Source organism: Halomonas rhizosphaerae, from assembly GCF_030010555.1.
GTDB classification, from domain to species: domain Bacteria; phylum Pseudomonadota; class Gammaproteobacteria; order Pseudomonadales; family Halomonadaceae; genus Halomonas; species Halomonas rhizosphaerae.
The window spans coordinates 56,338-114,008 of sequence record NZ_JASCQP010000035.1 but is presented as its reverse complement, the minus strand read 5'-3'; the positions used below and the strand labels follow the sequence as shown (position 1 = coordinate 114,008).

Genomic DNA, 57,671 nt, shown 5'->3' with positions numbered 1-57,671 from the left:
GTGAGCTCGCCGCCGCCCTGGATCAGCGCCAGCACCTCGGGGTCGATGAACGGCCCTTCCCCTTCACTCCCCACCGGCATGGCCAGGGAGTCGGCAGCCGCTTCCTCCTCCTCTTCTTCCTCCTGCGTTGCACCAGCAGACGATTCCCCTTCCTGCTGGTCCGAGACGCCCTCGACCGGCACCACGCCCTCGGCGGCCACCTCGGCGTCGCTGAGCAGCGTCAGCCGCTGCCCCTCCTCGCTGGTCGCGTCCTCGCCATCGATGGTGGCATCACTGGAGGCCGTCTCGACCGCCTCGGGCTGTACCTCGTCGGCGGGCTCGGTCGATGTCCCCTCCTGCGACGGGGCGCTGGCCACGGCCGACGCCGGGGCTTCGGAGCCTCCTCCCAGTGCCACCCGCGCCGGCGCACCGCTGCCGCGATTGGCCCAGGCCTGATTCATGGCCTGGACCACACGGCCTGCCTCGGCGGAGGAGCGCGCCGCGATGGCCTCGCGAGACGGCACCACCAGCGTAAAGCCGGCCCGCATGGCATTGATGTTGCCGGAGGGAAAGACCTCCGGGTTGGCCTCCACCAGGGAGACCATCATCTGGTTCATGCTGATGCCGCTGTCCGGGCGCAGCCGGCCGGCTACGGCCCATAGCGTATCGCCATTGCGCACCCAGGCGGGATCGCCCGAGCCGGCGCCGGACGTGCGCGCCACCGGGCGGGAGGAAGACTCTGCCGCCGGGGCGGACGAGCGCGGCGTGGAAGCGGCCTCCCGCGGCGCTGTCGAGGACGCCGCGACCAGCGCCGGAAGCTGGTCATAGTCGGGGGGATCGAGGAGCAAGGTCACTTCCCGCAGCTGCTGGCCGCCTGGCCAGTCGAAGCGCAGCAGCAGGTCGACCCAGGGTTCACGTACGGCCCGCTCGGTAGTCAGGTCGACCACCAGGCGCCCCTGCCGTTGCGTCACGTCCATCTTCACGCTGGCCGCCAGCGGAGTCCGCGGCAGACCCGCCGCCGAGAAGGCGCGATCATCGGCCACCGAGACATTGAGCAGCTCGGCCTGCAGGCCGCTACTGTCGGTCAAGGGGATGCTCGCACGCAACGGCGCATTGAGCGTGGAGTTCACCTCGGCCTCCCCCAGGCCGAGGGCCAGCGCCAGCGGGCTGGCGGCGGAGAGCGAAAGCAGCATGGCGAGTGTCAGCTTGCGTTTCATCGGGTTCCCTTGCGTCGTTCCACTGCGCCCCGCCGACCCGGCGGTGCCTGGTAGTATATTCTTAGTGATTATGGTGACTATGTATCATATTCGCTGCGCCGGCGCGCTCCCGGATCACCATCGGTCATCATACTTTCAACATAAGCCATTGATCGCATGGCACGCGAATCTCCCTCGCTAACGACCAACGAAAGCGGGACGCCACCAAGGCGTCCCGCTTTCGTTCACGCGGTCATCGATAACCGCACGAGAGTTACTGCTCCCGCAGGATCTTCAGCATCCGCTTGAGCGGCTCGGCGGCGCCCCACAGCAGCTGGTCACCGACGCTGAAGGCGGAGAGATACTCGCCCCCCATGGCCAGCTTGCGCAGGCGGCCGACCGGGACGCTCATCGTGCCGGTGACGGCGGCGGGCGTGAGGCCGTCGATGGTGGCGTCCTTGTCGTTGGCGATCACCTTGACCCAGTCGTTGTGACGGGCCAGGCGATCCTCGATCTCGTCGATCGGGACGTCCTTCTTGAGCTTGATGGTGAAGGCCTGGCTGTGGGAACGCATGGCACCGATGCGCACGCAGAGCCCATCGATGGGAATCGGGTTGTCCTGGAGGCCGAGGATCTTGTTGCTCTCCACGGAGCCCTTCCACTCCTCCTTGCTCTGGCCATTGTCGCGCTTGACGTCGATCCAGGGCAGCAGGCTGCCGGCCAGCGGTGCACCGAAGTTGTCGGTGGGGAAGTCACCACTGCGCATGGCCGCCGTGACCTTGCGGTCGATGTCGAGGATGGCGCTGGCCGGATCGGCGAGCTCATCGGCCACGCTGTCACGCAGGCTGCCCATCTGGTTGAGAAGCTCGCGCATGTGCTTGGCGCCGGAACCGGAGGCGGCCTGATAGGTCATGGAGGTCATCCACTCGATCAGGTCCGCCTCGAAGAGGCCGCCGAGACCCATCAGCATCAGGCTGACGGTGCAGTTGCCGCCAACGAAGGTCTTGGCGCCCTTCGCCAGCTGGGCATCGATGACGTGCCGATTGACCGGGTCCAGGACGATGGTCGCCTCGTCGGCCATGCGCAGGGTGCTGGCGGCATCGATCCAGTAGCCCTTCCAGCCACCCTGGCGCAGGTCGGCATAGACCTTCTCGGTGTACTCACCGCCCTGGCAGGTAACGACCACGTCCAGTGACTTGAGGGCTTCCAGGTCGAAGGCGTCCTTGAGCGGAGGCACATCGACGCCAACATCGGGGCCCTCCTGGCCGACCTGGGAGGTCGTGAAGAAGGTCGGCTCGATGCCCTTGAAATCGCCATCGTCGACCATCCGTTGCATCAGCACGGAACCGACCATGCCACGCCAACCGACAAAACCGACTTTCAACATGTGAAGCCCTCCAGAAATCGAATGTGGGGAACATTATACAGAAAGCGGCGCCGAGCGCCGAGCAGGATGGTGCTCGCGCACCACTAGGGCAACAAAGGAAAACCTCCAGCAAGCGACTCTGCTGGAGGTTTTCCTTGGCTACTTGGCTGCTTGGCCGCTCGGTGCTTGGCCGCTTATTCCGCCTCGAAGGCTGCCAGCACGGCGTCCCCCATCTCGGCAGTAGAGACGGTGCGCGTGCCTTCGGAGGCAATATCGGCCGTTCTCAGGCCGTCGTCCAGCACCTTGCCCACGGCGTCCTCGATGCGTTGGGCCAGCGCTGGCTCATCCAGGGAATAGCGCAACATCATAGCCACCGAGAGGATGGTCGCCAGCGGGTTGGCGATGCCCTGGCCGGCGATGTCCGGCGCGCTGCCGTGGCAGGGCTCGTACATGCCCTGGCCGCTCTCGTTGAGGGAGGCCGAGGGCAGCATGCCGATGGAGCCGGTGAGCATGGCGGCGGCGTCCGAGAGGATGTCGCCGAACATGTTGCCGGTGACCACGACGTCGAACTGCTTGGGGGCACGCACCAGCTGCATGGCGGCGTTGTCGACGTACATGTGAGTGAGCTCGACGTCCGGGTACTCCAGAGCCAGGCGCTCCATCACCTCGCGCCACAGGATAGTGACCTCGAGCACGTTGGCCTTGTCGACACTGCAGAGCTTCTTGCCGCGCTTCTGCGCCATCTCGAAGGCCACGCGGCCGATGCGCTCGATCTCGCTTTCGGAATAGACATAGGTATTGAACCCCACCCGCTCACCGTCACGCTCCTCGATGCCGCGTGGCTGACCGAAGTAGATGCCGCCGGTGAGCTCGCGCACGATCATCATATCGAGACCGGCCACCAGCTCGGGCTTGAGGCTCGAGGCGGAGGCGAGCTGGGGATAGGTAATGGCCGGGCGCAGGTTTCCGAAAAGCCCCAGGCTCTTGCGCACGCCGAGCAGACCCTTCTCGGGGCGCTTGGCGAGATCCTCGATCTTGTCCCACTTGGGGCCACCCACGGCACCCAGCAGGATGGCACGGGCCGCCTTGGCCTTCTCCAGGGTCTCGGCGGGCAACGGCTCGCCATGCACGTCATAGGCGGCGCCGCCCAGCAGCCCCTCCTCGACCTCGACGTCGAGGCCACGGGCCTGACAGGCCGCCAGGATGCGGCTGGCCTGGGCGGTGATCTCGGGGCCGATGCCGTCACCCGGCAGTACCAGAATCTTCTGCGTCATTTCTTGGTCCTTATGCGACTACAGCCGGGCACCAGGGGCGCCGGGGGCAAGCCGAAGAGGAGGTCCTATGCCATGGATGGCATCGGTAGCGTACAGGGAAGTATTCACAGCGCCTCCTCGAAGGCCTGCCGCCGGACCAGCCCCGCGCTCCCGGCGGCAAGGGTGTGAGAGGGTATCAGGCCTGAGCGGAATCGCGGAACAACCAGGGGCGCGCCGCGCGATGCTTCTCCTCGAAGTCGCGGATGGCGTCCTCGTCCTTCAGCGTGAGCCCGATGTCGTCCAGGCCTTCCAGCAGGCAGTGCTTGCGGAACTCGTCCACCTCGAACTCGAGGATCTCGCCAGACGGCGTGATCACCCGCTGGTTCTCCAGATCCACATCGAGCCGGTAGCCCTCGTTCGCCTCGACCTCGGCGAACAGGCGGTCCACGGTCTCTTCGGGCAGGGTCACCAGCAGCAGGCCATTCTTGAAGGCGTTGTTGTAGAAGATGTCGGCAAAGCTCGGGGCGATCACCACGCGGAAGCCGAAGTCCTCCAGGGCCCAGGGCGCGTGCTCGCGCGAGCTTCCGCAACCGAAGTTGCGACGCGTCAGCAGTACGCTCGCCCCCTGATAGCGCGGCTGGTTCAGCACGAAGTCGGGATTCTTCGGGCGCTGGGAGCAGTCCTGTCCGGGCTGACCCTCATCGAGGTAACGCAGCTCGTCGAAGAGGTTGACGCCGAAGCCGGTGCGCTTGATCGACTTGAGGAACTGCTTGGGAATGATCAGGTCGGTGTCGACGTTCGCCCGGTCGAGCGGCGCGACGAGGCCTTCGGTGCGTTCGAATTTCTTCATCATTCAGGCCTCCTGACTCTGGACGTCGTCATTGGCGGCAAGCTGCCTCACATCCACGAAGTGGCCGGCGATGGCCGCGGCCGCCGCCATGGCCGGGCTGACCAGGTGGGTGCGCCCGCCGAACCCCTGGCGACCCTCGAAGTTGCGGTTGGAGGTGGAGGCGCAGTGCTCGCCGGCACCCAGCTTGTCGGCGTTCATCGCCAGGCACATCGAACACCCCGGCTCACGCCATTCGAAGCCCGCCTCGATGAACACCTTGTCGAGGCCCTCCGCTTCGGCCTGGCGCTTCACCAGGCCGGAGCCCGGCACCACCATGGCCAGCTTGATCGAGTCGGCCACCTTCTTGCCCCGCGCCACCTTGGCCGCCTCGCGCAAATCCTCGATGCGCGAGTTGGTGCAGGAACCGATGAACACCTTGTCGAGGCGGATATCGGTGATCTTCTGCTTTGGCGCCAGCCCCATGTACTCGAGTGCCCGGGTGTAGCCACGCTGCATGGTCTCGTCGCCGGCCTCGGCCGGATCCGGCACCTCGCCGGAGATGCCGGTGACCATCTCGGGGCTCGTGCCCCAGGAGACCTGCGGCTCGATCTCGGCGGCATCCAGGGTCACCACCTTGTCGAAGGCCGCGTCGGGATCGGAGACCAGGTTGCGCCAGTCGGCCACCGCGGCGTCCCACTGCTCGCCCGTCGGGGCGTAGTGGCGGTCGCGCAGATAGTCGATGGTGGTGTCGTCCACGGCGATCAGCCCGACCCGAGCCCCCGCCTCGATCGCCATGTTGCAGACGGTCATCCGGCCTTCCATGGAAAGCTCGCGGATGGCGCTGCCGGCGAACTCGATGGCATAGCCCGTACCCCCGGCGGTGCCGATCTTGCCGATGATGGCCAGCACGATGTCCTTGGCGGTGACGCCGGTGCCGAGCTCGCCCTCGACGCGCACCTGCATGTTCTTCATCTTCTGGGCCAGCAGGCACTGGGTGGCGAGCACGTGCTCCACCTCGGAGGTGCCGATGCCGTGAGCCAGGGCGGCAAAGGCGCCGTGGGTAGCGGTATGGGAATCACCGCAGACCACGGTCATCCCCGGCAGGGTCGCGCCCTGCTCAGGGCCCACCACGTGGACGATGCCCTGGCGGGGGTCGTTGATCTTGAACTCCTCGATGCCGAACTCGACGCAGTTGTCGTCGAGGGTCTGCACCTGGATCAATGACACCGGGTCCTTGATGCCGGCGTTACCCTCGGCGCGCTCCTTGAGCGTGGTGGGCACGTTGTGGTCCGGGGTGGCCAGGTTGGCATCGATCCGCCACGGCTTGCGTCCCGCCAGGCGCAGGCCCTCGAAGGCCTGGGGCGAGGTCACCTCGTGGAGCAGTTGACGGTCGATGTAGATCAGCGCGGTGCCGTCATCGCGCTCCTTGACGAGGTGCTGTGTCCACAGCTTGTCGTAGAGTGTCTGGCCTGCCATGTCGTTTCTCCCGGGCCCTGGGCCCTATCGTGTCCGGTCTCGGAATTGCACCACCACCGCGGCTTTACCGGGGGCAGACCTCCAAGGAGGCGCTGTAAATACTTCCCTGTACGCTACCGATGCCATCCCTGGCATAGGACCTCCTTTCCGGTCTGCCCCCGGCGCCACTTTTATGCTCGGCGGTCGACGCTATGAGAACAGTTTCCCGCCCCTCGCCCATAAAATCAATTCATGTTATTTATGGATTGGATTCCTTGAAGGAATCCGAAAACCTCGCCACGGAGCCGCCCATGGATACGCAGAGCCTACAGGCCTTTCTCGCCGTGGCCGACAGCGGGAGCTTTTCCCGCGCCGCCGAGCAACTGCACCTGACCCAGCCGGCTGTCAGCAAGCGCATCGCCGTGCTGGAGGGCCAGATCGATGCCCGGCTGTTCGACCGTATCGGTCGGCGCGTGAGCCTCACCGAAGCCGGTCGGGTACTGCTGCCCCGGGCGCGACAGATCCTAGTGATGGTCGACGACAGCCGCCGGGCGCTGGGCAACCTCGAGGGTAGCGTGGCTGGCAGCCTGACGTTGGCCACCAGCCACCATATCGGTCTGCACCGGCTTCCGCCGTTGCTCAAGGCCTATACCCGCGAACACACGGATGTGCGGCTCGACCTGCACTTCCTGGATTCCGAGCTCGCCTATCAGGGGGTGCTGGACGGCGAGCTCGAGATGGCCGTGGTCACCCTGGCACCGCATCCCGATTCGCAACTCCAGGTGGTACCGGTGTGGATCGACCGACTGTGCTTCGTCTGTGCTTCCGACCACCCCCTCGCCGGCCGGGGACGTCTGGCCCTTCAGGAGTTGTGTGCCTTCGACGCGGTACTGCCCGGCCCGATGACCTTCACCCGCGGCCTGATCGAGTCACGCTTCGCCTCCGCCGGACTGGACCTGCCGGTGGCGCTTTCCACCAACTACCTGGAGACACTGAAGATGATGACCGCCATCGGCCTGGGGTGGAGCCTGCTGCCGGAGCGCCTGGTGGCCGGCGAACTGCACGAGCTGGACGTCGACCATCCCCCCATCCACCGCCCCCTGGGCTATCTCGTGCATCGCAGCCGCACCCTATCCAACCCGGCCCGGGCCATGCTCGCCCAGCTCGATGCCGCACGCGAGCCGGCGGCCAGGGAGTGGGGCTGAACACGACTGACCTGGTTCATCGCAACGCCAGGCGGGGCATCGAACCGTTCGCTCCTGCCGCCAGCAAAGGTACAAACTCCCAGTAGATTATTTAGACTGCTCATCATTTTCGTCAGGAACTCAGTTCAGTGCCCGACAACGCTGCATCGCCGATCACACCTCGCCACGCCCTGGCCGGCGGGCTGGTCCTTGCCGGGCTGGTCCTCCAGGTGGCGCAGTTCACGAACCTGCTCCCGCTGGCACATGCGGTGAGCTACTGCCTGTGGCTGGCCACGGCCCTGCTGTGGATCGATATCCCCCGGCGCACACGGCGCCAAGCGGGCATACTCGCCGCCCTTGGCCTGGGGCTGCTTATCCTGGCTCGCACCTGGCACGGTGCCAAAATCGACTGGCCAGGCATCCTCGACGGCAACACCTACGTGGTCGCCATGCTGGTCGGGGTCAGCTTCATTGGCCTGATCGGCAACCTGCGCGGGCGGTCACGCCCCCCCGGCAAGGCGCTGACCGGGGCCCGCGGCATGCTAGGCACCTGGCTGGGCGTCCACCTGCTCGGCTCGATCCTCAATCTCTCCACGGTGTTCATGGTCGGCGATCGCCTGGAACGCCGCGCACCGCTCTCCACGCCCCAGCTACTGGGCCTCAACCGCGGCCTTTCCAGTGCCGCGCTCTGGTCGCCCTTCTTCGCCTCCATGGGGGTGGTCATGACCCTGGCACCAGCGATGCACTACGCCACGATCCTCACCTTCGGCCTGCCCCTGGCCATGGTGTCGGGCATGCTGACGGTCGGGGAGCTCTCGCGCCGTTTCGAGCTCACCGAAACCGCCGGCTTCTCGCTGTCGCCGCGCAGCCTGCTGATGCCGGTGAGCATGGCGGCGCTGGTGATGCTGTTCCATTACGTCATCACGCCCAGGCTCTCCATCGTCAGCATCATCACCTTCCTGTTGCCGGGCGTGGCGCTGCTCGCCAACCTGCCCCGCGGGCCGCACTGGACACTTCACCGGGTCCATCAGCACACCCTCACTCGACTGCCGGCCATGAGAGGCGAGATCTCGCTGTTCCTCTGCGCAGGGCTGCTGACCCTGGGACTCTCGACGTTCATTACTGCCGCCACCGGCAGCACCTGGACGCTCTTCGGCCAGTTCGGCCCGCTGGAGGCCATCGCCAGCTTCCTGGCCATCGTCGTCAGTGCCGTGGCCGGGCTCCACCCCATCATCGGCGTGTCGGTACTCGCCTCGATGCTCGATCTGGACGCCGGCCGGCAGACCCTTTTCGCCTTCGTGGCCCTGGCCTCCTGGGCGGTGGGGACCAGCGTCGGCCCCCTTTCCGGCATCAACCTCTCGCTGCAGGGGCGCTACGGCGTCAGCGGGACGACGATGATGTGCCATAACCTTGGCTATGCCGCCATCATGACGCTGCTGGTGGTGGGTGCCATCCTGGTAATGGAGGCAAGCCTTTAAGGTAGTGAAGAGGCCGCCCAGTAGGAGCGAACGGTTCGACGCCTCGACTTGCGTCGCGATCCGCCGCGCAGCGGCGGTGGGGTTATCCTGGGCGCCTACCGGCGCCATCGCGATCTGAAGTTGCGATGGGATTGCCTCTGTCGGGAGAGAATCTACTTCGGTGCACGCACGAAGTAGCGATGGCCACACTGGTGACAGGGCTCGATCCGCGTCACCCCTTCCAGCTCCACGATGGCTTCACAGTGCACGCAGGCCATGCGCCCTGGGACGGCCATCTCGCCGGCGACATAGTCGGCGCGTGACGCCTCCAGGTCATCCTCGAGCTGTTCCCGCTCGATCACGCTGCGATCGGCGATGGAAAGCAGTGACTCCACCACCTTGCGTGACAGCATGGAGAGGTCGATCCCCAGCCAGGTGGCCACGCTATCGCCGCCAGCATTGAGGTAGCGACGCATCTCCTTCAGATCGCGCTCGACCCAGGCGCGCAGCAGCGACAGTTCGTCCTTGGTGAACTCCTCCAGCTCGGCCTCGAACTCCACCGCCTCGTCGAGCTCCTGCTGCAGGTTCTCCCAGGTCAGCTCGTCGGCCCCCTCGCGCAGCCGGTCGAGCATGCGCTCGTAGCCCTCGCGAAGGCGGTGTTCCTGGTGCGGGTCCTTGTGCTCGCTCATGCTGATCTCCTCGAATCGCGATTGGGGCGTCCGGCCAGGCGGCGCTGCCCCGTAGCCGCCGGCCGCCATGCTGGGGTATCCTAGCGGCCAGCCAGTAATGCCATTTAGACGACATCCCGCCGGAAATTCAATGGTTTCGCGCCGCCACGGCGCCAGATCTTGACGCCGGACAAGGGCCGCTGACATGCGCAGCGCCACGCCGCTGCGCTCGACTTTCAAGGTACCCGAAGAGAGCGATGGACGCACAGTACAAGCCCCACGAGACCGAACGCGACGCCCAGCAGTTCTGGGACAAGAACCAGTGCTTCAAGGCGGTAGAAGACGCCAGCCGCGAGAAGTTCTACTGCCTGTCGATGTTCCCCTACCCCAGCGGCAAGCTGCACATGGGGCATGTGCGCAACTACACCATCGGCGACGTGGTCTCCCGCTACCAGCGCATGCAGGGCAAGAACGTCATGCAGCCCATGGGCTGGGACGCCTTCGGCATGCCGGCGGAGAACGCCGCGATCCAGAACCGGGTACCGCCGGCCAAGTGGACCTACGACAACATCGACTACATGCGCCGCCAGCTCAAGGCGCTGGGCTTCGCCTACGACTGGAGCCGCGAGTTCGCCACCTGCGATGTCGACTACTACCGCTGGGAGCAGTGGTTCTTCACCAAGCTGGTGGAGAAGGGGCTGGTCTACAAGAAGATGTCCACCGTCAACTGGGACCCGGTCGACCAGACGGTGCTGGCCAACGAACAGGTGATCGAGGGCCGCGGCTGGCGCTCCGGCGCCCAGGTGGAGCGCAAGGAGATCCCGCTGTGGTTCCTCAAGATCACCGACTACGCCGAGGAACTGCTGGCCGACCTGGAGCGCATCGACTGGCCCGAGCAGGTCAAGACCATGCAGCGCAACTGGATCGGCAAGTCGCGCGGCATCGAACTCACCTTCGATATCAAGCCCGCCGAGGGCTCCGGCCTGGAGGCCATCGAGGGTCCTCTCGCGGTCTATACCACGCGTCCCGATACCCTGATGGGCGTCACCTACATGGCCGTGGCCGCCGACCATCCACTGGCCAAGCAGGCCGCCGTGCGCAACGCGGCGCTGGCCGACTTCTGCGCCGAGTGCGCCCGCGGCGGCACCTCGGAAGCCGAGCTGGCCACCCGCGAGAAGAAGGGCATGCCTACCGGCCACCTGGCCGTCCATCCCCTTACCGGTCGCGAGGTCCCGGTCTACGTGGCCAATTTCGTGCTGATGGAGTTCGGCACCGGTGCCGTCATGGCCGTGCCCGGTCACGACCAGCGCGACTGGGAGTTCGCCACCAAGTACGGGCTGCCCATCGAGGCGGTGATCGCCGACGAGAACGGCCAGGCGCCGGACCTCTCCCAGGGCGCCCATGACGACTACGGCGTGCTGATCAATTCCGGCGAGTTCGACGACCTTGCCTTCGAGGCGGCCTTCGAGGCCATCGCCAAGCGCCTCGAGGAACTCGGCCGCGGTGTGGTGAAGACCAACTTCCGCCTGCGCGACTGGGGCGTGGCCCGCCAGCGCTACTGGGGCGCGCCGATCCCGGTCAAGTACGGCCCCGACGACCAGACCGTGCCGCTCACCGACGAGGAGCTGCCGGTGGCCCTGCCCATGGAGGTCACCGTCGACGCCACCGGCTCGCCGCTCAAGCGCATGCCGGAATTCTATGATCTCGGCAACGGCTGGACGCGCGAGACCGATACCTTCGACACCTTCATGGAGTCCTCCTGGTACTTCGCGCGCTTCTGCTGCGCCGACAACATGGAGGCGATGCTCGATGAGCGGGTCGACTACTGGCTGCCGGTGGACCTCTACATCGGCGGCATCGAGCACGCCATCCTGCACCTGCTCTATGCGCGCTTCTTCACCAAGCTGATGCGCGACCTGGGGCTGGTGAAGAGCGACGAGCCCTTCCAGCGCCTGCTCACCCAGGGCATGGTGATCGCCGAGACCTACTACCGCCCCACCGCCAACGGCGGCAAGGCGTGGTTCAACCCCGCCGACGTCGAGGTCAAGCGCGACGAGAAGGGACGTCCGGTCAGCGCCGTGCTGGCCAGTGACGGGGAGCCGGTGGAGATGGGCGGCATCGAGAAGATGTCCAAGTCCAAGAACAATGGCGTCGACCCGCAATCCATGATCGACCGCTTCGGCGCCGACACCGTGCGCTTGTTCATGATGTTCGCCGCGCCGCCGGAGCAGTCCCTGGAGTGGTCCGATGCCGGCGTCGAGGGGGCCCATCGCTTCCTCAAGCGCCTGTGGCGCCTGGTCAGCGAGCACCTCGCGGCCGGCAAGCCCGGCACGCTCGACCTCGGCGGGCTCAGCGAGCCTCAGCGTGAACTGCGTCGCAAGACCCACGAGACGATCAAGAAGGCCGGTGACGACATCGGCCGGCGCACCACCTTCAACACCGCCATCGCGGCGGTGATGGAGCTGACCAACGCCCTCTCGAAGTTCGAGGACACCTCGCCCCAGGGCCTGGGCGTGGCCCGCGAGGCGGTGGAAGCCTGCGTGCTGCTGCTCGCACCGATCACTCCCCACGCCTGCCACACCCTCTGGCAGGCACTGGGGCACAGTGAGCCCGCGATCGACGCGCACTGGCCAGAGGTCGACGAATCGGCCCTGGCACGCGACACCATCGAGCTGGTGGTGCAGGTCAACGGCAAGCTGCGTGCCCGCATCGAAGTCGAGGCCTCCGCCACCAAGGAGACCATCGAGGCCCAGGCACTGGCGGCGGAGAACGTAAAGCGCCATACCGAGGACAAGACGGTCCGCAAGGTGATCGTGGTGCCCGGCAAGCTGGTCAATATCGTGGTGGGCTGAACGCCGCACCCTGACGGGGAGAGACTCATGCAGCGCCGAACCCTACTACAACTCGGCCTCGCCGCCGGCGCCTCCCTGGCGCTGGCCGCCTGCGGCTTTCGCCTGCGCGGCCTCGACCAGCCGCTGGTGACCATCGAGTCCCTGGCCCTGGAGGGCACGGACAGCGAGTTGGCCCGGCTGGTCACCCGCCGACTGGAGCGGGCCGGCACCCGGATCGATGACCAGGCGGACCGAGTGCTCAACCTGGGCGCGGAGCGCTTCCGTGAGCGGCGCCTGAGCGTGCTCGAAAGCGGGCCGCGTGAACTGGAGATGAGCCTGGAGGTGCCCTTCTCGGTGCAACGCCGCGACGACGGTGCCTACCTGCTCGACCAGCAGCGCCTGGAGGTCAGTGAGCGCCTGACGGTCAACGATGACGAACTGCTGGCCCAGGATGACCTGCGCGAGGCCACTCGTGATCGGCTGCGAGAAGCGGCCGTGCGCCAACTGATGGACCGCCTGCGCGCGCTGGACACGCCGTGAAGGTGCTTTCGTGAAGGTACTGTCGTGAAGATATTCGCCGACAAGCTCGAGGATGCGCTGGCCAGGAAGCTGCCCCCGGTGGTGATCGTATCCGGCGAGGAGCCGCTGCAGCACATGGAGGCCTGCGACGCCGTTCGCGCCGCCGCCCGCCAGGCCGGGGTCGAGGAGCGCGAGATCCTGCACGTGGAGGCCAACTTCGCCTGGGGGCGCCTGACCGAGGCCGCCGCCAGCCTCTCGCTGTTCGCCACGCGGCGGCTTATCGAGGTGCGACTGAGCAGTGGCAAGCCCGGCCAGGAAGGCGCCAAGGCGCTGCGCGACTACGCCGAGTCCCTCAAGGGCAGCGACGACGTCCTGCTGCTCTCCACCGGCAAGCTCGACTACCGCGAGCAGAAGAGCGCCTGGTTCAAGGCCCTGGACAAGCTCGGGCTCTTCGTCCCAGTCTGGCCGGTGGATCCCTCACGCCTGGGCTTCTGGCTGCGCGACCGAGCCTCCCGCCACGGCCTCTCCCTGGACCTCGATGCCGCCCGACTGCTCGGCGAGCGCACCGAGGGCAACCTGCTCGCCGCCGATCAGGAGTTGCAGAAGCTGGCCCTGATGCTGCCAGCGGGCGCTCGGGTCGGCCCCCGGGAAGTCGCCGGTGGCGTGGAGGACAGTGCCCGCTATGACGTCTTCACCCTGATGGACGCCTGTCTCAAGGGCGAGCGAGCCCGAGTCACGCGGATCATGGCCGGCCTGCGCGGCGAGGGGGTCGAGGCGCCCATCGTGCTATGGGCGCTGTCCCGGGAGCTGCGCCTCCTGCTCTCGCTCCAGCAGCACCTCGACCAGGGCCAGAGCCTGGAGCATGCCTGCAAGGCCCAGAAGCCGCCGATCTTCGAGAAGCGCCGCCCGGCCTACCAGCAGGCCATCACCCGGCTGCCCCTGAAGCGACTGCACAAGCTGCTGCTCTTCGCCCAGCGCCTGGACCTTGCGATCAAGGGGGGCAGCAGCGTGCCGCTGTGGGATGGCCTACACGACCTGGCTTTGACCCTGGCCGGCGGCCGCGGCCTGCTGGCCGAGTTGCCCTCGTCCTACCGGATAGGCTGATGCCTCTATCGCGAAAACGACTCAACTCCCACAAGGGCATGAAATCTCACATCATTCCGTCCTATACTGGAAGGGCATCGTGGTTTCGTCGGCCTGCAGGGAAGCAGGTACGCCGAAGCTTGGAGCCGGAAGCCCAACCCAAGAAAAAGGAACACCGACATGATGAAGAAGATCTGCCGTTACCTCAGCCCGCTGCTGATTGCCGCCCTGGTGCTGGGCAGCCTGCCGGTGGCCGCCGCGCCGGCCAGTCCTGGCAGTGGCCTGGTCACGACTCAGGACGCGCTGAACGTCGAACGCACCCAGGGGGACCGGGAGCGGATCCACGAGATCCTCGCCCGTGACGACGTCCAGGAGCAGCTGGTCGCCCAGGGTGTCGACCCCGCCGAAGTGGAAGCCCGTGTGGCCGCCCTCTCCGATGCGGAAGCCGCCCAGATGGCCGATCAGCTCGAGCAGCTGCCGGCCGGTGCCAGCGTGGTCGGCGCCCTGTTCGCCGTCTTCGTGATCCTGCTGGTCACCGACATCCTTGGCCTGACCAATGTCTTTCCCTTCACCCGCTGAGCACGATCCCCATGATGCACTGCCGTGATAGGCAGCCGCATATCAGGAACGCCCGCGTCGCGGGCGTTCTTGCGTTGGTGCTGCTGCTCCTGACACTGGCGGGCTGCGCCTCTACCCCGCAGCTCGCCGACACCACCGAACGCGAGCTACCCCGCCGGGCGCTGCTCGAGGACACCCCCTTCCATGGGCAGCGCGACTACCAGTGCGGCCCCGCCTCGCTGGCCATGGTGCTCAACGACGGCGGTGTCGATGTCGACGTCGACACCCTAATTTCCCAGGTTTTCCTGCCCGGGCGAGAAGGCAGCGTGCAACCCGAGATGCTGGGCACGGTGCGTCGCCACGGCCGAATTCCCTTCAGCATCGACGGCAACCTCGATGCCCTGCTCACCGAGATCGACGCCGGCCATCCGGTGGTGGTGATGCAGAACCTGTCCCTGCCCGCCTGGCCAGTCTGGCACTACGCCGTTGCCATCGGCTTCGACCTGGACGAGGAGACGATGATCCTGCACAGCGGCATGGAGCCGGAACGCGTCGAATCCGTCAAGCGGTTCGATGCCACCTGGGCCCGCAGCGACCGCTGGGCATTCGTCGCCCTGCCCCCGGGCGAGATGCCCGCCACGGGCGACGGTAAGGCCGCCCTGGACGCCATCGCCGACTTCGAGCGCGTCCAGGGGGCGAAGGCCGCCCTGCCCGCCTGGGAAGCCTTCACGGAACGGTATCCGGAAACGGCCATGGGTCATTTCGCGCTGGGCAATACCCGCCACGCCACCGGCGACAGCCAAGGGGCCATCGACGCCTTCGAGCAGGCCGTGGCGCAGGAGCCTGACCTCGCCGTGGCCTGGCTCAATCTGGGGCTGCTGCATCGCGAGCTGGGGGAGCCAGATGAGGCCCGCAAGGCCCTGCAGCGAGCGGTCGCCCTCCCCGGTGCCTGGCAGGAGCAGGCCCGGCAAGTGCTTCATGACCTGAAGGCGGGAGGCTAACGATGGCCTATCAGATCGTGTTCAAGAGAATTTACCAGCCGGTGCATGCCGAGGATGGTGCCAGAGTGCTGGTCGATCGCCTCTGGCCACGCGGCAAGCGCCGCGAGAGCCTTGCTCTTACCGACTGGTACCGGGACGCGTCCCCCTCACCTGCGCTGCGCCGTCAATACCACCTTGGCGAGATCAGCGAGGAGGTGTTCTGTACTCGCTACCGAGGAGAACTGCGGGATGCGCCCGAGAACCTGATCCCGCTGATGCGACACGCCCGGCAGGGCCGGCTGACGCTGCTATCGGCGGCCCGTGACCTGGAAGGGTCACATCTTCCGATCCTCGGTGAGGCGATCCAGAGAGCGCTATATGAAGAAGACGAGGCGGATCGCGAGCTGGCTTCTCCACCCTGCTTCGCGGATCAGCACCCTGCCGGGGGAGCATCTGGAACCTAGAACACCCTATTCATCCCATTCTGGGCCGCCACCCGGTAGGCCTCGGCCATGGTGGGATAGTTGAAGGTGGTATTGATGAAGTACTTGAGGGTGTTGGCCTCACCCTGCTGCTGCATGACCGCCTGGCCGATATGGACGATCTCGGAGGCCTGGTCACCGAAGCAGTGGATGCCGAGGATCTCGAGGCTGTCCTGGTGGAAGAGGATCTTGAGCATGCCCACGGTGTCGCCGGTGATCTGGGCCCGGGCGGTGTCCTTGAAGAAGGCCTGAGCCACCTCGTAGGGCACCCTGGCCTCGGTGAGCTCACGCTCGGTCTTGCCCACCGAGCTGATCTCGGGGATGGTGTAGATCCCCGTGGGCACATCATCGACGAAGCGGAAGTCCTCCTCGAGCATGTCGTCGCTGGCGTTCTTGCCCTGGTCGTAGGCGGCGCTGGCCAGGCTCGGCCAGCCGATCACGTCACCCACCGCGTAGACGTTCGGCACCTCGGTCCGGTAGTGATCGTCGACCTTCAGCTGGCCGCGGCCGTTGGCCTCCAGGCCGATGTTCTCCAGCCCCAGCTGGTCGGTATTGCCGGTGCGGCCGTTGGCCCATAGGAAGGCGTCGGCCCGCAGCCGCTTGCCGGACTTGAGATGCACGGTGACCCCAGTATCGTCCCCCTCCACCCGCGCATACTCCTCGTTGTGGCGGATCAGCACGCCATGCTTGCGCAGGTGGTAGGAGAGCGCATCACTGATCTCGTCGTCGAGGAAGGAGAGCAGGCTGCCGCGGTTGTTGATCAGGTCGACCTTGACGCCGAGCCCCGAGAAGATCGAGGCATATTCGCAGCCGATGACCCCAGCCCCGAAGATGATCAAGGTCCGCGGCGTATGGTTGAGGCTGAGGATGGTGTCGGAGCAGTAGATGCGCGGATGGCGGAAGTCGATGTCGGCCGGTCGATAGGGACGCGAGCCGGTGGCGATGATGAGCTTGTCGGCGACCAGTTCCTCCATGCCCTCGTGGTCGTCACGCACCAGCAGTCTATGATCGTCCTTGAAGCGCGCCACGCCGCGATACAGGTCGATGCGGTTGCGGGCATAGAAGTTGGTGCGCATCGCCACCTGCTGGTCGATGGTAACGCGGGAGCGCGCCATCACCCGGGAGAAGGAGAACCAGCGCGGCTCGCCGATGTCGCGGAACATCGGGTTGGTGTTGAACGAGAGGATCTGCTTGACCTGGTGACGCAGCGCCTTCGATGGGATGGTGCCCCAGTGGGTGCAGTTGCCGCCGACCTGCGCCTGTTTCTCGACGACCGCGACCCGCTTGCCGTGCTTGGCGGCATTGATCGCCGCGCTCTCCCCCGCCGGTCCGGTGCCGATCACCACCACGTCATAATTGTGCACTGCCATCGTCTCTCGCGGCTCCTTCTGCCCGGGTTTCCGTCAGCGGTACGTAAAAAAGGATCAAGAGCCGCCAGCCCTTGATCCTCGTCGTTCGTTTCTCGGCCTTCAGCGGCGGGTGGCGTCGTACCCCAGGTCGGCACCGCGGCTCTCGTCGCTGCGGCGACGCTCGCTGGTCTTCTTGCGGTTCTCCTCCTCGCAGACCTCGTCCTTGCCGCCGCAGACATCGCAGCCCTCCTTGAGGCCCAGGCGGTTGAGACCGCCACAGGTCCCGGCGATGGGCTTGCGACCCATGATCACGCCGACGGCCATGGCGGCCACGATCAGCAGCATGAAGGCGAATACCACCAGGTAAAGGGTCATTGCACGCTCCTAGGTAACGGAAAAGGTCGGCCATCCTGCCTGTATGACAACACGGTAGCGCTAGAGGTCCACAGTGCGGGAGGCTCTGGTGCCTGAGATGCCGACAGCAGGCGTTACGCTAAACGATCGGCATGTCGGGCTGCAGAATCGAAGGGACCGGCCTCTCGGCCGGCCCCGGGGTCGCCTTGCGGCGATCGAGATCAGCCGCCGAAGTCGTCCAACAGGATGTTCTCGGGTTCCACGCCCAGATCGATCAACAGCTTGATCACGGACGCGTTCATCATGGGCGGCCCGCACATGTAGTACTCGCAGTCCTCGGGCGCCGGGTGGTCCTTGAGGTAGTTCTCGTAGAGAACGTTATGGATGAAGCCGGTCGGCCCCTCCCAGTTGTCCTCGGGCTGCGGGTCGGAGAGCGCCAGGTGCCACTCGAAGTTGGGGAACTCCTCGGCCAGCTGGTCGTACTCCTCGTTGTAGAAGGTCTCGCGCCAGGAGCGCGCGCCGTACCAGAACGAGATCTTGCGATCGGTCTTGAGTCGCTTGAGCTGGTCGAAGATGTGGCTGCGCATCGGCGCCATGCCAGCACCGCCGCCGACGAAGATCATCTCGGCATCGGTGTCTTTGGCGAAGAACTCGCCGAAGGGCCCCATCACGGTGACCTTGTCACCCGGCTTCAGGCTGAAGACGTAGGTGGACATCAGCCCCGGCGGATGGTCGGTGTTCGGCGGCGGCGTGGCGATACGGATGTTGAACTTGAGGATGCCCTTCTCTTCCGGATAGTTCGCCATGGAGTAGGCGCGGATGACTTCCTCGTTGTTCTTGTGGGAGATGTCGAACAGCCCGAACTTCTCCCAGTCGCCCCGATACTCCTCCTCGATGTCGAAGTCCTTGAAGGAGATGTCATAGGGCGGAGCCACCAGCTGCACGTAGCCGCCGGCACGGAAGGCCACTTCCTCTCCCTCGGGCAGCTTCAGGTTGAGCTCCTTGATGAAGGTGGCGACGTTGGGGTTATCGATGACCTCGCATTCCCACTGCTTGACGCCGAAGACCTCCTCGGGGACCTCGATCTTCATATCCTGCTTCACCGGCACCTGGCAGGAGAGGCGCCAGCCTTCCTTCTTCTCGCGCAGGGTGAAGTGGGACTCCTCGGTGGGCAGGATGGCACCGCCGCCCTCCTCCACGCGGCACTTGCACTGGGCGCAGGAGCCACCGCCGCCACAGGCGGAGGAGAGGAAGATGCCGTTGGCTGCCAGGGTGTTGAGCAGCTTGCCACCGGCCTGGGTGGTCAGGGTGTGTTCGGGGTCACCGTTGACCTCGATGGTCACATCCCCGGTGCTGACGAGCTTGCTGCGGGCAGCCAGGATCACCAGAACCAGGCCGATGACGACCACGGTGAACATGACCACACCGAGCAAGATGACTGTTGTATCAACCATGTCGGTTTCCTATTGCTTGACGTTGCCTGAACCCCGGCGGCACACACGGCCGCCGGGAGAGCACGACCTGCCTCAGAGCTGGATGCCGGAGAAGGACATGAAACCCAGCGACATCAGGCCCACGGTGATGAAGGTGATGCCCAGCCCCTGCAGGGAGTCGGGAACGTCGCTGTACTTGAGCTTCTCGCGAATGCCGGCCAGCGCGGTGATGGCCAGCGCCCAGCCGGTACCGGCGCCGAAACCATAGACCACGGACTCGCCGAAGTTGTAGTTACGCTCGACCATGAACAGCACGCCACCCAGGATGGCGCAGTTCACGGTGATCAGCGGCAGGAACACGCCCAGCGCGTTGTAGAGCGCGGGCACGTACTTGTCGAGGAACATCTCCATGATCTGCACCAGGGCGGCGATGACGCCGATGTAGGAAAGCAGACCCAGGAAGGAGAGGTCGATGTTCTCGGCCCCGCTGATGCCGGTCCAGGTCAGGGCACCCTCCTGCAGCAGGAAGGTGTAGACCAGGTTGTTGACCGGCACGGTCACGGTCAGCACCACGATCACGGCGATCCCCAGGCCAAAGGCCGAGGAGACCTTCTTGGAGACCGCCAGGAAGGTACACATGCCCAGGAAGAAGGCCAGGGCCATGTTCTCGACGAAGACCGAGGCGACGAACAGGCTCAGATAATGTTCCATGTTACACGGCCTCCTTCGGCTCGGTGTTGGGCTTCATCTTGAACTCGTTCTCCTCGACCTGTTCCGGGTTGACGCTACGCAGTACCCAGATGATCAGGCCGATGATGAAGAACGCCGACGGCGGCAGCAGCAGCAGGCCGTTGGGTACGTACCAGCCGCCGTCCTGCACGGGCTGCAGCACGGTGAAGCCGAACACGCTGCCGGCACCGAGCAACTCGCGGAAGAAGCCCACGGTCATCAGGATGAAGCCGTAGCCGATGCCATTGCCGATGCCGTCCAGGAAGGACATTCCCGGCGTGTTGGTCATGGCGAAGCCTTCGGCACGCCCCATCACGATGCAGTTGGTGATGATCAGGCCGACGAACACCGAGAGCTGCTTGGACATCTCGTAGGCGTAGGCCTTGAGGATCTGGTCTACCACAATGACCAGGGAGGCGATGATGGTCATCTGCACGATGATGCGGATGGAGGACGGGATGTGGTGGCGGATCAGCGACACGAACAGGTTCGAGAAGGCCGTCACGAAGATCACCGCCAGCGTCATCACCAGCGAGACGCTCATGCTGGTGGTCACCGCCAGGGCCGAGCAGATACCCAGTATCTGCAGGGCAATGGGGTTGTTCTTGAAGATCGGCGTCGTCAGGACGCTTTTTGCATTGGCAGCAGACATGATCAGGCTCCTTCACTTTCGAGTTCGACGTCGGCGCCCTCGGCCTCGGTCTGGTCGATCCCCTCGCGGAACCGCGCCAGGTATTCACCGAAACCCTCGGGGCTGAGCCAGAACTGCAGCATGTTGGTCACGCCCTTGCTGGTCAGGGTGGCACCGGAGAGGGCATCGACCTCGTTCTCGCCACTGGCACCGCCCTTGACCAGGCTGATCGCGGGCACGAGTTCCCCTTCCTCGTCGAAGATCTCCTTGCCTTCCCACTGGGCCTGCCAGCGCGGGTTGTTGACCTCGCCACCCAGTCCGGGCGTCTCGGCGTGCTCGTAGTAGGTGATGCCGACGATGGTGTTGCCGTCCCCTTCCACGGAGAGGAAGCCGCGCATCAGCCCCCACAGGCCCTGGCCACGGATCGGCAGGATGATCTGCTCGGGATCTTCCGCATCGCCGACCAGGTAGACGGTGCTGTAGTTCTCCTGACGGGTCAGCCCGGCGATGTCCTTCTCCCCCGAGAGGGTACGGGACGCTGCCGGGTCACGACGGGCCTGGAACCCTTCATAGGTCGAGGGATCGAACTCGTCGGTGTACTCGCCGCTACGCAGATCCACCACCCGGGGCGTGATGACCGATTCGAAGGTCTCGTTCACGTCCATGCCGGATTCGTAGAGCTGGGCCACCTCGAGAATGTTGGTCTTGCGGTCCAGCTCCTGGTTGAACTCTTGCTTCGAACGCAGGGCCACCGCTGCGGTGGAGACGATGATCGAACACACGATACAAAGTGCGAACGCCACCGTCAGGATCTTCTTGATGGAGTTATTGCTCTGTGCCATCAGGCAGTCTCCTCGGCCGGCACACCGGTGCGCTGCATGCGGCGCTTGATGTTGGCCTGTACAAAGAAGTTGTCGATCAGCGGGGCGAACAGGTTGGCGAACAGGATCGCCAGCATGATGCCTTCAGGGAACGCCGGGTTGACGACACGGATCAGCACCGTCATGACGCCGATGAGCGCGCCGAAGATCAGGCGGCCCTGGTTGGTCATGGAGGCGGATACGGGGTCGGTCGCCATGAACACCATGCCGAAGGCGAAACCGCCCACCACCAGGTGCCAGTACCAGGGCATGGCGAACATCGGGTTGCTGTCGGAGCCGATCAGGTTGAAGAGCGCGCTGGTCGCTACCATGCCCAGGAAGACGCCGAGCACTATCCGCCAGGAGGCGATCTTGGTCCACAGCAGCACTACCGCCCCGATCAGTATCGCCAGGGTCGAGGTCTCGCCCACCGAGCCGGGAACGAAGCCGAGGAAGGCGTCCCACCAGCTGAACTGGCTGGAGAGGGCTGCCATGCCGTCCTGAAAGGCGATGGAGAGCGCGGTCGCCCCGGTGTAACCGTCGGCCGCCACCCAGATCGCGTCGCCGGAGATCTGTGCCGGATAGGCGAAGTAGAGGAAGGCACGGCCGGTCAGCGCCGGGTTGAGGAAGTTCTTGCCGGTACCGCCGAAGATCTCCTTGCCGATCACCACGCCGAAGGTGATGCCCAGCGCCACCTGCCACAGCGGGATGGTGGCGGGCAGGATCAGGGCATAGAGCACGGAGGTGACGAAGAAGCCCTCGTTGACCTCGTGGCCACGCTTGATGGCGAACAGCACCTCCCAGAAGCCGCCCACCACGAAGGTCACCAGGTAGATCGGCAGGAAGTAGGTGGCGCCGAGCACGAAGTTGGCCCACAGGCTGCCCGGATCATGGCCGCCGGCGAGGGTCATCATGATCGCCTCGCGCCAGCTGCCCATGGAGCTGAAGCCCTCGGAGATGGCCAGGTTGGCCTGCCAGCCGGCGTTCCACATGCCGAAGAACATCGCCGGGAAGGTACACAACCAGACGGTGATCATGATGCGCTTGAGGTCGACGCCGTCACGCACGTGAGCCGTGGTCTTGGCCACGTCGGGCGGGGCATAGAAAATGGTGTCCACCGCCTCGTAGAGGGGATAGAACTTCTCGTACTTGCCCCCCTTGTGGAAGTGGGGCTCGAGATTATCGAGTGTCTGTCGGATACCCATCATCAGGCCTCTTTCTCGATCATGGTGAGATTGTCGCGCAGGATGGGACCGTACTCGTACTTGCCGGGGCACACATAGGTGCACAGCGCCAGGTCCTCTTCATCCAGCTCCAGGCAGCCGAGCTGCATCGCCGTCTCGATGTCGCCGACGATCAGCGAGCGCAGCAGCTGAGTGGGCAGGATATCCAGCGGCATCACCTGCTCGTAGGCTCCCACCGGCACCATGGCCCGCTCGGAGCCGTTGGTCGAGGTGGTCGGCGCATAGTCGTGCAGGCCGGTGATCTTGGACAGGTAGATGCCCATCACGGAGTGGCGGTTCTTGCCGGGCGACATCCAGCCCATGAAGACGCGCTTGTTGCCCTCCTCGAGGAGGCTGACCTGGTTATGAAAGCGACCCAGGTAGCGCAGGCTGCCCTCGCAGGTGGCACCGGCGAAAACCGAGCCGGAGATGACGCGCGTGCCCTCCGGGTCGACAACTTCGCCGGCCAGCAGTTCATCGCTGCTGGCCCCGACGCGGGTACGCAGCAGGCGCGGATTCTCGGCACGCGGGCCGCCCACGGCGATCACGCGCTGGACGTCCAGCTTGCCTTCGGCGAACAGCTTCCCGAAGGCGATGACGTCCTGGTAGCCGATATGCCAGACACGCTTGTGCAGGGCCACGGGCGAGAGATGGTGGATATGGGTACCGACCAGGCCGGCGGGGTGTGGGCCAGCGAAGGTCTCGTGCTGCACGCCCTTGACGTCGGTTCCCGGGATGCGAGCCTCAGGCGCCGTGCAGAGGTAGACCTTGCCCTCGGTGAGGTGGGCCAGCACCTTGAGCCCGTCCTCGAAGGCCTCGGTCTGCTCGTTGATGATACCGGCAGGATCCGCGGCCAGCGGGTGGGTATCGATGGCCGTGACGAAGATATCGGTCGGCGCACTGTCGACGGCCGGTGTGCGCGAATAGGGACGGGTGCGCAGTGCGGTCCACAGGCCCGACTCGACCAGCTGGTCGACGACGGCCTGGCGCTCGAGGCTCTCGAGCTTGTCGCGACCGTGCGCCTTGAACTCTACCGCCTCTTCGGTCTCGTCGACCTTGATGACCACCGAGAGCAGCTTGCGCTTCTCGCCGCGGTTGATGGCGATGACCTCGCCGGCCGCCGGCGCCGTGAACCGCACCCCGTCGATCTTCTTGTCGGTGAAGAGCAGCTGGCCCAGCTTGACCCTGTCCCCCTCACTGACCTCCATGGTCGGCTTCATGCCGACATAGTCGGTACCCAGGACAGCCACATGGTGCACCGGCCGCGCGTCCTCGATTCGCGCCTCCGGCGTCCCCGCGATGGGGAGATCCAGGCCTTTCTTGACTTCGATCATAGTCTCGCCCAGTTGATGGATCGGATAGATGAAGAAAGGGGTTCGAATGGATTCGAATTCTTCTGTTTTCAGTACGTTACCAGTCAGGCCCGAGGCTCGCTCGAACCACCCCGAAAAATCCACCGTATTATAAAGAGAAGCGTAAAGGATGACCACCTGCCCTATGGTCGCAAGGGCAGTTCCGGGACAAGGGTTAAATTGTCGCAGCGCTAAGCGCCAAGCTGCCAAGCTGCCAAGCTGCCAAGCTGCCAAGCTGCCAAGCGAGGTTGTGCCGCCTACATCAGCAAAAGCAAGAACCCCCATCGGAGTCGCTCCGTGGGGGTTCCTGATCTATCTCTTCAACGCCACCCGCCCGTCACGGGTCAGCTTGGCGGCTCGGCGCTTGGCCGCTTGGCGCTGCCCTTCAGGCCCTGGCGCGCGGCAGCTTGAGGAAGTGCACGTTGGAGACGTGCTGCAGGATGCGGATCACCTGGCAGCTGTAGCCGAACTCGTTGTCGTACCAGACGTAGACCACGGCATTCTTGCCGTTGGCGATGGTCGCCTTGGCGTCGACGATGCCGGCGTGGCGGTTGCCGACGAAGTCGGTGGAGACCACCTCGGGTGAGTCGACGAAGTCGATCTGCTTCTGGTAGGGCGAGTCGAGCGACATCCGGCGCAGGAAGTCGTTGAGCGCCTCGGCGTCTGTCTCCCTCTCCAGGCGCAGGTTGAGGATCGCCATGGAAACGTTGGGCGTCGGCACCCGGATGGCATTGCCGGTCAGCTTGCCGGCAAACTCGGGCAGGGCCTTGGCCACCGCCTTGGCGGCGCCGGTCTCGGTCAGCACCATGTTGAGCGGAGCGCTGCGGCCGCGACGATCGCCCTTGTGGTAGTTGTCGATCAGGTTCTGGTCGTTGGTGTAGGAGTGCACGGTCTCCACGTGGCCGTGCTCGACGCCGAACTCGTCGTTGAGCACCTTGAGCACCGGCACGATGGCGTTGGTGGTGCACGAGGCCGCGGAGAGGATGCGATCCTCCTCACCGATATCCTGGTGATTGATGCCATATACGATGTTGGCGACGTCGCCCTTGCCCGGGGCGGTCAGGATCGCCTTGGCCACGCCCTTGCACTGGATATGCTGGCCAAGGCCCGCCTCGTCGCGCCAGATGCCGGTGTTGTCGACCACCACGGCGTTGTCGATGCCGTACTCGGTATAGTCGATCTCGGCGGGCGAATCGGCGTAGATCACCCGGATGACATTGCCGTTGGCGGTGATGGTGCGCGCCTCGGCATCCACGCTGATGGTGCCGTTGAAGGGGCCATGCACCGAATCGCGGCGCAGCAGGCTGGCCCGCTTCTCCAGGTCCTTGGCGATGTCACCGCGGCCGCGCACCACGATGGCACGCAGGCGAAGCAGATTGCCGCCACCGGCCTTCTCGACCAGCACGCGCGCCAGTATCCGCCCGATGCGGCCGAAACCGTAGAGCACGACGTCCTTGGGCTGCCCGTTGTTGCCGGCGGGATCGTGGCCATCGACGATCTCGGCCAGCTCGTCACGCAGGAAGGCCACCGGGTCGCCGCCGTGCGCCTTGTAGGCCACGCCGAGCTTGCCCACGTCGACATGGGCCGGCCCCAGGTTGAGCTCGGTCAATGCCTTGACCAGCGGGAAGGTGTCCTGCACGGAGAGCTCGGTCCCCTCGATCTTGCGCACATAGCGGTGATCCTTGAGGATGCGGATCACGCTGCGGTTGAACAGCGACCGCCCGAACATGGTCACCACCACGTTGTTGTGGCGGTAGAGGCTGCCGATCATCGGGATCATCTGCTCGGCGATCGCCTGGTTGTCGTGCCATTCCTGGAAGACGGTATCGAGGGATTGCTGACTCACGAGTAACCTCTCCTTGGTGAGAACAGTGGGGTAAAGATACCGGTGCATTATCCGGGGCGGCACCTGTCGGGGCAATCGCAGGATGGTCGCACCCGCTGTAGGCGTTTTACAGAAATCCCCTGCTGACTACAGGCCGGGCGTGAGGCTGGTATCATGCCCCCACCTCTGCACGCCGCTCACGACCACGGTTGGGTAACCGATAGCATGCCGAACTTCTCGCCGCTTGACCCGCCTCGCCCCCAGGGGCTGCGCGACATTCTCTACTGGCAGACGCCGCCGGGCAGCGCCACCGCCCTGGCCCTGGCCCACCTGGCCGAGGATGCCCCGTTGCTGGTGATCACCCCGGATACCGCCACGGCGCAGCGCCTGGAGAGTGACCTGGGCTTCTATGGCCACCTGCCGGTGCTGCCCTTCCCCGACTGGGAGACGCTGCCCTACGACAGCTTCTCGCCACACCAGGATATCGTCTCGGAGCGGCTGCGCACCCTGCGCCGCCTGCAGGACGGCGAGCACGGCATCGTGCTGGCGGCCATGAATACGCTGATGCAACGCTTACCGCCGGTGGAGTACATCGCCGGGCGTGTGATGACGCTGGAAACCGGCCAGACCCTGGACCGCGAGGGATTCCGCGACGCCCTGTCCCGGGCCGGCTACCGGGCCGTGGAGACTGTCTATGAGCCCGGCGAGTACGCCCTGCGCGGGGCCCTGATCGACCTCTTTCCCATGGGCGCCGAGGCGCCGCTGCGCATCGACCTGTTCGACGACGAGATCGATACCCTGCGCCACTTCGATCCGGACACCCAGCGCAGCCGCGACAGGATCGAGCGGGTGGAGCTGCTGCCCGCCCACGAATACTCGCTGTCACGCAGCGCCATCGCCTGCTTCCGCGAGGGCTTCGAGACGCTGTTCGACGTCGACCCACGCCAGTGCCCGCTCTATGTGGATGCCCTCAAGGGCATCCCCTCCCCCGGGCTCGAGCAGTACCTGCCGCTGTTCTTCGAGGAGACCGCCACGCTCTTCGAGCACCTGGCCGAGGGCACGCGAGTGGCCATGCTGCCCGGGGTGTTCGAGGCCGCAGAACATCACTGGGCGGCCATCGAGAGCCGCTTCGAGAACCTCGGGGTCGACCCCACACGCCCGCTGCTGCCGCCCCACCGCGCCTTCGTGCCCGTACCCGAGGCATTCGGCGCCATCAAGCGCCACCCCCGGGTGGCCCTGACCGGCGAGGCCGACCACCGGCATGCCCTGGCGCCTGCCACGCGGACCCCGCCGACGGTGACGGTGAATGCCCGGGCGAAGCAGCCGCTGGCCGAACTGGAGGGCTTCCTCGCCGACCACCCGACCACCCGGGTGCTGTTCGTCGCCGAGTCGCGAGGCCGCCGCGAGGCCCTGGAGGAGACTCTGGGGCCACTCCGTCTCGCGCTGCGTCACGTCGAGGACTTTCCCGCCTTCCTGGCCTGCGACGCACGCCTGGCGATCACCGAGGGCGAGATCGATGCCGGCCTGTGGCTGACCGATCCGGACCTGGCCGTGATCAGCGAGACCGAGCTGTTCGGCGAGGTGGTCCGCCAGAGCCGCCGCCGCGAGCGGGCCACCGATGACAACGAGATGGCGATCCGCCACCTCTCGGAGCTGCGGCCCGGCGCGCCAGTGGTCCACCAGGCCCATGGCGTGGGCCGTTACAAGGGGCTCGAGACGATCGAGGCCGGCGGGCAGGCCGCCGAGTTCGTGACCCTGGAGTATGCCGATGGGGCGCGCCTCTATGTGCCGGTGGACAGCCTGCACCTGATATCGCGCTACGCCGGCGCCGACGACGAGTTGGCGCCGCTGCATCGGCTGGGCTCCGACCAGTGGGAGAAGGCAAGACGGCGCGCCGCCGAGAAGATCCGCGACACCGCCGCCGAGCTGCTCGATATCTACGCCCGTCGCGAGGCCCGGGAGGGCTTCGCCTGCGCACCGCCCGACGCGGAGTACGCCCGCTTCGCGGCCAGTTTCCCGTTCGAGGAGACCCCCGACCAGCGCGCGGCCATCCAGGCCGTGATCGGTGACATGACCGCGCCGCGCCCCATGGACCGGGTCGTCTGCGGCGACGTCGGCTTTGGCAAGACGGAAGTCGCCATGCGGGCGGCCTTCCTGGCCGTCCACTCTGGCCGCCAGGTGGTGGTGCTGGTGCCCACCACCCTGCTCGCCCGACAGCACTACGAGAACTTCCGCGACCGCTTCGCCGACACCGCCGTGAACATCGAGTTGATCTCGCGCTTTACCGCGGGCAAGGGGCAGGCCGCGTCCCTCAAGCGTATCGAAGCGGGCCAGGCGGACATCGTCATCGGCACCCACAAGCTGCTGTCGAAGAGCACCAAGCTTCCCCATATGGGGCTGCTGATCATCGACGAGGAGCATCGCTTCGGGGTGGCCCAGAAGGAGCGTCTCAAGAGCCTGCGGGCCGAGGTGGACATCCTGACCATGACCGCCACCCCGATCCCGCGCACGCTGAACATGGCCATGAGCGGGATTCGCGACCTGTCGATCATCGCCACCCCACCGGCCCGGCGCCTGTCGGTGAAGACCTTCGTCCAGCAGCGTGACGAGGCGGTGATCAAGGAGGCGATCCTTCGCGAAATCCTGCGCGGCGGCCAGGTCTACTTCCTCCACAACGAGGTCAAGACCATCGAGACCGCCGCCGAGAAGGTGCGCGAGCTGGTGCCCGATGCCCGGGTCGGCGTCGCCCACGGCCAGTTGCCGGAGCGCTCGCTGGAGCGGGTGATGTCCGACTTCTACCACAAGCGCTTCAACGTGCTGGTCTGCTCGACCATCATCGAGACCGGCATCGATGTACCCAGCGCCAACACCATCGTCATCGAGCGCGCCGACAAGTTCGGCCTCGCCCAGCTCCACCAGCTGCGCGGCCGCGTCGGGCGCAGCCACCACCAGGCCTACGCCTATCTGCTCGCCCCGCCGCCCCGAGTGATGAGCAAGGATGCCGTCAAGCGCCTGGAGGCCATCGCCGGCGCCGAGGACCTGGGCGCCGGCTTCACCCTGGCCAGCCACGACATGGAGATCCGCGGCGCGGGCGAGCTGCTTGGCGAGGAGCAGAGCGGCCAGATGGAGGCCATCGGTTACGGCCTCTACATGCAGATGCTCGACCGCGCCGTGACGGCGATCCGCGAGGGCCGAACGCCGAATATCGAAGCCCCGCTGGACCAAGGCGTCGAGGTCAGCCTCAACCTGCCGGCTTTGATCCCCGACGACTACCTCCACGACGTCCAGCAGCGCCTGGTGATGTACAAGCGCATCGCCAGCGCCGCCGACGAGGCCGAGCTCGATGAGCTCAGGGTGGAGATGATCGACCGCTTCGGCCTGCTGCCGGACCCGGTCAAGACCCTGTTGCGCCAGACCCGGCTGCGCCAGCGTGCCGAGCGCCTGGGCATCACCCGCCTGGAGGCCGGCCCCGAGAAGGGCCGGGTGATCTTCGGCAGCCAGACCCCCGTCGACCCCCTGGTGCTGGTGGAGCTGATCCAGCGGGCGCCGGACCGCTATCGCCTGGACGGTGCCGACACGCTGCGCTTCGAGGCGGCGATGGAGAAGGCGGAGGCCCGCTTCCAGGCGACGGAACAGCTCCTCGACACGCTCAACCGAAAGGCCGAGGCGGCGTGACGGGCATCAGGACCGAGGGCCGAGGCGAGCAGATCACCTCTTCCTTGCCTCTTTACACCTCGGACCTTGCGCCTCGCCCGGCTGGCGGATTACCGCCCGTCCGGGCGATACTTAGGGTCAAGACGCCCAGGATGGGCCCATCGCAGCCCCTGACCAACGGCAACCATGAGAATATCAAGTCGATGAAGCACTCTTCCCCGTTCGGGCACGCCGCCCGATTCGCCACTGCGCTGGGCCTCTGCGCTGCGCTGACCACGCCACTCCAGGCCAGCACCGAGGCGTGGCCCCGCGGCCACTACCCCCTGCCCGAGGAGGGGGACCTGGTCGGCGAGGTCTATACCGTCGTCGCCGAGAGCGGCGACACCCTGATCGATATCGGCCACGAGCATGGCATCGGCTACGAGGAAATGGTGCGCGCCAACCCGGAGGTCAGCATCTGGGCCCCCTTCGAGGGCACCGAGGTCGTGATTCCCGGCCGCTTCATCCTTCCCGACGGGCCCCGCGAGGGTCTGGTGGTCAACGTGGCGGAGATGCGCCTCTACTACTACCCGCCGGACGGGGAGAGCGAGACGGCGCGCGTCGAGACCTACCCCATCGCCGTCGGGCGCATGGACTGGAAGACCCCGCTGGGCACCACGCGCATCACCGAGAAGGTCAAGGACCCTGCCTGGTACCCGCCGGCGTCGATCCGCCGCGAGCATGCGGAGGCCGGCGACCCACTCCCCAGCGTGGTGCCACCGGGGCCCGACAACCCGATGGGCACGCGCAAGATGCGCCTGGGCATCCCCGGCTACCTGATCCATGGCACCAACCGCCCCGAGGGCGTCGGCATGCGCGTGACCCACGGCTGCATCCGCATGCTGCCCGAGGACATCGAGGCCCTCTTCCCGCGCCTGCCCATCGGCACCCAGGTCAAGCTGATCAACGAGACGCTCAAGCTCGGCTGGGCCGACGGCACCCTGCACGTCCAGGCCTATCCCTACCTGGACGAGAAGGACGGCACCACCATCCAGCGCATCACCGAGGCCCTCGACCAGGTGGACACGGCGACCGACGGGCTCGACTACCCGGTGAACTACGCCCGTCTTCGCGAGGTCGTGGAAGTGCCGCGGGGGATGCCCGTGGCCCTGGAGGTCCCTCCCGCCCCCGAAACACTCTGGGACCGCCTGGAGCTGATCGCCGCCGACAGCGGCTCTCGAGAGCGCCAGGCCGAGGAAGGCTAAGCCTGCTGGCCTCATCGCGCAGCAAGCGCCCACCAAACGACAGGGGCCTCGCCGGTTACGGCGAGGCCCCTGTCTTGAAAGTTCCGCTACCGCCCTGTCGGGCGGTCGAGAACCATCACTTCTGCATGGAACGCTCGAACATGCGGTTCATCTCTTCGCGGTTCTGCTCGGACATCTGCAGGGCCGCTTGAGCGTCGCGCTGAGCCTGGTTAGCAGTGTTCTGCGCCTGGGTCGCAATGCTACGTGCTTCGGCAGCGTCGGCCTGGGCAGACTCGGCGGTCTGACGGACTTCTTCCAGGGCGCTGTTGGAGGCACAACCGGCCAGGATGGCCAGAGATGCAGCAGCGGCGGTCAGCTTCAGGGTAGTCTTCAGAGTCATGGTGTTCTCCTTGAGTCTTCCTTGGGTACTGCGTTGGTGTTGCCTGAAAATCAGGCTTCCTGCGGAAGCAGGCCTTCTTGCAGCGACTTCTGCTGCGAAGCACAGGAGTCAAACGCTGTTTTATAATATGCAACGGCGCTTGTCCATAGCTTAGAACGTCCCTTGCGCATGTAAAGCCTAGCGGATCACGACGCGTGTGCCAATGTCGATCAATGACGACAGACGCTCGACCTGCGGGTCGGTCACGGCCACACAGCCGTCGGTCCAGTGGAACCGCTGGTGGATGTCGGGATCCCCCTCACCGACGCCATGGATGCCGATGAAGCCACCGAGCACCGTATCCTGGGGAGGGTAGCCGTGTCGACGGTAGTAGGAGAAGTAGTCGTCATAGTCCTGCTGGCTGTATACCCCGGCCTCCAGCGCCATGCGGGCGTGGGTGGGCGTGGGGTAATCAAGTCCGATGAAGATATGGAACTTGCTGCGGCGGTTGAAGCGGTTGACCCGGAACTCGCCGAGCGGCGTGGCCCGGTCGCCCCTCTGGCGTTGCGGCCTGGCCCCCCCGCGTCCCAGCGAGATAGGCTCGAAGCGCTCGAGAAGCCGATTGCCGCGGTAGACGTTAAGCGCCGCCTCGCGGTCCTCGACCAGCACCCACAACTCGCTGTCATGGCGGGGGACGATGGCCCGGGACAGCAGGCTGTCCATCAGGTTGGCAGACGCGTGAGGCGCCAGCAGCAGCAGGGGCGAACTCAGCGCCAGCAGGCCGAAGCGGCGACGGGAGAGGTGCTTCATCGATGACGCCTCTGGAGCATGCAGGAAATGAAAGGCATTGCACTGACCGCCGTTATACCGCATTGCCTCCCGACTGTCAGGAGGGGTGAAGAGAACAACATGCACAAGGTCCGCCGGGCTCGTCAGGCGGGCAGGATGGCGCCCATCCGGAAGACCTCGCGCAGGGTGGTAATTCCGGCGGCGGCCTTGGCCAGGCCGTCGGCAAACATCAGGGTCTCGCCCCGTTCCAGCAGGCTGCGTCGCAAAACGGCGTCATCGGCATGGCGTAGCAACAGGGCATGATCCTCGGGGGTAGGCTGCCAGATCTCGAATACCCCGGTACGCTCCCGGTAGCCCAGGCCGTCACAGTGCTCACAGCCCACCGGCGCCCACGCATGCTCTGGCACCTCGAGCCCCACCGCCTCGAGCCACTGGACATCCTGAGACGGCGTTGGCCGCTGTTCACGACACTGCTCGCAGAGCCGGCGCACCAGACGCTGAGCGATCACCAGGCCAAGGCTGGCGCTGATCTCGGCATCTTCCAACCCGAGATGTCGCAACGTGGAGACAGCCCCCACGGCATCGCGACTGTGCAGTGTCCCCATCAGTGACCTGCCGCTTCCGGCCACGCTGACGGCCGCCGCGGCGGAGCCCGGGTCACGTATCTCGCCGATCAGCACGTAGTCCGGGTCCAGGCGCAGCATGGAGCGGGTGCCGGTGGCGAAGTCGAGCCCGTTCTCGGCGTCCACCTGGATCTGGTTGATCCCGGGGATGGCGTACTCCACCGGATCCTCGAGCGTCACCACGTGACTGTCGGTGAGGCGCAGCTGGTTCAGCAGGGTGTAGAGAGTAGTGGTCTTGCCGGCGCCGGTGGGGCCCGCCACCAGCAGCATGCCACCGGTCGCATCCATCCAGCGACGAATCCCTCGCGCCCCCTGCTCGCCGATCCCCAGCGAGAGGGTATCGTGGAAGGTCCGGGGAGGTGCGAGAAAGCGGATGGCCAGCTTCTCCCCGCCGACACAGTTCACGGCGGTCACCCGCAGGAAGGTCTCTTCCACACCCTCTTCGCCGGGGGGCCAACTGAAGCTTCCTTCGCTGGCGACCCGCGAGGGCATGGGGTCGAGCCGGGCGAGCACCTTGAACTGGTTGGCCAGTTGGAGTCCATCGCCGACCTCGAGGTCCAGGGCGTCGATGACCCGACCGTCGATGCGCAGGCGAATGCGCCATCGCTCACGGGAAGGATCGAGGTGGATGTCGCTGGCCCGCGCGCGAATGGCATCCTCGAGCAGCACGTGGGCCATCAGGGTGTCATCGTCAGGCCCCGGGGGGTCGGCAAACAGGGCCTCGAGGCGCGGCAGGAGCCGACGCCCCACCGGCTGGCGTTCTTCCGCCATCAGTCTTGACGCTCGACGATGAACTGGGACATCAGCTTGTCGGTTCGACCGCGCAGGTGCATCTCGGTCCTGTCGAAGGGAAAGCGCTCGATGTAGTCACGGTTGACCGGCGGCTTGTGGACATGCACCAGGGCTGCCTCGAGCCGCTCGCGATAGACATAGGTCGCCGCCGCCACGCTATAACAGAGGACCTCGCCGGGTTCCAGTCGGCTAGCCCACTCATCACGCAGCTCGTGATGGCGAATGCGTTGGCGCACGTCACCGGATTCACCGATATAGAGCAACCGCTCGATGCCGGGCTCGCCATCGTCTGCGGCCGTGCCGGCATAGACACAGAAGATCCCCGATACGTCAGGAATCTCGCCAAGCTGCTTGTCCGTCCAGTAGCCCAGCAGCTTGAGTGACAGGATCTGATCCGACATCGCTTTCTCCTCAGTAGTCCTCGAGTCGTTGCATGTCGCGGGCAAGGCGGCGAACCTCGGCCTCGTGACCGCTGGAGAGCGACGCGAAGAACTCGCGTTCGGCCTCCACGGATGCCCGCTCGACACGATGAGCATACAGGTCCTGAAGCGTCCTGTGCATGGTCAGCGCCGTGGACAGCACGTCTTGCACGCTGTCGCACGACATGCACTCGATGAGGCGATCGAGCGTGGGGGCATGGGGAAAGTCGGCGGGATCGTCGAACCAGGTCTCGAGCACCTTGCGATGGTCGCTCTGTTCCTCGAGGTAGTTGGCCAGCTCGATCTGCATCTTGCGCTCGTGTTCGGCCAGGTACTCCAGTGCCATGCGTACCCGATCGTTCACGTCACCGGCGGCCAGCTGGTCATACTGCTCGGCGAGTCCCCGGTGGTAGTCGGCCGCCCAGGCGACCAGTTCCTTGACCTGATGAAAGCGCATTGCGACTCCTCCTACTGATGCCCTGACACGGGCGGATAGTCCATGCCTTCATCCTAGCCAAGCCGCATCCATCACGCTTGATGCATATCAATGCCTGAGCAGACCGCCAGCGGTCGCCCGACTCGCCTCATCACGGGCACCGCGGCTTCTATCGGCCTGTCCCTGGCGCGACGAGCAGCCCGGCACTGTTGCCGACCACGCTGAGCGAGCTCAATGCCATGGCCACGACCGCCACCTGGGGGGGAACCGCCATCCACACCACCAGGGGTAACGCCGCGCCGTTGTAGAGCGCCGAAAGCCAGAGGTTCTGGCCCATCACCCGCCGGGTCCTGCGGGCGATCTCGATGACGTCGCGCACCCCGCCCGGCCCCGGTCGCAGCAACTGGATGGCCGCCGCATCCCGGGCCGCCGTACTGGCCCCGAGCGCCGCTACCCCCAGGCTGGCGGCGGCCAGGGCCGGGGCATCGTTGATGCCGTCTCCCACATAGAGCGAGGGTCGCGGCAATGCATTCACCAGGGCAAGCTTCTGCTCGGGGGGTCGTCCGGCAAAGCAGGCCGAGCGTGCCAGTCCCAGCGCGTCGCCCAGCCGCTGCACCGGCGAGGTACGATCCCCGCTGATCAAGGCCACGGCGAGCCCCTCGCGTCTCAGGAAGGCGAGCAGCGGCGCGGCCGCCGGGTCCGGGGCATCGGCCAGCCAGAGGCTGCCGAGCCAGCACCGGCCACGCGCCAGGTCGACCCGGGTGTCGGCCGGCTCCTCCGCGGCCTCCCTGGGGAGTATTACGCCCTCCGAGGCCAGCCATGCCGGTGAACCGATACGCAGGGTATCGCCCTCCCCGCCCCGCATCGGGGGCTCCAGCCAGGCGATGCGCCCACCGCCGGGGTGCTCCTCGACCCGCCAGGGCGCCTCTCCCTCCAGCAGCCCTGCGGCCAGGGCATGGCGACGAATGGCCTGCCCCAGCGGATGCTCACTGCCCCACTCCACCCGGGCGGCCAGGCGCAGCAGTTCCTGGCGCGTCACGCCCGCCGCGGGCTGCAGGGAAGTCACCGAGAGCTCGCCCAGGGTCAGGGTGCCGGTCTTGTCGAAGGCGACCGCACGCACCTTGCCGGCCTGCTCCATCGCGCCTGGGTCGCGGAACACCACACCCTGATCCAGGGCCTGGGCGCTGCCGGCCAGGCTGGCCAGGGGCACGGCCAGCCCCACGGCACAGGGACAGGCCACCACCAGCACCGACAACGCCCGTACCAGGCTCTCCTCCAGCGTTACACCCAGCAGCAGCAATCCCGCCAGGGTAAGCAGCGAGAGCCCCAGGGCGAGCGGCGAGAGCCAGGCGGCAAACCGCTCGGCGACGAGACGCAGGCGCCCCTTGGTGGCCTGCAGGCGCTGCATCTCGCGATAGAGGCGATCCATGCGGCACTCCCCGGCCCGGGCAGTGACCACCAGGGTCAGGTCAGAGCAGCGATTGCGACTGCCGGCGACCACCGGATCCCCGCGGGTCAGCCGACGCGGCCGGCTCTCGCCGGTGAGCGGTGATAGATCGAGCCAGGCACCGCAATCGAGCAGCGCGCCATCCAGCGGCACCGTCTCGCCTGCGGCCACGCGAACTCGCTCGCCCAGGGCCACCTCGGCCAGGGGGACGCGCACCTCGCCCCTTTCGCGCTGCACCGCGACATCAGGGGGCGCCGTCACCAGCCCTTCGAGGGCGCGCAGGCCGCGATAGCGTGCCAGGGTCTCGACCCAGCGCCCCACCAGCAGCAGCATGATCAGCATCACGGCGGTATCGAAGTAGACCTCCACGCTACCTCGCCACAGCAGCCACAACGAGATCGCCATGGCGGCGGCTACCCCCAGCGACACCAGCGCATCCATGCCGGGGCGCCCGGCCCACAGGGTTCGCCAGGCGGCCCGATAGAAGGGCATCCCGGCGTAGAGCACTACCGGGAGGGCCATGGCGCCCGATACCCAGGCCAGCACCCGCGCGAGGTGTGGCTCCGGCATGGCGCCGGCATAGATCAACAGCGATGCCAGCAGGGTCCACATGCCGAACAGCGCCGCCACTGCCAGCCGCCCGACCAGGTGCCGACTCTCGGCGTCGAGTCGCGCCTCGGCGTCGGGTGCCGACTCCAGGCTCCTCAGGCGATAGCCCAGCCGCACGACCTCGGGGTCCAGCGCCTCACGGCGGATGATGTCGGGCTGCCCCCTCACCAACAGGGTAGCGGTGGCATAGTCGACCCCGACCCGGGCCATGCCAGGCAGGCGACCCAGGCGATGCTCGATGGCCAGGGCGCAGCCGGTACACCACATGCCCTCGAGGGAGAAGAGCGCCTCCGCCTCGCTCGGGACATCGGTCTCCGGGTGACCCATATCCGCGTCGCTAGAGAAATCGGTGGAGAGCACCATGCCGTCCCCCAGGCCGTCAGAGGCAGGGAGGCAGCGCGACCAGCGGCAGCCCCACGAAGGCCACCCCGCCGGCCGCAAAGAGATGCAAGCCGGCCGCCACGGCAGCGATGAAACGCGCGGCCCTGACCGGCTCTCGGCGCACCGCCGACAGGCAGCAACGGGCCAGCCACAGCAGCGCCCCCAGTGTCGCCAGGGTGAAAAGGCCCAGCCACAGATTGAGCGCGGTCAGCGCGCCCTGCCCAGGAGCAGGAGGCGCCACGGCGCAGGCTATCGAGAGCCCCCCATAGAGCGCCACGAACCACAGGCTCCAGATCGTCAGCCCCAACAGCAACTGCACGGGGTGGCCAGGGTTACGCCAGGCAGTGTGAGCGGTCATGGGCCCCCTCCGATCACGCGTGGCAGCAGGCCGGTGGCGGCCGCCAGGATCCAGTAGCTGCCCAGCTGGTAGCGCCAAAGCAGTGCCACCACCCGCGGCTCGAGGGGCAGCCGGGCGCTGACATAGCCCAGCGTGGCGCGACGTGCCTGGAGGACGGTGAGCAGGGAGACCAGCCCGCCGTGAAGCAGCACATAGAGCAGGCCCACCAGCAGCACCGCATCTTGGGCACTGGCGGTGGGGGCGAGCCCTGCCTGCCACAGCATCACCACCGCCAGCAGCAGGTGCAGGCCGCCCAGGGCGGCGATGCCGTAGAGGGCGGCCGCGAGTCCCGCGTCCTCACCGGCGTCCAGGGCTCGCAGCCGGCGCTCCAGCCAGCCCACCGCCACGAGCAACAAAGTGCCGGCGCCCAGCAACAGGGCCAGGGAGAGCGGAGACGACGCCGGCATCTGCCAACGGGGCGAGACGGCCCAGAGATAGAACCAGCCGAACAGCAGCGAGAGGAAGAAGGCGCCATCGGCGAGCAGCGCCACCCCCATGGTCCAGCGGCCCGGCCCATCCTGGGTGCGCGAATGCAGCGGCGGGTCCACGGGCTCGTCGTGTCCCAGGGGCGCCGCCAGCGGGTGGCCTCCGTTCTCCCAGGACCAGCGCAGCAGCAGCACGCCGGCCGCCATGAAGGCGGCGAGGGCCAGCGGATAGAGCCGCATCAACAGGCTGATGCAGACCACCGCCAGCATCAGGGCGGCGGCCAGCGGCCACCAGCTGCTGGTGGGCAGGTGGATGATGTCGCGCACCCGCCCGGTCAGCGCCTCGCTGCCGATCAGCTCGCGGCGACCGTGGGTGCTACCCGCCAGGGCATGCTCGCCGCGGGCGATCTCCGCGCCGAGCCGGGGGTTGTCCCACAGCGGATGGCGGGTCTCGACGCGCGGCAGGCTGGCGAAGTTATAGGAGGCCGGCGGCATCGCCAGGCTCCATTCCAGGGTGTCGGCGCCCCAGGGGTTGCGCGGCGACGGTCGTCCGAAGCGGGCGTGCAGGGCCAGGTCGAGCAGCACCGTGGCGATGCCCGCTGCCATCATGAAGCCGCCCACCGAGGAGACCAGGTTGTAGGGCTCCCAGCCCAGGCCGGCGTCATAGGTGTAGACCCGGCGTGGCATGCCGAGCAGTCCCGTGACGTGCATGATCAGGAAGGTCAGGTTGAAGCCGAGAAAGGTCAACCAGAAGCCGAGGCGCCCCAGCCGCTCGGAAGGCAGGCGGCCGGAGACCAGCGGCAGCCAGTAGTAGAGCCCCGCCAGCAGCGGGAAGAGCATGCCCCCCACCAGCACGTAATGCAGATGGGCCACCACGAAGTGGGTGTCGTGGACCTGCCAGTTGAAGGGGACCAGCGCCAGCATGACCCCGGTGAGGCCGCCGCAGACGAAGATGACCAGAAAGCCCAGGATCCACAGCATCGGCAGGGTCATGCGCGGCCGCCCCAGCCACAGCGTGGCCATCCATACGAACACCTGGATGGCGGTGGGCACCGCCACCAGCATGCTGGCCGCCGAGAAGAAGGCCTGGGCCAGCTGAGGAATGCCCACGGTGAACATGTGGTGGACCCAGAGCCCGAAGCTGATGAAGCCGGTGATGAGGATCGCCGCCACCACCCAGCCGTAGCCGACGATGGGACGTCCGGCGAACACCGGGATCAGGGTCGAGACGATACCCGCCGCGGGCAGGAAGATGATGTAGACCTCGGGGTGACCGAACAGCCAGAACAGGTGCTGCCAGAGGACCGGGTCACCGCCGCCCTCCACCGCGAAGAACGGCATGCCCGCGGCGCGCTCCAGTTCCAGCAGGACACTGCCCAGGATCAGCGGCGGGAAGCCCACCACGATCATCAGGGCCATGGCCAGGATGTACCAGGCGAACAGCGGCATCCGGTGCAGCGCCATGCCGGGCGACCGGGTACGCAGGATCGACACCGTGAGCTCGACTCCCGCCGACAGCGCCGAGATCTCGACGAAGGTGATGCCCAGCAGCCAGAAATCCGACCCCAGGCCCGGCGAGAACTCACCGCTGCTCAAGGGGGTGTACATGAACCAGCCGCTGTCCGGCGCCATCTCCAGCAGCAGGCTGGCGAACAGGATGATGCCCCCGAACAGGTAGCACCAGTAGCCGAAGGCGGTGAGCCGCGGGCAGACCAGGTCCCGGGCGCCGATCATCTTGGGAATCAGGTAGATCGCCAGCCCCTCCAGCATGGGAATGGCGAACAGGAACATCATCACCGTGCCGTGCATGGTGGTGACCTGGCTGTAGATATCGGGTGACATGAAGTCGTGGTCGGGCAGCGCCAGCTGGGCGCGCACCAGCATCGCCAGCACCCCGCCGAGCAGGAAGAAGACCAGGCCTGTGGCCATGAAACGCAGCCCCAGGGTGCTGTGGTTGACCACCGTCAGGGCACGCCAGCCGGTGGGATTGCCCCATACCGCCTCGAGCTCGCGGTGCAGCCGCTGGGCCTCGGAGGACCTGTCGGGAAGCGTCTCGCTCATGGGCGCAGGGTCTCCAGCCAGGCACCGATCGCCTCGAGGGCCTCGGTGTCGAGTTGGTCATGGGCGGGCATGTGGTTGCCGGGCTTGAGTCGCTGATGCTCGGCAAGCCAGCGGGCGATGGCGCCCTCCTCCATGGCCATGACCCCGGCTCCCAGGGTGGCGCGGCTGCCGATATCGGAAAGATCCGGCCCTTCACGACCGTCGGAGAGCCCCTCGACCCGGTGACAGCGGGCACAGTGCTCGACGAAGGTCTCCCGGGCGACGTCATGGCCCTCGGCCTGGGCGGGCGGCGAGCGACGCGCGGCCAGCCAGGCCTCGAATTCCTCCGGCGCCATGGCCTCCACGTGGAGATGCATGCGGGCATGCTGGGCCCCGCAGAACTCGGCGCACTGGGCGCCGAACACGCCGGGGTCGTCGGCCTCCAGCCGAATGCGGTTGACCCGCCCCGGCAGCATGTCGATCTTGCCGCCCAGGCGCGGGACCCAGAAGGCGTGGATCACGTCGCCACCGGTGACGTGGAAGTCCACCGGCTCGCCGGCAGGCATCGCCAGCTGGTTGGCCGTCACCACCTCGCCGGCCTCGTCGGGGTAGCGAACCTCCCACCACCACTGATGGCCGACCACCTCGATCGTCCGGGGGGATTCGCCACCGGGCAGCGGCAGCGGCAGCAGGCGCTGCCCGGCCGGTACGCCGAAGGCGAGCAGCAGCAGGATCGTCACCCCGGGCAGCAGGATGCCCCCACCGAGGATCCAGCGCAGCGCCAGCCGGCGCTCCTCCGACGGCGACCGCTCGGGGTGCTCGCGACGGCGGAAGGCGGCGAGCCACGTCCCCACCACGCCCAGGAACACCAGGGAGAAGGCCGACAGCATGCCCCACCACAGCCAGGCCACGTCGCGCGCCGCCGGCCCCGCGGGGTCGAGGATGGAATGCTCCCCCGTGCACCCGGCCAGCAGCAAAGAGAGCAGCACCGCCGGCTTGACCCCCATGCGGCGGCGGCCTTCAATGCCAGGCAGGGTTCCACGACCAACGAGGAAGGTGCCATGCCCAGAGCGAAGCTCGGATTGACCCGCGCCTCGATCCATAGCCGCGCGGCCCTGGCCGGCCACCCGCTGCACCCGGTGATGATCCATTTCCCCGTGGCGGCCCTGATGGCGCTGGTGGCCAGCGATCTCGGCTACCTCTACAGTGGCGATCCCTTCTGGGCACGGGCCTCGCTGTGGCTGGCCGGTGTGGGCGCCTTCGGCGGCTGGGTGGCGAGTCTCGCCGGGATCATCGATCTGGTCACGGTCAAGCAGATCCGTCGGCTGGTCACCGCCTGGAGCCACGCCATCGTCGCCGTGGTGATGCTCTCCATGGCGTCGCTCAACTGGCTGTGGCGCTTCCTCGACCAGGCCCTGCTGCCCTGGGGCCTCACGCTCTCGCTGACCACGGCGGCCCTGATCGTCCTGGCTGGCTGGCTGGGTGGACAGCTCGTCTACGAACACGCGGTGGGCGTGGACCTCGACGACTGAGTGCTGGCGGTTCGGCATCCGCTTCCTCCCCGTGCGCATTCGGCTAGAACACAGGCTTGGCCAGCACCAGGGCGACCACCGCCAGCATGCTGACCGCGGCCAGCCCCAGGGCCGCCATGGCCCCGGGGGCAACGCCATGCGAGGTGCCCTGCTCGAGGCGCATGACCAGCCAGCCGGTGGCGCCATGCGCCATCACCATGCCGGCGACCGCCAGCAGCTTGAGCACCAGCCAGCCGGCGGCCAGGCCATTCACCAGGAACAGCAGCGTGCCGCTAGCGATGGCCAGCAGGGCCGCGGGGGTGGCCAGGCTGTTGTAGACGAAGCGCGGCATCGGGGGAGCACCGGATGCGAAGGGCGTCGCGGCGGCCGGACCGCGCGCCGACAGGGCGAGCAGCAGCGGCAGATAGAGCAGTGCGCCGCACCAGCTGGCGAGTGCCATGATATGCACGAACTTGATCCAGGGCATGGGCGTCCTTGCAGCCAGGCCGACCCGCCCCATTGCCGGCCAGCCTCCTTTACCCTAGCCGAGCCTTTCGTTAGCGGCCAGGGACCGCGGCCCTGCCCCGGCCGTCAGCCGTAGAGCCCCTGGCTGCGCAGGTAGTCCTCGTAGCTGCCGCTGAAGTCGGTGATCCCCTGCTCGCTCATGTCCAGGATGCGGGTCGCCAGGGAGGAGACGAACTCGCGGTCGTGGCTGACGAAGATCAGGGTGCCGGGGTAGTTCTCCAGGGCCAGGTTGAGCGCCTCGATGGACTCCATGTCCAGGTGGTTGGTCGGCTCGTCCATCAGCAGCACGTTGGGCCGGGTCAGGGCCAGCTTGCCGAACAGCATGCGGCCCTGCTCGCCACCGGAGATCACCTTGACCGACTTGCCGATGTCGTCGCTGGAGAAGAGCATCCTGCCCAGCGCACCGCGAACCTCCTGCTCGCCGCCCGTTGTCCATTGGGCCATCCACTCGAACAGTGTCGCCTCATTGGCGAAGTCGTCGGCGTGGTCCTGGGCGAAGACCCCGAGCTCGGCACTGTCGGTCCAGCGCACGGCACCGGCGTCGGGACGCAACTCGCCGCCCAGGGTCCGCAGCAGGGTCGTCTTGCCGATGCCGTTGGGGCCGATGATGGCGATGCGTTCGCCGGCTTCCACGGTCATCGAGAAGCGCTCGAAGAGCGGTGTCTCCTGGGCGAATCCCTTGGTGATGGCCTCGACGTTGACCGCGTTGCGATGGATCTTCCTGGCCTGCTCGAAGCGGATGAAGGGACTGACCCGGCTGGAGGGCTTGATGTCCTCGAGCTTGATCTTGTCGATCTGCCGCGCCCGGGAAGTTGCCTGCTTGGCCTTCGAGGCATTGGCCGAGAAACGGCTGACGAAGGCCTGCAGCTCGGCGATCTGCGCCTTCTTCTTGGCGTTGTCGGCGTGCTGGCGCTCGCGGACCGCGGTGGCGGCCGTCATGTAGTCGTCGTAGTTGCCGGGAAACAGCGTGATCTCGCCGTAGTCCAGGTCCGCCATGTGGGTGCAGACGCTGTTGAGGAAGTGGCGGTCGTGGGAAATGATGATCATGGTGCTGTTGCGCGCCGTGAGCATCCCCTCCAGCCAGCGGATGGTGTTGATGTCCAGGTGGTTGGTGGGCTCGTCGAGCAGCAGCACATCGGGGTCGGCGAACAGCGCCTGGGCGAGCAGCACGCGCAGCTTCCAGCCCGGGGCGATCTCACTCATGGGCCCCGTGTGCTGGTGCAGCGGGATGCCGAGCCCCAGCAGCAGCTCCCCGGCCCGGGACTCGGCGGTGTAGCCGTCGAGCTCGGCGAAGCGCACCTCGAGGTCGGCCACGGCCATGCCGTCCTCCTCGCTCATCTCGGGCAGCGAATAGATGCGCTCGCGCTCGGCCGCCACCTGCCACAGCTCGGCATTGCCCATGATCACGGTGTCGATGACGCGCTCGTCCTCGAAGGCGAACTGGTCCTGGCGCAGCTTGCCGAGCCGGGCCCCGGTCTCGACCATCACCTGGCCCGAGGAGGGCTCCAGGTCACCGCCGAGGATCTTCATGAAGGTGGACTTGCCGCAGCCGTTGGCACCGATCAGGCCGTAGCGATGACCATTGCCGAACTTGATGGAGACATTCTCGAACAGCGGCCTGGCGCCGAACTGCATGGTGATATTGGCGGTGGAGATCAATGAGGGGTCCAGTCAGTGCGTGAGAAAGGGTCGCGATTGTACCGGTTATCGTCGCCGCTCACACCCGACGCAGCTTAGTGAAACGCCCTATCACAGCTGTCCGAAACGAGGAGCGCCGGGGGCAGGCCGCAGAGGAGGTCCTACGCCAGGGATGGCGTCGGTAGCGTACAAGGATGTATTCATAGCGACTCCTCGCAGGCCTGCCGCCGGATCAGCTCCGCGCAGAACTGCTACCTGCACAGCCCTGACCTAGAGCAGAAGCTCCCCCTCGATGGGCACGAAGTGGCTGGCCGCGCGGATCAGCGAGTCGGCGCTGAGCCGCTCCACGCCGACAACCTCCACCACCACCCCGTGGCGCTCGCGCATCCGCTCCACCAGCAGGTCGAAGTCACCGTCACCCGAGACCAGCACCACGCGGTCGACCAGCGGTGCGGCCTCCATGGCATCCAGGGCAATGCCCACGTCCCAGTCGCCCTTGGCCGAGCCATCACGGCGCTGGATGAAGGGCTTGAGCTTCACGGTGAAGCCGATGCCGCGCAGGATGGCCTGGAACTGGCGCTGCCGGGCATCGCCGCGGTCCACCGCGTAGGCGTTGGCCACCACCACCTCCCGGCCGGCGGCAAAACGTGCCCAGAAGGCGTTGTAGTCGAAGTGCCGGCCGAAGGCCTCACGGGTGGTGTAGTAGACGTTCTGGACGTCGACGAAGATGGCGACGCGCTCCCTGGCGGCCTCGCTCATCGTCGCTACCACTCCTCGCTGGTCTCGCGCAGGGCGGCGATTTCGGCCTTGGCCTCGGCGAGGCAGTCGCGCAGTTCCTCACCCAGCGCCGCGCCGCCGCCCACGGCGATCACCCCCCGTGCTGCACCGGTGCCCCGACGGGCCACGCCGTCGCTGCCGTGCAGGGCCTCGAGCTTGACGATCAGCCAGGCCAGCCAACTGTCGGGACGCATGGCCAGTTCGCGCAGGCGATGCAGCTCGGCAATGCCGGCGCCCTCTGGGCCGAGCAGCTCGCGCCAGTCATGGTGCTCCAGGTGGGCATGCTCGGTGACCTCGCGCAGCAGCGACTGCAACGCCAGCTCGGCCAGCGCCAGGCTGCCCTCCTCCGCGGCCATCCGCCTGGCCTCGGCATGCTCGTCGTCGCCGGCCGGCAACGCGAGCAGCAGCTCCGCCTGGTAGAGCAGCTGGTTGGTGCGCGATCTCGGGGTCACTTGCGCTTGTCCTCCACCCGCCACTTGTTGCCGTCGAAGGTCGCGCGCCAGCCGGTGGCCTTGCCGCCCTCGTCGGTCATCACGAACTGCTCCTTGGCCTTGCGCGAGAAGCGGATCTGCGCGGGACGGCCGTCCGGATCCTCGCTGGGGGCGTCGAGCAGGTAGCGGTACTTCTCGGGCAGCTCCTCGGCATGGGCCTTGAGCTCCTTGACCAGCGGCGGGCGGGTCTCGCGGTTCTTGGGAAACTTGCTGGCCGCCAGGAACAGGCCGCTGGCGCCATCGCGCAACACGTAATGGTCCTCGACCTTCTGGCAGGCGAGCTCCGGCATGGGGATGGGGTCCATCTTGGGCGGCGCCACCTCGCCGCTGCGCAGCAGCTTGCGGGTGTTCTTGCACTCGCTGTTGGTGCAGCCGAAGTACTTGCCGAAACGCCCGGTCTTGAGCTGCATCTCGCTGCCGCACTTGTCGCACTCGATGGTCGGACCGTCATAGCCCTTGATGCGGAACTTGCCCTTCTCGATCTCGTAGCCATCGCAATCCGGGCTGTTGCCGCAGATGTGCAGCTTGCGGGTCTCGTCGATCAGGTAGCTGTCCATGGCGGTGCCGCACTTGGGACAGCGATGCTTGGCCCGCAGCGCATCGGTCTCGGCGTCCTCGCCGGCATCGGCGGCCACCGCCTCGTCGCCGGGCAGCAGGTCGATGGTGGTCTTGCAGCGCTCCTTGGGCGGCAGGTTATAGCCGGAGCAGCCCAGGAAGACCCCGGTGGAGGCGGTGCGGATCTGCATCTTGCGCCCGCAGGTCGGGCAGTCGATGTCGGTGGGCACCGGCTGGTTGGGCCGCATGCCCTCCTCGCTCTCGGCGACGGCGAGCTCCTTCTTGAATTCGGCATAGAAGGCATCGAGCAGCGCCTGCCAGTTGCGCTCCCCCTCGGCCACCTCGTCGAGGCCATCCTCCATGCGCGCGGTGAAGGAGTAGTCCATCAGGTCGGGGAAGGACTCCTTGAGGCGCTCGGTGACAATGTCGCCGAGCTTCTCGGCGTAGAAGCGCCGGTTCTCCAGCTTGACGTAGCCGCGATCCTGGATGGTGGAGATGATCGAGGCATAGGTGGAGGGACGGCCGATGCCCCGCTTCTCCAGTTCCTTGACCAGGCTCGCCTCGGTGTAGCGGGCCGGCGGCTTGGTGAAGTGCTGCTGGGGATCGAGCCGCTCCAGGGTCATGGGCGTGCCCTCGGCGAGGTCCGGCAGTGACTGGTCCTCCTCCTTGCGCCCCATCGGTTTCATCACCCGGGTGTAACCGTCGAACTTCAGCACCCGCCCCTTGGCACGCAGCTCGAAGCCGTCGACCTCGACGGTCAGGGTGCTGGAGAGGTACTCGGCGGGCGTCATCTGGCAGGCCACGAACTGGCGCCAGATCAGCTCGTAGAGACGTTCGGTGTCGCGCTCCATGCCGGCCAGGTCGGTGGCCCGGCGAGCGACATCGGAGGGACGGATCGCCTCGTGGGCTTCCTGGGCCCCCTCCTTGCTGGAGTAGCGATTGGGCGCCTCGGGCAGGTAGCGGGCGCCGAACTCGTCCGTGATGAACTCGCGTACGTTCTCCACCGCATCCTTCGAGAGGTTGGTGGAATCGGTACGCATGTAGGTGATGTAGCCGGCCTCGTAGAGTCGCTGGGCCAGGGTCATGGTCTTCTTCACCGAGAATCCCAGCCGGCCACTGGCCGCCTGCTGAAGCGTCGAGGTGATGAAGGGGGCGTTGGGCTTGGAACGCGTGGGCTTGTCTTCCCGCGCGGTGATCGCCAGGTTTGCCTTGCGCAGGGCAGCGATGCGCTCCAGCGTCTCGGCCTCGGAGGTGGGCCGGAACGCCTTGCCGTCCTGGCGCACCAGCTCGAATCGTACCGTCGTCGGGTCGTCGCCGGCCGGTCGCAGGTCGGCATGGACGTCCCAGAACTCCTCGGGGATGAAGGCGTGGATCTCGCGCTCGCGCTCGACGATCAGGCGGGTGGCCACCGACTGTACGCGGCCGGCGGAGAGGCCACGGGCGACCTTTGCCCACAGCAGCGGCGAGAGCATGAAACCCACCACCCGGTCGAGGAAGCGGCGCGCCTGCTGTGCCTCGACGCGCGGAATGTTCAGGCTACCGGGATCCTGGAAGGCCTCCTGGATGGCGTTCTTGGTGATCTCGTTGAACACCACCCGCCGATAGCGGGTCTCGTCGCCACCGATCGTCTCGCGCAGGTGCCAGGCGATGGCCTCCCCCTCGCGGTCAAGGTCGGTGGCCAGGTAGACCGCGTCGGCCTTCTCGGCAAGCTTCTTGAGCTCGGCCACCACCTTCTCCTTGCCCGGCAGGATCTCGTAATGGGCCTTCCAGCCATGCTCGGGATCGATGCCCATGCGCCGGATCAACTGGTCCTGGGCCTTGCGCTTGCGATGCTCGGCCTTCTCCTCCGCGGACATCTTGCGGGTCTCCGCGGCCTGCCGCGCACGCTCCTTGGGATCCGTGGCTGCCTTGCCCGAGCCGCTGGTCGGCAGGTCACGGATGTGCCCCACGCTCGACTTCACGATGAAGTCGTTGCCGAGATACTTGTTGATCGTCTTGGCCTTGGCGGGCGACTCGACGATGACCAGTGACTTGCCCATAGTGCTCCACTGTGCTGATGGCGCCAGCTCCAACGCTCGCGCCAGACGGTTTCGGCCCGCCCTCTCTGGCGGGTGAAAAATGCGCTTACCCTACCCCAGCGGTCGGCTTCACGCCAGTCGCCGCCGGAACCCCCGTCAGGCAGCCACGACCGCCACGGGGTGGGCGGCCTCTTGAACCTAGCTCCCCGGGCACCATCACGCCAAGCCGGAAGAGACGCCTTCCTCAACGACAGCGCCCCCGCCGAATGTGGGCGGGGGCGCTGGTGCCGCAAGGCGGGAGATCAGCTCTTGCGGGTCTTGCGCGGCGTCCGACGACGCGGTGTAGCGCGGCTTGCAGGCTTGCGCTTGACCGGCGCCTTGGTGCCAGTGGACGTGTCCTGGTTCGCCGGCGAGGTGCTGCTGGCCCCATCCTCGCCGCTAGAGGAATTCTCGCTGACCTGGGTGGACGACTTGCCGGGGACGTTTTCCACGGGCGCCTCGGAGATGACCGTACTGTCCGGCTCGTGCGCCGGAGCGTCGGCAGCGGACTCACGGGCCGTCTCTTGCGCCAGAGCCTCGGCAGAGCCGTCACTAGCCGTCTCTTGCGCCAGAGCCTCGGCAGAGCCGTCACTAGCAGGCTCTTGCGCCGGGGCCTCGGCGACAGACTCACCGGTCGGCTGGTGCGCCGGGGCCGCCGTGCTGGCTGCCTCGGCCGTCGAGGGCTCGGCGTCCAGCTTGACGCTCGACTCATCCGATGCGGCCTGGTCGGAGGTTTCAACCGGGGCCTGCTCGGCGACGGGGAGCGACTCCATCAGGCGCTCGACCTCACGACGCGCCGCCTCTCCGGCCCGCGCCTCGCTGACCACACTGGCCTGGGCATCCCGAAGAGCCTCCTGCTCGACCTGGGGTGCGTGCTCGATGGCCTGATGAAACAGCCCCTTGATGCGCTCGAAGCGATCTGCCGCATGCTCGCTCAGTTCACCACTGGCCGCCAGGACATGCTCGATATGTGCCAGGTGGGCATCGATCTGGCTGGCCGTCTGACCCTTCAGCAGGGTCGGGATCGCCTCCAGTGCCGCCTCATGGTCCTGCTGGAGGGTGAAGAACTGCTCACGCACCAGGTGCTTGAAGTCGGCCAGTTGGATGCCCGGCTCGAGCTCGGCCCGCGAGGCCCGCAGCCGCTTGAAGTTGCGCTCGTCGGTCGCCGGGGCTCCCCCCAGCACATGGATCACCGAGCGCATGACCGCCTCGTGGCTGCCTCCCTCGGTGATCGCGTGGTGGACCTCGTCGCGGCGACGCTCGATGAAGCGGCGATGCTCGGGTTCGGCCCCCGGGCGACGACGGTGCACATGGGCGTCGCCGCCCAGGCCCACCATCGCCTGCAGCATCGGCTGGCCGTAGACGTCGAGGAAGAAACGCTCGCTGCTGCTGTCGCGCAGGTCCCGCCAGGCGTTCAGGCCGCGGGTGACCTGGTCGGACAGGATGCCTTCCACCGCGCGGAAGACATTGTCCTCGTGCACCGGGTGGCGGTCGGCGCGTACCTTGTCGGCCAGCACCGGCACTGCGGTCATCAACGGATTGCGATCGGACAGCAGACGGTAACCCATGCGGTTGGGGTGCATCCGCCGCATCCACTTGGCCGACTCGGGCGTGGCCAGGGCCTGGACCCAGGGCTGCATGAACAGGCGGTAGAACCCCAGGTTGATCTCGGAGATCCGTGCCACGGTAGCGAAGCGGGTATCGTCCTCGGGGCGGTGCTGGACCTCCTGGTCGAGTTCCTCGATGGTCCGCGGGGTGAACTCCAGCAGGTAGTCACGCTCGATCAGCTCGGCATCCTCGCGCTCGGCGGCACTCGAGACCGTGGTCTCGTAGAGCCCGGGCGGCAGGACGTCGATGTAGTCCATGTTGGCGGTGAACTCGGCATGCTCCTTGCGCGACACGCTGCCGGACACGAAGATGCCGAGGTGACCGGTGGTGTCATGGACGCAGTAGACGATGGTCTGCTCGTTGGCGATGACGTCCTCGACCCCTTCGTAGAGGTCGCGCACCCAGCCCAGGGCCTGCGGCGGCGGTGTGATGTCGTCGCCCTTCGAACAGAACACCACCACCGGTGAACGCACGTTGCGCAGGTCGATGCGACGCCCGTCGGAAGTCACCAGTTGGGCCGTCGAGAGACGGTTGCCGACGAAGAGGTTGTCGACGATGTACTGGATCTCGTCGCCGCCCAGCACCACGTGACCACCCCACCAGCGTTCGAACTCCAGATAGCGTTCCGCTTCGGTGTCGACCTGAGCGTAGAGCCGGTACTGCTTGCTCCACCAGGTGTTGGCCGGGTTCAGGCGCTCGAAGTTCTGCACCAGCCAGGCGCCATCGAAGAGCCCCGCGCCCAGGTCGCTGAACAGCGCCGTCATCCAGCTGCCGCCGGTCAGGCCCCCGGTATAGCGCATCGGCGCCTTGCCACGCTCACCGGCCCAGTAGGAGAGCGGCGAACCGGCGATGAGAATCGGCCCGAAGAGCTCGGGCTCGAGGGCCGCGGCCATCATGATCTGCCAGCCCGCCTGGCAGTTGCCGACCACCATGGGCTTCTCGGAAGTCTCCGGGTGACGCTCGATGACATGGCGCAGGAAGGCGACCTCGGCCTCCACCACGTCCTCGACGGTCTGTCCCTGCACCGGGTAAGGGAGGAACCCGATGAAGTAGCAGGGATGCCCGGCCCGCAGGGCCACGCCGATCTCGCTGTCGGGCTTGAAGCCGCCGATGCCCGGTCCATGGCCGGCGCGTGGATCCACCACCACGAAGGGGCGCATCTGCAGGTCGGTCTCCACCCCCTCGGGAGGCTGGATGCGCAGCAGCTCGTAGTTGACTGGGCGAGAGAGCTTGCGCCCGTCCACCAGCACCTCGGCATCGAAGCCCAGCACGTTGGGTTTGGTCTTCTCGATATGCTCGAGGTACTGGTTGCCGCGCTGGCGCATGACGTCCATGAAGAGCACGCTGCGTTCCAGGGTGTCCCGCCAGTAATCGCAGGCGGCGCGTCCGAAACCGAACGGATCCACGAAGGGCAGCACGCTGGCTGCAGGAGTCGGTATCAGGGGATTCATCTTGAGCTCCAGGGTTGCTCGATGCCAGGGTGTCCCCGGCGACGATGCATGAAATCGGGCTTTGTTGCAGTGCAATATAGCGCATGAACGTTGGCGCTGCGAGCGCCGCATGCCGGAGTCCTAAGCAGCATTCAGGGCAGCCGCGCCTTCGCGGGGGCCTCGCCCAGCAGTTCGACCAGGGCCCGCCGACCACGTCGCCACGCCACCTCGGGACGCCGACCCCAGGCGATCAGGCGGGCCTCGCCGCCCTCGATGGTTCGATCCAGCCGCAGCCCGGGACCGCCGCCGAAGTACACCGCCGAGTCGAGGGACAACTGCCACAGCAGGGCATGCCCTCTCGCATCGAGCCGCGTCTGGCGAAGGCGCAGTGGATCGCCCGCAGCGATTCTCAGCTGCTCGACCACCGGATCGATCCCGATCAGCACCTCGTCGAGGGCCTCGTCGCCGGCGAGGCCCGGCGAGATGGCCTCGAAGCCGATGCAATTGCCGGCCACCCGGAAACTGGCGACGACCAGCCCGACCGGCCCCAGGCTGGCCACACCCTGTACCGCAAGCTGCCCCAGGTAGCAGCGCTGCTCCGGCGTCAGCCAGGGTACGGGCGCCATCGCCAGCCCGGCGCTGGGCGAATGACGCACCGCCAGGTGCACCACCCGACCCTGCCCGTCGGCCAGTACCGGCACCCTCACCCGGTGCCCCTTCCCGCCCTCGGGCGCCAGCGGCAGGCCGGCCTCGCGCATCACTCGCCGCATGGCGATCCGGTCGGCCATGGCCTCGAGCATGGCCTGGCCCGGGGCAATCAGGCGCAATCCGTCACGCCGACAGGCGCCGGCGAGAGCCAGCAGATGTTCGCTGCTTGCCTCGCCGGGGTGCAGGGCATGGCATCCCAGGGCGCGGGCCCTGAGCACCAGGGCCTCGGGCTCCCCCTCGGTCAGACAGGTGGCAAGCCCCAGCTCGTCGCCGGCCTGCTGTACGCGCAGCGCGGCCAACCCATGGGCCGCGACCAGCAGGCGCGACGAGGCGCGGTCAGTCCGCCACGACAAGCGGGTTCTCCCGGGCCTTGGCAGGCGATGGAAGGCAGAGCGTCTGCGGTGCTAGCATGCGTGTGAGTCCCTCAGGAGGCGGAAGGCGTGCCGCCGACGAACGAACGATCCATGACCTCACCCAAGTTGCTCAACCGACTGACCTTTCGCCAGCTGCAGGTATTTCGAGCGGTCTATGACCAGCACTCCTATTCGCGGGCGGCCGAAACGCTGGGCCTGACCCAGCCTGCGGTCAGCGCCCAGATCCGCCAGCTCGAGCAGGCCCTGGGACAGCCGCTGTTCAAGTACGCCGGGCGCACCCTCCACCTGCTGCCCGCCGCCGATGCCCTGGCGGCCTCGACCCGGGCCATCTTCGGCCAGGTCTCGCGCCTGCAGATGACCCTGTCCGACATGGCCGGAACCATCCGCGGCGAACTCAACCTGGCCGCGGTCTCCACGGCCCAGTATGTGGTGCCCTACCTGCTGGCCCGTTTCCGCGCCCACTATCCCAATGTCCAGGTGCGACTGCGCGTCTGCAACCGCCGTCAGGCACTGGAACGGCTGGCCGAGCGGTGCGACGACCTGGTGATCATGGCGCGGGTGCCCGAGGACGAGGCACTGGTCTTCATGCCGATCCTCGACAACGAGATGATCCCCGTGGTCTGGCCCGGACACCCGCTGCTCGAGGCAAAGGCCCCCACCCTGGAGGACTTCGCCCGTCACTATGTGCTGATGCGCGAGCCCGGTTCCGGGGTGCGCAGCGCCTTCGAGGAGTTAGCCGCCGACCAGGACGTGCGGTTGCAGCATGCCATCGAACTGGGAACCAACGAGGCCGTCAAGCAGGGCGTGATGGCACAGCTCGGGGTCTCGGTACTGCCACGACTCGCCGTTCGCCTGGAGGTGGAGGCGGGCCTGCTGGCGCCGCTCGCCCTGCCTGGCTTCCCGCTGCGTCACTCCTGGTGCACCGTGCACCCCAGGGAGCGCTTCCCGACCCCTGTCACCGAGCTGTTCCTGCGCTTCGTGCGCGAACACCTGTCCGAGCTCCACGCCCACTTCAGTGCCCCGCCGAGTCCCCTGCCGAGTCACGGCGTCGACTGTCTGCCGGTGACGGCCTACTGACCGGCGCCGCAGCTGGCCCAGGCCAGGTACACCACGGGCCCGGCTGTCCAGAACAACGGATCCTGTGGTATTTTACCAGCTTGCGAACCACGTATCATTCGACGTGCCAGGCTGCCTGGAACCGCCGACTGGCGCGCACCCGGAGACCCCGCGGTAGCGCCCTCATGGCGTCGACAGCCGGCGAGCAGAGAGGCTCAATGCTATGAGCGACACCCCCTCCCCACGCGTCTCCAGCGGCGAGAAGTACCGCAACGATCATGGCACGGCCGCCATCAAGGATGGCATGAAGGCGCGTCGCCAGACCGAGGACGGCGGTGCCGACGGCCGCAAGCCGAAGTGGCTGCGTGCCCAGATTCCCGGCGGCGAACGCTTCGAGGCGGTCAAGAAGAACGTGGCCACCCATCGACTCAGCACCGTCTGTGCCGAATCGCACTGTCCCAACCAGGGCGAGTGCTGGAGCAACGGCACCGCGACCATCATGCTGATGGGCTCGGTATGTACCCGCGCCTGCCGCTTCTGCGCGGTGGATACCGGCAACCCCAGGGGCTGGCTGGACACGGAAGAGCCGGACAATACCGCCCGCTCGGTCGAGCTGATGGGCCTGCGCTACATCGTGCTGACCTCCGTGGACCGTGACGACCTTCCCGATGGCGGCGCCACCCACTACGCCGACTGCATCCGTGCCATCAAGGCCCGCACGCCCGAGGTGGTCGTCGAGGCGCTGACCCCGGACTTCGATGCCGAGCCCTCGTCGATCGAGCGGGTCGTCGACTCGGGGCTCGAGGTCTTTGCCCAGAACGTCGAGACCGTCGAACGGCTCACCGGAAGGGTACGCGATCCCCGGGCCGGCTACCGCAAGACCCTGGACGTGCTGGCCCACGCCAAGCGTCACAGGCCCGATGTGATCACCAAGACCAGCCTGATGCTCGGTCTCGGCGAGACCGAGGAGGAGATCCTTACGACCTTCGACGACCTGCGGGCCATCGGCGTCGACATCGTGACCCTGGGCCAGTACCTGCGCCCCACGCGCAACCACCTCCCGGTGGAGCGCTGGGTCACCCCGGAGGAGTTCGAGCGCTATCGCGTGCTGGGCCTGGAGAAGGGCTTCATGGAGGTGCCGTCCGGCCCCCTGGTGCGCTCCAGCTATCGGGCCGACCGGGTGTTCGAGAAGAACAACCTGGGCCTGGCGGCACCCGCCGAGGTGCCCGGCCAGCAGGCCGACCCGAAGCGCATCGACGCCATCAACGTCGGATAGGGGCAAGGGCCGAGCGCCGAGCAAACAGCATGATGTCTCTGCCACCTCTGGCGTCAACGCAAGGCCCCCACTGGATGCTTGTACCGCGGGGGCTTGCTCTACTACATCACCTGCCGCCCATCACAGGTCAGCTTGGCGGCGCGGCGCATGGCTGCCTGGCGCTTCTAACTCCCGCCCCAGTTCCCGCGCCAGGCACTCGGCCAGGCGCTCCCCCACCGCCTCGACGCCCGGGCAGCCATCGCTCAGGTCGGCCAGCCGCGTCATGGCCATGCCGGCATAGCCGCAGGGGTTGATCCGCAAGAACGGCGAGAGGTCGCCGTTCACATTGAGGGCCACGCCATGGAAGCTGGCACCGCGACGGATCCTCAGCCCCAGAGAGGCGATCTTGGCCTCCCCCACATAGACGCCGGGCGCATCGGGGCGGGCATGGGCCACCACCCCGTGCTCGGCCAGCACGGCAATCACCGCCTGCTCCAGGGCAGTGACCAGGTCGCGCACGCCCAGCCGTCCGCGCCGCACGTCGAGCAGCGGGTAGAGCACGACCTGGCCGGGCCCATGGTAGGTCACCTGCCCGCCGCGATCGGTGGCCACGACCGGGATGTCGCCGGGCATCAGCAGGTGCTCGGGCTTGCCGGCCTGCCCCTGGGTGAACACCGGGTCATGCTCGACCAGCCAGAACTGGTCGGGGGTTTGCGCATCGCGGCCATCGGTGAGGTCGCGCATGGCCTGCCAGACGGGCGTATAGGGCCGACGGCCGAGGCGATACAACTGGATGGGTGGCAGCACGCTATCGTCTGCCATCAGACGACCATGTGCACGCGGCCGGTGGCCTTGAGCTCGTCGAAGAGCGCCTTGAGCTGCACCTCGCCGGTGGCGCGGATCGTCAGGCGCACCGACTGGAAACGGCCCTGGCGACTGGGGACCACCTGGATGGCACTCGCGTCAAAGGCCGGATCATGCCGGATGACGATCTGGCAGACCGTGGCGGCGAAATCCTCTGCGGCATCGCCGACCACCTTGATCGGGTAGTCGCAGGGAAAGGTGATCTTCGGCGGCTTGCCACCCGCCTGACGACGGGGCTTGCGAAGGTCGCGCAGGGAGTTGTCGTTCATGAAGCCTTCCGGCGGGTCGTGGATATCCGAGTATGTTACTCAACCTGGGGCGGTGAGACCAACGCCAGGCGGCCAGGGAAGAAGGCGCAGCACGGGGGATTTCACTGTCGCCTGCACCCTTTACCTGGCCGTAGGGCCTAGTCGAACCAGCCACCGACCAGGTTAGTGAAGAAGCGCCGCACCTGGTCAAAGAGGCGCTTGAAGAGCCCCCCCTCCTCGATGCTCTCGAGGGCGACCAGGGGACGCTCGCCGACCACCTCCTCGCCCTGGCGCACCTCCATGGTCCCCACCCGATCCCCGGCGGCGATGGGGGCGGTGAGGTCGGCCTGGATGTCGAGCTTGGCGGTGAGCTCCTCGCTTCGGGCGCGCGGCACGGTCATGACCACGTTGCGGTCGACGCCGACGCGCAGCTCGTTCTTGTCGCCGCCCCAGACCCGAGGCGTGTTGAGCACGGCGCCGGCGTCATAGAGCTTGAGGGTCTCGTAGTAGCGGAAGCCATAGCTGAGCAGCTTCTGGGTCTCCTGGGCGCGGGCCTCCTCGGACGCGGTGCCCATGACCACCGAGATCAGGCGCATGTCGTCGCGCTTGGCCGAGGCCACCAGGCAGTAACCCGCGGCCTCGGTCCAGCCGGTCTTCAGGCCGTCGACGCTGCTGTCGCGCCACAGCAGCCGGTTGCGGTTGGGCTGCTCGATGCCGCCATAGGTGAACTGCTTGCTGGCGTAGTTGGCGTAGTGCTCCGGGTAGTCGTTGATGATGTGCTGGGAGAGCAGCGCCAGGTCGCGGGCCGAGGAGTAGTGGTTGTCGTCGGGCAGGCCGGTGGCATTGACGAAGTTGGTGTTGTGCATGCCCAGTCGGGTGGCGTGCTGGTTCATCAGGTCGGCGAAGGGACGCTCGCCGCCGGCCAGGTGCTCGGCCATGGCCACGCTGGCATCGTTGCCCGAGACGATGATGATGCCCTTGAGCAGCTCGTCGATCGCCACCAGGGTGTCGACCTCGATGAACATCTTGGAGCCCCCGGTGCGCCAGGCCTTCTCGCTGACGGGCACCAGATCCTCCGGCGCGATGTTGCCCCGGTCGAGCTCGCGCTCCACGAGGTAGGCCGTCATCAGCTTGGTCAGGCTGGCCGGCGGCAGACGCTCGTCGGCATTGTGCTCGACCAGCACCCGCCCGCTGTCGGCATCCATCAGGATCCAGGAACTGGCCGCCAGCTGCGGCGGCGAGGGGATCATGGTCTGCGGCGCGGGGATCACCTGGGCCGTGGCCTGTGACATGACCAGCAGCAGGCTGACCAGCAGCAGCGGCAACAACCGGCAGCGGCGGAAGAAAAGCGTGAATCTCATGGCAAGGGTTCTCATCAAGGGCATCGCGGGGTGGTTCGAAATAAGGGGGGCCGACTCAGTCGGCATCGTCGACGACGAAGGCCTGGGCAAAGCCCGCCCGGCGCAGCTGCTCGCGGACGGGGTCCACCTGGCCGGCATCCTCCAGGGGGCCGACCTGGACCCGATGGAGACCGGTGGCACTGGCGACGCGCACGGGCCGGTCGATCTCGCCCTCCAGGCGCGACTTGAGCTGCCGGGCACCGTCGGCGGAACCCAGGGCCGCCACCTGCAGGAAGACACCGCCGCCGGCCACGGGCCGGTCGCGTGGCGCCTCGGACGCGACGCTGGCCGATGCCTCCCGGGGCGACGAGGTCTCCCCCGCCCGGGAGGCATCGCCGTTGTCGGCGATCCAGCGCTCCACGTCGATGGCCTCGACCTTCACCCGGCCGGTGCCCTGCTCGAGGATGCCCAGGCGTGCCGCCGCCGCATAAGAGAGGTCGATCTCGCGATCGCTGTGGAAGGGGCCGCGGTCGTTGACCCGCACGATCGCCGAGCGGCCGTTGTCCAGGCTGGTGACACGCACGAAGCTGGGCAGGGGCAAGGAACGGTGGGCAGCGCTCATCTTGTACATGTCATAGATCTCGCCGTTGGAGGTCGCATACCCATGGAACTTCTCGCCATACCAGGAAGCCCTGCCCTGGCGGCTGTAACCACGCGCCTCCGCCATCACCTCATAGCGCTTGCCCCACACCTCATATGGGGACTTGTTGCCTCCCCTGGAGCGCGCCTCGCGACGCGGCACCGCGTCGGGCACCTCGGCGACATCGGGTGGATCCTCGGGATAGGCGTCGCCGGCCAGGGCATAGCGCTCGCCGCTTCCCGACGTGGCCGGCGCCTCGCTGGACGCCTCACCGCTGGAAGGACGGGGGCCGCGATCGCCCCCGGCACAGCCGGCCAGCAGCAGCAGCACGCTCAGGGCGACACAGGTGCGTCTCATGAGGCCTCCTCCGGGGTGGTGTCGGTGGCGTCGAGCCAGTGAGCCTCCAGGCCCCGTGCCTCGGCAATTGCCTCGGCGAGCTCGCTTACCGCCATGGCGTAGAGATGACTGTGGTTATAGCGGGTGATCACGTAGAAATTGTGCTCGCCGAGCACGTAGCGCCAGGTGTCCTCGCCATCCTCCAGTGCCACCGGCAGCAGGCGATGATCGTCGGCCAGCGAGTCCGGCACCTCGAGGCCCGCCGCGGCGATGTCCGCCGCCGGCACCGCGGGCGGCCGCGCCGCACGGTTGAACTCGATACCGTCGGGAGGCGAGGCAGGCCCCTCGGCCTCGTGATAGAGGGGCTCGCCGGGCCGCCAGCCGTGCTCGGCGAAGTAGTTGGCCACGCTGCCGATGGCATCCACCGGGTTGGTCCAGAGATCGCGCAGGTCGTCGCCATCGAAGTCCACCGCATAGGCCCGGTAGCTGGTGGGAATGAACTGCGGATAGCCCATGGCCCCCGCGTAGGAGCCGGTCAGGCTGCCGGGAGCCCGCTCCTCCTCGTAGGCGATCTCCAGGAAGGCGGCCAACTCGCCGCGGAAGAAGCTACCCCGGCTGGGATGATGGAAGGCCAGGGTCGCCAGGGAGTCGAGGACGCGATGATCGCCGGTGACACCACCGTAGCGGGTCTCGACCCCGATGATCGCGGCGATCACCTCCGGTGGCACGCCGTACTCGGCTTCGGCCCTCGCGAAGGCCGCCGGGTGGGCCTCGATGAAGGCCACTCCGTTAGCGATGCGCGGGGCATCCAGGAAGATGTCCCGATACTCGTCCCAGCGCAGGCGCCGTTCGGCGGCGCCGGCCATGGCATCCAGGACCGGCTGGCGAAACTCGGCGTCTGCCAGGGCGGCCTGGAGCCAGTCGCGGTCGACGCCCTTGTCGACCAGTTCCTCCACCAGGCGCCGCGCCTCGGGGTGGCGCTGCGGATCGAAGTCCGCCGCCCACCCCGTCGTCGCCCCCCATGCCAGCAGGCCACCCGCGAGCCAGG

General features: G+C 67.0%; 49 protein-coding genes (2 of these 49 only partly in view). 13 read left to right on the top strand and 36 right to left on the bottom strand.

The window, feature by feature from the left end:
• From QLQ83_RS16375 to leuC, 5 genes are all read right to left on the bottom strand, one after another.
• Nucleotides 1-1,196, bottom strand: partial view of a FimV/HubP family polar landmark protein gene (locus QLQ83_RS16375; protein ID WP_282736577.1) — the 5' portion only. It extends 1,633 nt beyond the left edge of the window; 1,196 of the gene's 2,829 nt are visible here — the first part of the coding sequence; its start codon is at nt 1,194-1,196; its stop codon lies off the left edge, out of view.
• Between the two features lie 253 nt (nt 1,197-1,449).
• Nucleotides 1,450-2,562, bottom strand: coding sequence for an aspartate-semialdehyde dehydrogenase (asd, locus tag QLQ83_RS16370; RefSeq protein WP_282736576.1), 1,113 nt, complete (start codon nt 2,560-2,562; stop codon nt 1,450-1,452).
• 173 nt (nt 2,563-2,735) lie between these two features.
• Complete coding sequence (gene leuB / locus QLQ83_RS16365; RefSeq protein WP_282736575.1) at nt 2,736-3,815, bottom strand: 3-isopropylmalate dehydrogenase; 1,080 nt, start codon at nt 3,813-3,815, stop codon at nt 2,736-2,738.
• A gap of 175 nt (nt 3,816-3,990) precedes the next feature.
• Nucleotides 3,991-4,644, bottom strand: coding sequence for a 3-isopropylmalate dehydratase small subunit (gene leuD / locus QLQ83_RS16360; RefSeq protein WP_282736607.1), 654 nt, complete (start codon nt 4,642-4,644; stop codon nt 3,991-3,993).
• Between the two features lie 3 nt (nt 4,645-4,647).
• A complete protein-coding gene (leuC, locus tag QLQ83_RS16355; RefSeq protein ID WP_282736574.1) occupies nt 4,648-6,099 on the bottom strand; it encodes a 3-isopropylmalate dehydratase large subunit in 1,452 nt (483 codons plus the stop codon).
• A 290-nt stretch (nt 6,100-6,389) separates the two neighbouring features.
• Here leuC and QLQ83_RS16350 point away from each other — a divergent pair, with 290 nt between their 5' ends.
• Nucleotides 6,390-7,283 carry a LysR family transcriptional regulator gene (locus QLQ83_RS16350; RefSeq protein ID WP_282736573.1) on the top strand — a complete coding sequence of 298 codons (894 nt, stop codon included), beginning with the start codon at nt 6,390-6,392 and terminating at the stop codon, nt 7,281-7,283.
• Nucleotides 7,284-7,411: 128 nt separating this feature from the next.
• The gene (locus tag QLQ83_RS16345) at nt 7,412-8,740 is read left to right on the top strand and encodes a hypothetical protein (RefSeq protein ID WP_282736572.1); all 1,329 of its coding nucleotides are present in this window, start codon (nt 7,412-7,414) and stop codon (nt 8,738-8,740) included.
• Between the two features lie 152 nt (nt 8,741-8,892).
• Here QLQ83_RS16345 and QLQ83_RS16340 read toward each other — a convergent pair whose 3' ends face one another.
• Nucleotides 8,893-9,408 carry a zinc ribbon-containing protein gene (locus tag QLQ83_RS16340; protein ID WP_282736571.1) on the bottom strand — a complete coding sequence of 172 codons (516 nt, stop codon included), beginning with the start codon at nt 9,406-9,408 and terminating at the stop codon, nt 8,893-8,895.
• A 236-nt stretch (nt 9,409-9,644) separates the two neighbouring features.
• Here QLQ83_RS16340 and leuS point away from each other — a divergent pair, with 236 nt between their 5' ends.
• The 6 genes from leuS to QLQ83_RS16310 all read left to right on the top strand — a co-directional run bounded on the left by leuS (nt 9,645) and on the right by QLQ83_RS16310 (nt 15,822).
• Nucleotides 9,645-12,239: a leucine--tRNA ligase gene (gene leuS, locus QLQ83_RS16335; RefSeq protein ID WP_282736570.1), complete on the top strand. Its 2,595-nt coding sequence runs from the start codon at nt 9,645-9,647 to the stop codon at nt 12,237-12,239.
• Nucleotides 12,240-12,266: 27 nt separating this feature from the next.
• Entirely contained in the window at nt 12,267-12,758 is a 492-nt protein-coding gene (locus tag QLQ83_RS16330) for an LPS-assembly lipoprotein LptE (protein WP_282736569.1), read from the top strand.
• Between the two features lie 24 nt (nt 12,759-12,782).
• A complete protein-coding gene (holA, locus tag QLQ83_RS16325; protein ID WP_282736568.1) occupies nt 12,783-13,841 on the top strand; it encodes a DNA polymerase III subunit delta in 1,059 nt (352 codons plus the stop codon).
• A gap of 162 nt (nt 13,842-14,003) precedes the next feature.
• Entirely contained in the window at nt 14,004-14,399 is a 396-nt protein-coding gene (locus QLQ83_RS16320; protein ID WP_133635651.1) for a PA2779 family protein, read from the top strand.
• Between the two features lie 77 nt (nt 14,400-14,476).
• Nucleotides 14,477-15,379: a PA2778 family cysteine peptidase gene (locus tag QLQ83_RS16315; RefSeq protein WP_326521419.1), complete on the top strand. Its 903-nt coding sequence runs from the start codon at nt 14,477-14,479 to the stop codon at nt 15,377-15,379.
• Between the two features lie 2 nt (nt 15,380-15,381).
• Complete coding sequence (locus QLQ83_RS16310; protein ID WP_282736567.1) at nt 15,382-15,822, top strand: DUF488 domain-containing protein; 441 nt, start codon at nt 15,382-15,384, stop codon at nt 15,820-15,822.
• Here QLQ83_RS16310 and sthA read toward each other — a convergent pair.
• The 9 genes from sthA to QLQ83_RS16265 form a co-directional block, all read right to left on the bottom strand.
• Nucleotides 15,819-17,210: a Si-specific NAD(P)(+) transhydrogenase gene (sthA, locus tag QLQ83_RS16305; protein ID WP_282736566.1), complete on the bottom strand. Its 1,392-nt coding sequence runs from the start codon at nt 17,208-17,210 to the stop codon at nt 15,819-15,821. The genes QLQ83_RS16310 and sthA overlap by 4 nt on opposite strands.
• A gap of 99 nt (nt 17,211-17,309) precedes the next feature.
• Nucleotides 17,310-17,564, bottom strand: a complete 255-nt coding sequence (nqrM, locus tag QLQ83_RS16300; protein ID WP_282736565.1) for a (Na+)-NQR maturation NqrM — start codon at nt 17,562-17,564, stop codon at nt 17,310-17,312.
• 200 nt (nt 17,565-17,764) lie between these two features.
• Nucleotides 17,765-18,997: an NADH:ubiquinone reductase (Na(+)-transporting) subunit F gene (nqrF, locus tag QLQ83_RS16295; RefSeq protein WP_282736564.1), complete on the bottom strand. Its 1,233-nt coding sequence runs from the start codon at nt 18,995-18,997 to the stop codon at nt 17,765-17,767.
• 72 nt (nt 18,998-19,069) lie between these two features.
• On the bottom strand, nt 19,070-19,687 hold the full coding sequence (gene nqrE, locus QLQ83_RS16290) for an NADH:ubiquinone reductase (Na(+)-transporting) subunit E (protein WP_133635501.1): 618 nt from the start codon (nt 19,685-19,687) through the stop codon (nt 19,070-19,072).
• Between the two features lies 1 nt (nt 19,688).
• Complete coding sequence (locus tag QLQ83_RS16285; RefSeq protein WP_282736563.1) at nt 19,689-20,357, bottom strand: NADH:ubiquinone reductase (Na(+)-transporting) subunit D; 669 nt, start codon at nt 20,355-20,357, stop codon at nt 19,689-19,691.
• Between the two features lie 2 nt (nt 20,358-20,359).
• A complete protein-coding gene (locus QLQ83_RS16280) occupies nt 20,360-21,178 on the bottom strand; it encodes a Na(+)-translocating NADH-quinone reductase subunit C (RefSeq protein ID WP_282736562.1) in 819 nt (272 codons plus the stop codon).
• Nucleotides 21,178-22,404 (bottom strand): NADH:ubiquinone reductase (Na(+)-transporting) subunit B, encoded by a 1,227-nt coding sequence (locus tag QLQ83_RS16275; protein ID WP_282736561.1) that lies wholly within the window; start codon nt 22,402-22,404, stop codon nt 21,178-21,180. The genes QLQ83_RS16280 and QLQ83_RS16275 overlap by 1 nt, the downstream gene beginning before the upstream one ends.
• Nucleotides 22,404-23,753 carry a Na(+)-translocating NADH-quinone reductase subunit A gene (locus QLQ83_RS16270; protein ID WP_282736560.1) on the bottom strand — a complete coding sequence of 450 codons (1,350 nt, stop codon included), beginning with the start codon at nt 23,751-23,753 and terminating at the stop codon, nt 22,404-22,406. The genes QLQ83_RS16275 and QLQ83_RS16270 overlap by 1 nt, the downstream gene beginning before the upstream one ends.
• A gap of 403 nt (nt 23,754-24,156) precedes the next feature.
• The gene (locus tag QLQ83_RS16265; RefSeq protein ID WP_282736559.1) at nt 24,157-25,617 is read right to left on the bottom strand and encodes a glyceraldehyde-3-phosphate dehydrogenase; all 1,461 of its coding nucleotides are present in this window, start codon (nt 25,615-25,617) and stop codon (nt 24,157-24,159) included.
• 204 nt (nt 25,618-25,821) lie between these two features.
• Here QLQ83_RS16265 and mfd point away from each other — a divergent pair, with 204 nt between their 5' ends.
• Together mfd and QLQ83_RS16255 are read left to right on the top strand one after the other, a co-directional pair.
• Nucleotides 25,822-29,271, top strand: coding sequence for a transcription-repair coupling factor (gene mfd / locus QLQ83_RS16260; protein WP_282736558.1), 3,450 nt, complete (start codon nt 25,822-25,824; stop codon nt 29,269-29,271).
• Between the two features lie 182 nt (nt 29,272-29,453).
• Nucleotides 29,454-30,494 (top strand): L,D-transpeptidase family protein, encoded by a 1,041-nt coding sequence (locus tag QLQ83_RS16255; RefSeq protein WP_282736557.1) that lies wholly within the window; start codon nt 29,454-29,456, stop codon nt 30,492-30,494.
• A gap of 115 nt (nt 30,495-30,609) precedes the next feature.
• Here the strand turns inward: QLQ83_RS16255 and QLQ83_RS16250 are convergent, their stop codons facing one another.
• The 9 genes from QLQ83_RS16250 to coxB all read right to left on the bottom strand — a co-directional run bounded on the left by QLQ83_RS16250 (nt 30,610) and on the right by coxB (nt 40,217).
• Complete coding sequence (locus QLQ83_RS16250; RefSeq protein WP_282736556.1) at nt 30,610-30,873, bottom strand: Lpp/OprI family alanine-zipper lipoprotein; 264 nt, start codon at nt 30,871-30,873, stop codon at nt 30,610-30,612.
• A 177-nt stretch (nt 30,874-31,050) separates the two neighbouring features.
• Nucleotides 31,051-31,662, bottom strand: a complete 612-nt coding sequence (locus tag QLQ83_RS16245; RefSeq protein ID WP_282736555.1) for a L,D-transpeptidase family protein — start codon at nt 31,660-31,662, stop codon at nt 31,051-31,053.
• Nucleotides 31,663-31,784: 122 nt separating this feature from the next.
• Nucleotides 31,785-33,035, bottom strand: a complete 1,251-nt coding sequence (locus QLQ83_RS16240; protein ID WP_282736554.1) for a GspE/PulE family protein — start codon at nt 33,033-33,035, stop codon at nt 31,785-31,787.
• Nucleotides 33,035-33,457, bottom strand: coding sequence for a GIY-YIG nuclease family protein (locus QLQ83_RS16235; protein ID WP_282736553.1), 423 nt, complete (start codon nt 33,455-33,457; stop codon nt 33,035-33,037). Before QLQ83_RS16235 ends, QLQ83_RS16240 begins: the two co-directional genes overlap by 1 nt.
• Nucleotides 33,458-33,467: 10 nt before the next feature.
• The gene (locus QLQ83_RS16230; RefSeq protein WP_282736552.1) at nt 33,468-33,932 is read right to left on the bottom strand and encodes a 2-hydroxyacyl-CoA dehydratase; all 465 of its coding nucleotides are present in this window, start codon (nt 33,930-33,932) and stop codon (nt 33,468-33,470) included.
• A gap of 148 nt (nt 33,933-34,080) precedes the next feature.
• The gene (locus tag QLQ83_RS16225; RefSeq protein WP_282736551.1) at nt 34,081-36,330 is read right to left on the bottom strand and encodes a heavy metal translocating P-type ATPase; all 2,250 of its coding nucleotides are present in this window, start codon (nt 36,328-36,330) and stop codon (nt 34,081-34,083) included.
• 16 nt (nt 36,331-36,346) lie between these two features.
• Nucleotides 36,347-36,706, bottom strand: a complete 360-nt coding sequence (locus QLQ83_RS16220; RefSeq protein WP_282736550.1) for a hypothetical protein — start codon at nt 36,704-36,706, stop codon at nt 36,347-36,349.
• Entirely contained in the window at nt 36,703-39,231 is a 2,529-nt protein-coding gene (ctaD, locus tag QLQ83_RS16215) for a cytochrome c oxidase subunit I (RefSeq protein WP_282736549.1), read from the bottom strand. The genes QLQ83_RS16220 and ctaD overlap by 4 nt, the downstream gene beginning before the upstream one ends.
• Complete coding sequence (gene coxB, locus QLQ83_RS16210) at nt 39,228-40,217, bottom strand: cytochrome c oxidase subunit II (RefSeq protein ID WP_282736548.1); 990 nt, start codon at nt 40,215-40,217, stop codon at nt 39,228-39,230. The genes ctaD and coxB overlap by 4 nt, the downstream gene beginning before the upstream one ends.
• 54 nt (nt 40,218-40,271) lie before the next feature.
• On the opposite strand from coxB, the gene QLQ83_RS16205 reads away from it, so the two are divergent.
• Entirely contained in the window at nt 40,272-40,742 is a 471-nt protein-coding gene (locus QLQ83_RS16205; protein WP_282736547.1) for a DUF2231 domain-containing protein, read from the top strand.
• Nucleotides 40,743-40,785: 43 nt separating this feature from the next.
• Here QLQ83_RS16205 and QLQ83_RS16200 read toward each other — a convergent pair whose 3' ends face one another.
• From QLQ83_RS16200 to QLQ83_RS16170, 7 genes are all read right to left on the bottom strand, one after another.
• A complete protein-coding gene (locus tag QLQ83_RS16200) occupies nt 40,786-41,208 on the bottom strand; it encodes a CopD family protein (RefSeq protein WP_282736546.1) in 423 nt (140 codons plus the stop codon).
• Between the two features lie 104 nt (nt 41,209-41,312).
• Nucleotides 41,313-42,905, bottom strand: coding sequence for an ABC-F family ATPase (locus QLQ83_RS16195; protein ID WP_282736545.1), 1,593 nt, complete (start codon nt 42,903-42,905; stop codon nt 41,313-41,315).
• 249 nt (nt 42,906-43,154) lie between these two features.
• Nucleotides 43,155-43,643 (bottom strand): LabA-like NYN domain-containing protein, encoded by a 489-nt coding sequence (locus tag QLQ83_RS16190; RefSeq protein ID WP_282736544.1) that lies wholly within the window; start codon nt 43,641-43,643, stop codon nt 43,155-43,157.
• Nucleotides 43,644-43,648: 5 nt separating this feature from the next.
• Complete coding sequence (locus QLQ83_RS16185; protein WP_282736543.1) at nt 43,649-44,113, bottom strand: DUF6586 family protein; 465 nt, start codon at nt 44,111-44,113, stop codon at nt 43,649-43,651.
• Nucleotides 44,110-46,746 (bottom strand): type I DNA topoisomerase, encoded by a 2,637-nt coding sequence (gene topA / locus QLQ83_RS16180; protein WP_282736542.1) that lies wholly within the window; start codon nt 46,744-46,746, stop codon nt 44,110-44,112. Before topA ends, QLQ83_RS16185 begins: the two co-directional genes overlap by 4 nt.
• Nucleotides 46,747-47,027: 281 nt before the next feature.
• Complete coding sequence (locus QLQ83_RS16175) at nt 47,028-49,823, bottom strand: DUF3141 domain-containing protein (RefSeq protein WP_282736541.1); 2,796 nt, start codon at nt 49,821-49,823, stop codon at nt 47,028-47,030.
• 131 nt (nt 49,824-49,954) lie between these two features.
• Nucleotides 49,955-50,863: an ATP-binding protein gene (locus QLQ83_RS16170; RefSeq protein WP_282736540.1), complete on the bottom strand. Its 909-nt coding sequence runs from the start codon at nt 50,861-50,863 to the stop codon at nt 49,955-49,957.
• Nucleotides 50,864-50,974: 111 nt separating this feature from the next.
• Between QLQ83_RS16170 and QLQ83_RS16165 the strand changes: the two genes are divergently transcribed.
• Entirely contained in the window at nt 50,975-51,961 is a 987-nt protein-coding gene (locus QLQ83_RS16165) for a LysR family transcriptional regulator (protein ID WP_282736539.1), read from the top strand.
• A gap of 202 nt (nt 51,962-52,163) precedes the next feature.
• Entirely contained in the window at nt 52,164-53,216 is a 1,053-nt protein-coding gene (lipA, locus tag QLQ83_RS16160) for a lipoyl synthase (protein WP_282736538.1), read from the top strand.
• A 120-nt stretch (nt 53,217-53,336) separates the two neighbouring features.
• Here the strand turns inward: lipA and lipB are convergent, their stop codons facing one another.
• The 5 genes from lipB to mltB all read right to left on the bottom strand — a co-directional run.
• Nucleotides 53,337-54,017, bottom strand: a complete 681-nt coding sequence (gene lipB / locus QLQ83_RS16155) for a lipoyl(octanoyl) transferase LipB (protein ID WP_282736537.1) — start codon at nt 54,015-54,017, stop codon at nt 53,337-53,339.
• Nucleotides 54,017-54,328: an HP0495 family protein gene (locus tag QLQ83_RS16150; protein WP_282736536.1), complete on the bottom strand. Its 312-nt coding sequence runs from the start codon at nt 54,326-54,328 to the stop codon at nt 54,017-54,019. The genes lipB and QLQ83_RS16150 overlap by 1 nt, the downstream gene beginning before the upstream one ends.
• A 137-nt stretch (nt 54,329-54,465) precedes the next feature.
• Nucleotides 54,466-55,668 (bottom strand): D-alanyl-D-alanine carboxypeptidase family protein, encoded by a 1,203-nt coding sequence (locus QLQ83_RS16145; RefSeq protein ID WP_407650098.1) that lies wholly within the window; start codon nt 55,666-55,668, stop codon nt 54,466-54,468.
• Nucleotides 55,669-55,723: 55 nt separating this feature from the next.
• Nucleotides 55,724-56,644 carry a septal ring lytic transglycosylase RlpA family protein gene (locus tag QLQ83_RS16140; RefSeq protein WP_282736535.1) on the bottom strand — a complete coding sequence of 307 codons (921 nt, stop codon included), beginning with the start codon at nt 56,642-56,644 and terminating at the stop codon, nt 55,724-55,726.
• On the bottom strand, nt 56,641-57,671 hold the 3' portion of the coding sequence (mltB, locus tag QLQ83_RS16135) for a lytic murein transglycosylase B (RefSeq protein ID WP_282736534.1). 4 nt of this gene lie beyond the right edge of the window; only the last 1,031 of its 1,035 coding nucleotides appear in the window; the start codon falls outside the window, past its right edge; its stop codon occupies nt 56,641-56,643. The genes QLQ83_RS16140 and mltB overlap by 4 nt, the downstream gene beginning before the upstream one ends.

Bases quoted from the DNA above. Each gene is read 5' to 3' on its own strand.
- leuD (WP_282736607.1), bottom strand. From the start codon at position 4,644: ATGAAGAAATTCGAACGCACCGAAGGCCTCGTCGCGCCGCTCGACCGG.
- QLQ83_RS16340 (WP_282736571.1), bottom strand. From the start codon at position 9,408: ATGAGCGAGCACAAGGACCCGCACCAGGAACACCGCCTTCGCGAGGGC.
- asd (WP_282736576.1), bottom strand. From the start codon at position 2,562: ATGTTGAAAGTCGGTTTTGTCGGTTGGCGTGGCATGGTCGGTTCCGTG.
- leuB (WP_282736575.1), bottom strand. From the start codon at position 3,815: ATGACGCAGAAGATTCTGGTACTGCCGGGTGACGGCATCGGCCCCGAG.
- nqrE (WP_133635501.1), bottom strand. From the start codon at position 19,687: ATGGAACATTATCTGAGCCTGTTCGTCGCCTCGGTCTTCGTCGAGAAC.
- QLQ83_RS16235 (WP_282736553.1), bottom strand. From the start codon at position 33,457: ATGTCGGATCAGATCCTGTCACTCAAGCTGCTGGGCTACTGGACGGAC.
- QLQ83_RS16205 (WP_282736547.1), top strand. From the start codon at position 40,272: ATGCCCAGAGCGAAGCTCGGATTGACCCGCGCCTCGATCCATAGCCGC.
- QLQ83_RS16190 (WP_282736544.1), bottom strand. From the start codon at position 43,643: ATGAGCGAGGCCGCCAGGGAGCGCGTCGCCATCTTCGTCGACGTCCAG.
- QLQ83_RS16225 (WP_282736551.1), bottom strand. From the start codon at position 36,330: ATGGTGCTCTCCACCGATTTCTCTAGCGACGCGGATATGGGTCACCCG.
- mfd (WP_282736558.1), top strand. From the start codon at position 25,822: ATGCCGAACTTCTCGCCGCTTGACCCGCCTCGCCCCCAGGGGCTGCGC.
- leuS (WP_282736570.1), top strand. From the start codon at position 9,645: ATGGACGCACAGTACAAGCCCCACGAGACCGAACGCGACGCCCAGCAG.
- QLQ83_RS16220 (WP_282736550.1), bottom strand. From the start codon at position 36,706: ATGACCGCTCACACTGCCTGGCGTAACCCTGGCCACCCCGTGCAGTTG.
- nqrM (WP_282736565.1), bottom strand. From the start codon at position 17,564: ATGACCCTTTACCTGGTGGTATTCGCCTTCATGCTGCTGATCGTGGCC.
- QLQ83_RS16175 (WP_282736541.1), bottom strand. From the start codon at position 49,823: ATGAATCCCCTGATACCGACTCCTGCAGCCAGCGTGCTGCCCTTCGTG.
- ctaD (WP_282736549.1), bottom strand. From the start codon at position 39,231: ATGAGCGAGACGCTTCCCGACAGGTCCTCCGAGGCCCAGCGGCTGCAC.
- QLQ83_RS16270 (WP_282736560.1), bottom strand. From the start codon at position 23,753: ATGATCGAAGTCAAGAAAGGCCTGGATCTCCCCATCGCGGGGACGCCG.
- QLQ83_RS16165 (WP_282736539.1), top strand. From the start codon at position 50,975: ATGACCTCACCCAAGTTGCTCAACCGACTGACCTTTCGCCAGCTGCAG.
- QLQ83_RS16275 (WP_282736561.1), bottom strand. From the start codon at position 22,404: ATGATGGGTATCCGACAGACACTCGATAATCTCGAGCCCCACTTCCAC.
- lipB (WP_282736537.1), bottom strand. From the start codon at position 54,017: ATGGCAGACGATAGCGTGCTGCCACCCATCCAGTTGTATCGCCTCGGC.
- QLQ83_RS16255 (WP_282736557.1), top strand. From the start codon at position 29,454: ATGAAGCACTCTTCCCCGTTCGGGCACGCCGCCCGATTCGCCACTGCG.
- leuC (WP_282736574.1), bottom strand. From the start codon at position 6,099: ATGGCAGGCCAGACACTCTACGACAAGCTGTGGACACAGCACCTCGTC.
- QLQ83_RS16245 (WP_282736555.1), bottom strand. From the start codon at position 31,662: ATGAAGCACCTCTCCCGTCGCCGCTTCGGCCTGCTGGCGCTGAGTTCG.
- QLQ83_RS16320 (WP_133635651.1), top strand. From the start codon at position 14,004: ATGAAGAAGATCTGCCGTTACCTCAGCCCGCTGCTGATTGCCGCCCTG.
- QLQ83_RS16310 (WP_282736567.1), top strand. From the start codon at position 15,382: ATGGCCTATCAGATCGTGTTCAAGAGAATTTACCAGCCGGTGCATGCC.
- QLQ83_RS16285 (WP_282736563.1), bottom strand. From the start codon at position 20,357: ATGTCTGCTGCCAATGCAAAAAGCGTCCTGACGACGCCGATCTTCAAG.
- QLQ83_RS16330 (WP_282736569.1), top strand. From the start codon at position 12,267: ATGCAGCGCCGAACCCTACTACAACTCGGCCTCGCCGCCGGCGCCTCC.
- QLQ83_RS16230 (WP_282736552.1), bottom strand. From the start codon at position 33,932: ATGCGCTTTCATCAGGTCAAGGAACTGGTCGCCTGGGCGGCCGACTAC.
- QLQ83_RS16140 (WP_282736535.1), bottom strand. From the start codon at position 56,644: ATGAGACGCACCTGTGTCGCCCTGAGCGTGCTGCTGCTGCTGGCCGGC.
- QLQ83_RS16250 (WP_282736556.1), bottom strand. From the start codon at position 30,873: ATGACTCTGAAGACTACCCTGAAGCTGACCGCCGCTGCTGCATCTCTG.
- QLQ83_RS16145 (WP_407650098.1), bottom strand. From the start codon at position 55,668: ATGAGATTCACGCTTTTCTTCCGCCGCTGCCGGTTGTTGCCGCTGCTG.
- topA (WP_282736542.1), bottom strand. From the start codon at position 46,746: ATGGGCAAGTCACTGGTCATCGTCGAGTCGCCCGCCAAGGCCAAGACG.
- QLQ83_RS16280 (WP_282736562.1), bottom strand. From the start codon at position 21,178: ATGGCACAGAGCAATAACTCCATCAAGAAGATCCTGACGGTGGCGTTC.
- QLQ83_RS16200 (WP_282736546.1), bottom strand. From the start codon at position 41,208: ATGCCCTGGATCAAGTTCGTGCATATCATGGCACTCGCCAGCTGGTGC.
- lipA (WP_282736538.1), top strand. From the start codon at position 52,164: ATGAGCGACACCCCCTCCCCACGCGTCTCCAGCGGCGAGAAGTACCGC.
- coxB (WP_282736548.1), bottom strand. From the start codon at position 40,217: ATGGGGGTCAAGCCGGCGGTGCTGCTCTCTTTGCTGCTGGCCGGGTGC.
- QLQ83_RS16350 (WP_282736573.1), top strand. From the start codon at position 6,390: ATGGATACGCAGAGCCTACAGGCCTTTCTCGCCGTGGCCGACAGCGGG.
- nqrF (WP_282736564.1), bottom strand. From the start codon at position 18,997: ATGGTTGATACAACAGTCATCTTGCTCGGTGTGGTCATGTTCACCGTG.
- sthA (WP_282736566.1), bottom strand. From the start codon at position 17,210: ATGGCAGTGCACAATTATGACGTGGTGGTGATCGGCACCGGACCGGCG.
- QLQ83_RS16240 (WP_282736554.1), bottom strand. From the start codon at position 33,035: ATGGCGGAAGAACGCCAGCCGGTGGGGCGTCGGCTCCTGCCGCGCCTC.
- QLQ83_RS16150 (WP_282736536.1), bottom strand. From the start codon at position 54,328: ATGAACGACAACTCCCTGCGCGACCTTCGCAAGCCCCGTCGTCAGGCG.